Source organism: Holospora obtusa F1, assembly GCF_000469665.2.
Classification (GTDB): domain Bacteria; phylum Pseudomonadota; class Alphaproteobacteria; order Holosporales; family Holosporaceae; genus Holospora; species Holospora obtusa.
Genome location: NZ_AWTR02000048.1, coordinates 1 through 50,024, shown reverse-complemented (window position 1 = coordinate 50,024; position 50,024 = coordinate 1). Strand labels below are relative to the sequence as shown.

At 41.3% G+C, this 50,024-nt stretch carries 63 protein-coding genes and 6 pseudogenes; 54 read left to right on the top strand and 15 right to left on the bottom strand.

Annotated elements, in window-relative coordinates; translation table 11 throughout:
• Window positions 1-103 precede the first annotated feature (103 nt).
• From P618_RS08570 to P618_RS08390, 36 genes and pseudogenes are all read left to right on the top strand, one after another.
• A pseudogene (locus P618_RS08570) lies at window positions 104-535 on the top strand (DNA-methyltransferase); the annotation flags it as partial.
• A 5-nt stretch (window positions 536-540) separates the two neighbouring features.
• Window positions 541-1,011: a minichromosome maintenance protein MCM gene (locus P618_RS02395; protein ID WP_021827521.1), complete on the top strand. Its 471-nt coding sequence runs from the start codon at window positions 541-543 to the stop codon at window positions 1,009-1,011.
• Between the two features lie 10 nt (window positions 1,012-1,021).
• Window positions 1,022-2,875: a phage terminase large subunit family protein gene (locus tag P618_RS08565; RefSeq protein ID WP_052564146.1), complete on the top strand. Its 1,854-nt coding sequence runs from the start codon at window positions 1,022-1,024 to the stop codon at window positions 2,873-2,875.
• 6 nt (window positions 2,876-2,881) lie between these two features.
• Complete coding sequence (gene gpW / locus P618_RS02385; RefSeq protein ID WP_021827519.1) at window positions 2,882-3,106, top strand: gpW family head-tail joining protein; 225 nt, start codon at window positions 2,882-2,884, stop codon at window positions 3,104-3,106.
• Window positions 3,106-4,528 (top strand): annotated as a pseudogene (locus P618_RS09195) (phage portal protein). The gene gpW and the pseudogene P618_RS09195 overlap by 1 nt, the downstream one beginning before the upstream one ends.
• Window positions 4,528-5,646: a S49 family peptidase gene (locus P618_RS02375; protein WP_021827515.1), complete on the top strand. Its 1,119-nt coding sequence runs from the start codon at window positions 4,528-4,530 to the stop codon at window positions 5,644-5,646. Before P618_RS09195 ends, P618_RS02375 begins: the two are co-directional and overlap by 1 nt.
• Window positions 5,647-5,662: 16 nt before the next feature.
• Window positions 5,663-6,037 carry a head decoration protein gene (locus P618_RS02370; RefSeq protein ID WP_021827514.1) on the top strand — a complete coding sequence of 125 codons (375 nt, stop codon included), beginning with the start codon at window positions 5,663-5,665 and terminating at the stop codon, window positions 6,035-6,037.
• A gap of 3 nt (window positions 6,038-6,040) precedes the next feature.
• Window positions 6,041-7,042 carry a major capsid protein gene (locus P618_RS02365; protein WP_024161106.1) on the top strand — a complete coding sequence of 334 codons (1,002 nt, stop codon included), beginning with the start codon at window positions 6,041-6,043 and terminating at the stop codon, window positions 7,040-7,042.
• 18 nt (window positions 7,043-7,060) lie between these two features.
• A complete protein-coding gene (locus tag P618_RS02360) occupies window positions 7,061-7,354 on the top strand; it encodes a head-tail joining protein (protein WP_024161105.1) in 294 nt (97 codons plus the stop codon).
• A gap of 1 nt (window position 7,355) precedes the next feature.
• Entirely contained in the window at window positions 7,356-7,892 is a 537-nt protein-coding gene (locus P618_RS02355; protein ID WP_021827511.1) for a phage tail protein, read from the top strand.
• Window positions 7,889-8,410 (top strand): hypothetical protein, encoded by a 522-nt coding sequence (locus P618_RS02350; protein WP_021827510.1) that lies wholly within the window; start codon window positions 7,889-7,891, stop codon window positions 8,408-8,410. The genes P618_RS02355 and P618_RS02350 overlap by 4 nt, the downstream gene beginning before the upstream one ends.
• The gene (locus P618_RS02345; RefSeq protein ID WP_021827509.1) at window positions 8,397-8,864 is read left to right on the top strand and encodes a phage baseplate assembly protein V; all 468 of its coding nucleotides are present in this window, start codon (window positions 8,397-8,399) and stop codon (window positions 8,862-8,864) included. The genes P618_RS02350 and P618_RS02345 overlap by 14 nt, the downstream gene beginning before the upstream one ends.
• Window positions 8,857-9,153: a PAAR domain-containing protein gene (locus P618_RS02340; protein WP_021827508.1), complete on the top strand. Its 297-nt coding sequence runs from the start codon at window positions 8,857-8,859 to the stop codon at window positions 9,151-9,153. The genes P618_RS02345 and P618_RS02340 overlap by 8 nt, the downstream gene beginning before the upstream one ends.
• Before the next feature lie 3 nt (window positions 9,154-9,156).
• Window positions 9,157-9,492, top strand: coding sequence for a GPW/gp25 family protein (locus P618_RS02335; RefSeq protein ID WP_040458282.1), 336 nt, complete (start codon window positions 9,157-9,159; stop codon window positions 9,490-9,492).
• A 2-nt stretch (window positions 9,493-9,494) separates the two neighbouring features.
• Window positions 9,495-10,328, top strand: coding sequence for a baseplate assembly protein (locus P618_RS02330; protein ID WP_021827506.1), 834 nt, complete (start codon window positions 9,495-9,497; stop codon window positions 10,326-10,328).
• On the top strand, window positions 10,325-11,239 hold the full coding sequence (locus P618_RS02325) for a phage tail protein (protein ID WP_021827505.1): 915 nt from the start codon (window positions 10,325-10,327) through the stop codon (window positions 11,237-11,239). The genes P618_RS02330 and P618_RS02325 overlap by 4 nt, the downstream gene beginning before the upstream one ends.
• Before the next feature lie 319 nt (window positions 11,240-11,558).
• Entirely contained in the window at window positions 11,559-12,242 is a 684-nt protein-coding gene (locus P618_RS02320; RefSeq protein ID WP_021827504.1) for a hypothetical protein, read from the top strand.
• A 137-nt stretch (window positions 12,243-12,379) separates the two neighbouring features.
• Window positions 12,380-14,305 carry a DUF4815 domain-containing protein gene (locus P618_RS02315; protein WP_204365634.1) on the top strand — a complete coding sequence of 642 codons (1,926 nt, stop codon included), beginning with the start codon at window positions 12,380-12,382 and terminating at the stop codon, window positions 14,303-14,305.
• Between the two features lie 8 nt (window positions 14,306-14,313).
• Complete coding sequence (locus P618_RS02310; RefSeq protein ID WP_021827502.1) at window positions 14,314-15,540, top strand: hypothetical protein; 1,227 nt, start codon at window positions 14,314-14,316, stop codon at window positions 15,538-15,540.
• 197 nt (window positions 15,541-15,737) lie between these two features.
• On the top strand, window positions 15,738-16,178 hold the full coding sequence (locus P618_RS05975) for a hypothetical protein (RefSeq protein ID WP_021827500.1): 441 nt from the start codon (window positions 15,738-15,740) through the stop codon (window positions 16,176-16,178).
• Window positions 16,171-16,902, top strand: a complete 732-nt coding sequence (locus P618_RS07245; protein ID WP_021827499.1) for a hypothetical protein — start codon at window positions 16,171-16,173, stop codon at window positions 16,900-16,902. Before P618_RS05975 ends, P618_RS07245 begins: the two co-directional genes overlap by 8 nt.
• 11 nt (window positions 16,903-16,913) lie before the next feature.
• Window positions 16,914-17,297 carry a hypothetical protein gene (locus P618_RS02295; protein WP_021827498.1) on the top strand — a complete coding sequence of 128 codons (384 nt, stop codon included), beginning with the start codon at window positions 16,914-16,916 and terminating at the stop codon, window positions 17,295-17,297.
• Window positions 17,298-17,308: 11 nt separating this feature from the next.
• A complete protein-coding gene (locus tag P618_RS02290; protein WP_021827497.1) occupies window positions 17,309-18,478 on the top strand; it encodes a phage tail sheath C-terminal domain-containing protein in 1,170 nt (389 codons plus the stop codon).
• Window positions 18,478-18,978 (top strand): phage major tail tube protein, encoded by a 501-nt coding sequence (locus tag P618_RS02285; protein WP_021827496.1) that lies wholly within the window; start codon window positions 18,478-18,480, stop codon window positions 18,976-18,978. The genes P618_RS02290 and P618_RS02285 overlap by 1 nt, the downstream gene beginning before the upstream one ends.
• 1 nt (window position 18,979) lies before the next feature.
• Window positions 18,980-19,237: a phage tail assembly protein gene (locus P618_RS02280; RefSeq protein ID WP_021827495.1), complete on the top strand. Its 258-nt coding sequence runs from the start codon at window positions 18,980-18,982 to the stop codon at window positions 19,235-19,237.
• A 115-nt stretch (window positions 19,238-19,352) separates the two neighbouring features.
• Window positions 19,353-21,746, top strand: a complete 2,394-nt coding sequence (locus P618_RS02275; protein ID WP_021827494.1) for a phage tail tape measure protein — start codon at window positions 19,353-19,355, stop codon at window positions 21,744-21,746.
• A complete protein-coding gene (locus tag P618_RS02270) occupies window positions 21,652-22,032 on the top strand; it encodes a phage tail protein (protein WP_021827493.1) in 381 nt (126 codons plus the stop codon). Before P618_RS02275 ends, P618_RS02270 begins: the two co-directional genes overlap by 95 nt.
• Entirely contained in the window at window positions 22,029-22,238 is a 210-nt protein-coding gene (locus P618_RS02265) for a tail protein X (RefSeq protein ID WP_024161102.1), read from the top strand. Before P618_RS02270 ends, P618_RS02265 begins: the two co-directional genes overlap by 4 nt.
• A gap of 1 nt (window position 22,239) precedes the next feature.
• Entirely contained in the window at window positions 22,240-23,310 is a 1,071-nt protein-coding gene (locus tag P618_RS02260) for a contractile injection system protein, VgrG/Pvc8 family (protein ID WP_021827491.1), read from the top strand.
• Window positions 23,285-23,620 (top strand): glycosyl hydrolase 108 family protein, encoded by a 336-nt coding sequence (locus tag P618_RS02255; RefSeq protein ID WP_024161101.1) that lies wholly within the window; start codon window positions 23,285-23,287, stop codon window positions 23,618-23,620. The genes P618_RS02260 and P618_RS02255 overlap by 26 nt, the downstream gene beginning before the upstream one ends.
• A complete protein-coding gene (locus tag P618_RS09190) occupies window positions 23,514-23,750 on the top strand; it encodes a putative peptidoglycan-binding domain-containing protein (protein ID WP_084024563.1) in 237 nt (78 codons plus the stop codon). The genes P618_RS02255 and P618_RS09190 overlap by 107 nt, the downstream gene beginning before the upstream one ends.
• 20 nt (window positions 23,751-23,770) lie before the next feature.
• Entirely contained in the window at window positions 23,771-23,962 is a 192-nt protein-coding gene (locus tag P618_RS02250; protein WP_024161100.1) for a hypothetical protein, read from the top strand.
• Between the two features lie 3 nt (window positions 23,963-23,965).
• Window positions 23,966-24,196: a hypothetical protein gene (locus tag P618_RS02245; protein WP_021827488.1), complete on the top strand. Its 231-nt coding sequence runs from the start codon at window positions 23,966-23,968 to the stop codon at window positions 24,194-24,196.
• The gene (locus tag P618_RS07800) at window positions 24,180-24,344 is read left to right on the top strand and encodes a hypothetical protein (RefSeq protein ID WP_156918965.1); all 165 of its coding nucleotides are present in this window, start codon (window positions 24,180-24,182) and stop codon (window positions 24,342-24,344) included. The genes P618_RS02245 and P618_RS07800 overlap by 17 nt, the downstream gene beginning before the upstream one ends.
• Window positions 24,345-24,524: 180 nt before the next feature.
• On the top strand, window positions 24,525-25,139 hold the full coding sequence (locus tag P618_RS08395; protein ID WP_024161099.1) for an ATP-binding cassette domain-containing protein: 615 nt from the start codon (window positions 24,525-24,527) through the stop codon (window positions 25,137-25,139).
• Complete coding sequence (locus P618_RS08390) at window positions 25,099-25,953, top strand: ATP-binding cassette domain-containing protein (protein WP_024161098.1); 855 nt, start codon at window positions 25,099-25,101, stop codon at window positions 25,951-25,953. The genes P618_RS08395 and P618_RS08390 overlap by 41 nt, the downstream gene beginning before the upstream one ends.
• Here the strand turns inward: P618_RS08390 and P618_RS02235 are convergent.
• Window positions 25,950-26,417, bottom strand: coding sequence for an Lrp/AsnC family transcriptional regulator (locus tag P618_RS02235; RefSeq protein ID WP_024161097.1), 468 nt, complete (start codon window positions 26,415-26,417; stop codon window positions 25,950-25,952). The two genes, P618_RS08390 and P618_RS02235, sit on opposite strands and share 4 nt — an antisense overlap.
• A 57-nt stretch (window positions 26,418-26,474) precedes the next feature.
• On the opposite strand from P618_RS02235, the gene P618_RS02230 reads away from it, so the two are divergent.
• Window positions 26,475-27,092: a LysE family translocator gene (locus P618_RS02230; protein WP_021827484.1), complete on the top strand. Its 618-nt coding sequence runs from the start codon at window positions 26,475-26,477 to the stop codon at window positions 27,090-27,092.
• Here the strand turns inward: P618_RS02230 and P618_RS02225 are convergent.
• From P618_RS02225 to P618_RS02195, 7 genes are all read right to left on the bottom strand, one after another.
• Entirely contained in the window at window positions 27,089-27,655 is a 567-nt protein-coding gene (locus tag P618_RS02225; protein ID WP_021827483.1) for an AAA family ATPase, read from the bottom strand. The two genes, P618_RS02230 and P618_RS02225, sit on opposite strands and share 4 nt — an antisense overlap.
• Window positions 27,652-28,380, bottom strand: a complete 729-nt coding sequence (locus P618_RS02220; RefSeq protein ID WP_024161096.1) for a cyclase family protein — start codon at window positions 28,378-28,380, stop codon at window positions 27,652-27,654. Before P618_RS02220 ends, P618_RS02225 begins: the two co-directional genes overlap by 4 nt.
• A gap of 53 nt (window positions 28,381-28,433) precedes the next feature.
• Window positions 28,434-29,195, bottom strand: a complete 762-nt coding sequence (locus tag P618_RS02215; protein WP_021827481.1) for a MerR family transcriptional regulator — start codon at window positions 29,193-29,195, stop codon at window positions 28,434-28,436.
• Window positions 29,196-29,285: 90 nt separating this feature from the next.
• Window positions 29,286-30,284, bottom strand: coding sequence for a GNAT family N-acetyltransferase (locus P618_RS02210; RefSeq protein ID WP_021827480.1), 999 nt, complete (start codon window positions 30,282-30,284; stop codon window positions 29,286-29,288).
• Window positions 30,281-31,237: a GNAT family N-acetyltransferase gene (locus tag P618_RS02205; RefSeq protein WP_021827479.1), complete on the bottom strand. Its 957-nt coding sequence runs from the start codon at window positions 31,235-31,237 to the stop codon at window positions 30,281-30,283. Before P618_RS02205 ends, P618_RS02210 begins: the two co-directional genes overlap by 4 nt.
• Window positions 31,238-31,257: 20 nt before the next feature.
• Window positions 31,258-31,737, bottom strand: a complete 480-nt coding sequence (locus P618_RS02200) for a hypothetical protein (protein ID WP_021827478.1) — start codon at window positions 31,735-31,737, stop codon at window positions 31,258-31,260.
• Between the two features lie 21 nt (window positions 31,738-31,758).
• Entirely contained in the window at window positions 31,759-32,502 is a 744-nt protein-coding gene (locus P618_RS02195) for an SDR family NAD(P)-dependent oxidoreductase (RefSeq protein ID WP_024161094.1), read from the bottom strand.
• 300 nt (window positions 32,503-32,802) lie between these two features.
• Here P618_RS02195 and P618_RS02190 point away from each other — a divergent pair, with 300 nt between their 5' ends.
• The 16 genes and pseudogenes from P618_RS02190 to P618_RS02105 all read left to right on the top strand — a co-directional run bounded on the left by P618_RS02190 (window position 32,803) and on the right by P618_RS02105 (window position 44,259).
• Complete coding sequence (locus tag P618_RS02190) at window positions 32,803-33,270, top strand: MarR family winged helix-turn-helix transcriptional regulator (RefSeq protein ID WP_024161093.1); 468 nt, start codon at window positions 32,803-32,805, stop codon at window positions 33,268-33,270.
• Window positions 33,267-33,850, top strand: a pseudogene (locus tag P618_RS08560) (chloramphenicol phosphotransferase CPT family protein). The gene P618_RS02190 and the pseudogene P618_RS08560 overlap by 4 nt, the downstream one beginning before the upstream one ends.
• A gap of 9 nt (window positions 33,851-33,859) precedes the next feature.
• Entirely contained in the window at window positions 33,860-35,953 is a 2,094-nt protein-coding gene (locus P618_RS08385; protein WP_021827473.1) for a GNAT family N-acetyltransferase, read from the top strand.
• Window positions 35,946-36,431 (top strand): signal peptidase I, encoded by a 486-nt coding sequence (lepB, locus tag P618_RS02170; protein WP_021827472.1) that lies wholly within the window; start codon window positions 35,946-35,948, stop codon window positions 36,429-36,431. The genes P618_RS08385 and lepB overlap by 8 nt, the downstream gene beginning before the upstream one ends.
• Window positions 36,432-36,463: 32 nt before the next feature.
• Window positions 36,464-37,021, top strand: coding sequence for an NUDIX domain-containing protein (locus tag P618_RS02165; RefSeq protein WP_021827471.1), 558 nt, complete (start codon window positions 36,464-36,466; stop codon window positions 37,019-37,021).
• Entirely contained in the window at window positions 37,018-37,488 is a 471-nt protein-coding gene (locus tag P618_RS02160) for a GNAT family N-acetyltransferase (protein ID WP_021827470.1), read from the top strand. The genes P618_RS02165 and P618_RS02160 overlap by 4 nt, the downstream gene beginning before the upstream one ends.
• Window positions 37,485-39,038: a GNAT family N-acetyltransferase gene (locus tag P618_RS08380; protein WP_021827469.1), complete on the top strand. Its 1,554-nt coding sequence runs from the start codon at window positions 37,485-37,487 to the stop codon at window positions 39,036-39,038. Before P618_RS02160 ends, P618_RS08380 begins: the two co-directional genes overlap by 4 nt.
• Window positions 39,035-39,502 (top strand): GNAT family N-acetyltransferase, encoded by a 468-nt coding sequence (locus tag P618_RS02145; RefSeq protein WP_021827468.1) that lies wholly within the window; start codon window positions 39,035-39,037, stop codon window positions 39,500-39,502. Before P618_RS08380 ends, P618_RS02145 begins: the two co-directional genes overlap by 4 nt.
• Complete coding sequence (locus tag P618_RS02140) at window positions 39,499-39,966, top strand: GNAT family N-acetyltransferase (RefSeq protein WP_021827467.1); 468 nt, start codon at window positions 39,499-39,501, stop codon at window positions 39,964-39,966. Before P618_RS02145 ends, P618_RS02140 begins: the two co-directional genes overlap by 4 nt.
• A complete protein-coding gene (locus tag P618_RS02135) occupies window positions 39,963-40,847 on the top strand; it encodes an aminoglycoside phosphotransferase family protein (protein ID WP_024161092.1) in 885 nt (294 codons plus the stop codon). The genes P618_RS02140 and P618_RS02135 overlap by 4 nt, the downstream gene beginning before the upstream one ends.
• Window positions 40,844-41,470, top strand: coding sequence for an HAD family hydrolase (locus tag P618_RS02130; RefSeq protein WP_021827465.1), 627 nt, complete (start codon window positions 40,844-40,846; stop codon window positions 41,468-41,470). Before P618_RS02135 ends, P618_RS02130 begins: the two co-directional genes overlap by 4 nt.
• Window positions 41,463-42,230 (top strand): class I SAM-dependent DNA methyltransferase, encoded by a 768-nt coding sequence (locus P618_RS02125; RefSeq protein ID WP_021827464.1) that lies wholly within the window; start codon window positions 41,463-41,465, stop codon window positions 42,228-42,230. Before P618_RS02130 ends, P618_RS02125 begins: the two co-directional genes overlap by 8 nt.
• Complete coding sequence (locus tag P618_RS02120) at window positions 42,214-42,627, top strand: GNAT family N-acetyltransferase (RefSeq protein ID WP_021827463.1); 414 nt, start codon at window positions 42,214-42,216, stop codon at window positions 42,625-42,627. Before P618_RS02125 ends, P618_RS02120 begins: the two co-directional genes overlap by 17 nt.
• A gap of 34 nt (window positions 42,628-42,661) precedes the next feature.
• Window positions 42,662-42,928, top strand: a complete 267-nt coding sequence (locus P618_RS02115) for a hypothetical protein (RefSeq protein WP_021827462.1) — start codon at window positions 42,662-42,664, stop codon at window positions 42,926-42,928.
• Complete coding sequence (locus P618_RS02110; protein WP_021827461.1) at window positions 42,925-43,320, top strand: TspO/MBR family protein; 396 nt, start codon at window positions 42,925-42,927, stop codon at window positions 43,318-43,320. The genes P618_RS02115 and P618_RS02110 overlap by 4 nt, the downstream gene beginning before the upstream one ends.
• Before the next feature lie 90 nt (window positions 43,321-43,410).
• The gene (locus P618_RS02105) at window positions 43,411-44,259 is read left to right on the top strand and encodes an AraC family transcriptional regulator (protein ID WP_021827460.1); all 849 of its coding nucleotides are present in this window, start codon (window positions 43,411-43,413) and stop codon (window positions 44,257-44,259) included.
• Window positions 44,260-44,301: 42 nt separating this feature from the next.
• Here P618_RS02105 and P618_RS02100 read toward each other — a convergent pair whose 3' ends face one another.
• The 6 genes and pseudogenes from P618_RS02100 to P618_RS02075 form a co-directional block, all read right to left on the bottom strand.
• Complete coding sequence (locus P618_RS02100; RefSeq protein ID WP_162147058.1) at window positions 44,302-45,330, bottom strand: alpha/beta hydrolase; 1,029 nt, start codon at window positions 45,328-45,330, stop codon at window positions 44,302-44,304.
• Window positions 45,331-45,335: 5 nt separating this feature from the next.
• Window positions 45,336-45,548, bottom strand: a complete 213-nt coding sequence (locus P618_RS02095; protein WP_040458267.1) for a helix-turn-helix domain-containing protein — start codon at window positions 45,546-45,548, stop codon at window positions 45,336-45,338.
• An 11-nt stretch (window positions 45,549-45,559) separates the two neighbouring features.
• Window positions 45,560-46,135 carry a DUF2975 domain-containing protein gene (locus P618_RS02090; protein ID WP_024161089.1) on the bottom strand — a complete coding sequence of 192 codons (576 nt, stop codon included), beginning with the start codon at window positions 46,133-46,135 and terminating at the stop codon, window positions 45,560-45,562.
• Window positions 46,136-46,205: 70 nt separating this feature from the next.
• Window positions 46,206-47,090, bottom strand: a complete 885-nt coding sequence (locus P618_RS02085; RefSeq protein WP_021827456.1) for an aminoglycoside phosphotransferase family protein — start codon at window positions 47,088-47,090, stop codon at window positions 46,206-46,208.
• Window positions 47,087-47,637, bottom strand: a pseudogene (locus tag P618_RS09185) (GNAT family N-acetyltransferase). The gene P618_RS02085 and the pseudogene P618_RS09185 overlap by 4 nt, the downstream one beginning before the upstream one ends.
• Before the next feature lie 30 nt (window positions 47,638-47,667).
• Window positions 47,668-48,828, bottom strand: coding sequence for a Fic family protein (locus tag P618_RS02075; RefSeq protein WP_021827453.1), 1,161 nt, complete (start codon window positions 48,826-48,828; stop codon window positions 47,668-47,670).
• A gap of 843 nt (window positions 48,829-49,671) precedes the next feature.
• On the opposite strand from P618_RS02075, the pseudogene P618_RS08790 reads away from it, so the two are divergent.
• Window positions 49,672-49,794 (top strand): annotated as a pseudogene (locus tag P618_RS08790) (IS701 family transposase); the annotation flags it as partial.
• 52 nt (window positions 49,795-49,846) lie between these two features.
• Here the strand turns inward: P618_RS08790 and P618_RS09180 are convergent.
• Window positions 49,847-50,024 (bottom strand): annotated as a pseudogene (locus tag P618_RS09180) (IS701 family transposase); the annotation flags it as partial.

Below are 50,024 nucleotides of genomic sequence, written 5' to 3'. Positions count from 1 at the left end.
CATATCAAGAAGATCCAGTTTCATTTTTTGTCCTTAAAAACTTACGGATGAAAAATATGATTATTTCAAGCAAAAATCAACTATTGCTGCGTAACATCAGATCCTAATTTGGGCGAAGAATCATTTTTCTTTAGGCAGAGCCGATTATCAACGGCAATATGAGCCTATTCTTTATGGTTGGCGTGAAGGTGCTGAACGTCATTGGTGTGGTGCCAGGGACCAAGGCGATGTTTGGTTTATCGATAAGCCAAATGCGAATGATTTGCATCCCACCATGAAGCCAGTGGCGCTCATGGAGCGGGCTATTACTAACAGCAGCAAGCCTGGCGATATCGTTCTTGATCCCTTTGGTGGTTCCGGCACAACCTTGATGGCTGCAGAACATTCAAAACGTCGCTGCCGCATGATTGAGCTTGATCCTAAATACATTGATACCATCATAAAGCGCTGGCAATCCTACACTAAGCGTCAGGCTGTGCATGCTAAAACCAGCCAAACTTTTGATGAATTGTGTGCATGCCATATTGAAATGTAGGTTCTATGGAACTTATCAAGCAATCGCAGTGGGCAAAGCGACATGGATTTTCAAGACAATATGCGGGACAGCTGGTGCAAAGTGGCGTCATTCAACTGGTTGATGGCCTTGTGGATGTTGAACAAGCAGATGCCGCAATTGCTGCCTTACGTGATCCAAACCAACCACAACGTCGTAAAAATACCTCTGATGTAACTGAGCTTTCAACGCTTCTCCTTAAAACCCGCATCAAAAATGAAATGGAACGGGGCAAGCTGCTTGAAGCCCGCGCCAAAGCAGAAATTGGTGAACTGGTTTCAGTAGAAGACGTCAAAGTAGCTGCTTTTAACAAGGCCAGAATCGTTCGTGATAGTTTGATGAATATCCCTGACCGAGTAGCCTCATTGCTTGCTTCCATTGATGATGCCCACAAAATTCACGAGGTACTGCTGCAAGAAATCCGAACTGCTTTGGAGGAATTAAGCCGTGACGTGTAAGCCTTACCACATGAGTTTTAATACGGGGCTTCGGCCTGATCCACTACTCAAAGTTTCTGAGTGGGCGGATGGATTTCGTATGTTATCGCAAACCGCATCCTCTGAACCCGGCAGATGGCGCACTGAACGCACGCCTTATCTTAAAGAAATCATGGATGCACTATCGCCATCATCACCTGTTGAAAAAGTGATTTTTATGAAAGGCGCTCAAATTGGTGGGACGGAAGCTGGCAATAACTGGATTGGTTACATTATTGATCAAGCGCCTGGTCCTATGCTGGTCGTTCAGCCCACTGTTGAAATGGGTAAACGCTGGTCTAAAGGGCGTTTAGCGCCACTGATTGATGACACACCAGCTCTTCGCGATAAAGTTAAAGACCCACGATCTCGGGATTCAGGCAATACCGTCCAAAGCAAAGAATTTACCGGCGGTATTGTTGTGGTAACTGGCGCTAATAGCGCTGTGGGTTTGCGCTCTATGCCTGTGCGCTATTTGTTTTTAGATGAAATTGATGCCTATCCTGGCGATGCTGACGGCGAAGGTGATCCTGTCTCCCTCGCTATTCAACGTACCGCCACCTTTGCCCGTCGTAAAATTTTGTTAGTCTCAACGCCTACCATTCAAGGCTTAAGCCGTATTGAACGCGAATTTGAAGCCTCCGATCAACGCTACTACTGGGTACCATGTCCACATTGTCATACCTTTCAAATTCTAAAATGGCCTCAAGTCAAATGGGAGGATGATCCGCTCAATGCCTATTATGTCTGCATCTCTTGCGAAGAAAAAATCTATAATCATCAAAAAACCTGGATGTTAGCCAACGGCGAGTGGCGATCTGCTAACGAGTGCAATAGTAAGATTGCGGGATTTCATCTCTCAAGCCTTTATAGCCCGGTTGGATGGCTAAGCTGGGGACAAGCGGCCCAGAATTTCTTACATGCCAAGGATAATGAGCAGCTGCTGAAAGTTTGGGTTAACACGACTTTGGGTGAAACTTGGGTCGACAAAGGTGAAGCTCCCGATTGGCAGCGCTTGTTTGAACGTACAGAGAACTATCCGATTGGCGTTGTACCTTTCGGTGGGCTAGTTCTGACTGCTGGTGTTGACGTACAAAAAGACCGTATTGAAGTTGAAATTGTTGCATGGGGTCAAAAACGCGAAAGCTGGTCTGTTGATTATCAGGTCTTTGAGGGTGACCCCGGTAAAGCTTCTACATGGCAACATTTATCTGCTTTGATGAGCACTTTATTCCCCAGCGAAGATGGATTAGAGCGCCCCATCAGTATGATCGCTGTGGATGCTGGGTATGCCACTCAAGAAGTTTATGGATGGATCCGTAGCCAAACACCGGGTTGTGTGATGGCTGTTAAAGGTATCGACAAAGCCTTAGTGCCAGTGGGTGCACCAAGCCGTGTGGACGTCACCATTTTAGGGCAAAAACTCAGACGTGGCGCCAAACTCTGGCCGATTGGTGTCTCTGTTTTAAAGTCAGAGCTGTATCACGTGCTCAAACTTTCACAAACTGATGAAGGATTCCCTGGGGGGTATTGCCATTTCCCAGCTTACGGGCCTGAATATTTTAAGCAGCTTACCGCCGAGCAATTGGTGACCAAAATTAGCAAAGGCTATCCAAAACGCGAGTGGCAAAAAATCCGTGAACGTAATGAAGCTCTGGATTGTCGAGTCTATGCCAGAGCTGCTGCCATTGCTATTGGTGCAGATCGCTGGAATGAAAATAAATGGAAAAGTCTGATGGGATACAAAAAATCTCCTAATCCTGAATATAACCTTCCAAGTGAACCTATGCGTCAAACAAAGTCGCAAGGAAGGCCACGTGTGGTCAGAAGCCGTTTTATGGGATAGAACACCATGTATACAGAAGATGATTTAGCGCAAATAGAACTAGCGATTACCAAGCTGCAAAAAGGCGAGCGCGTGGTTTCTGTTGCCTATGGCGATCATATCGTTAAATACGCGGAAGTTGACTTGAGCGATTTGCTTAATTTGAGGCAGCGAATGAAGTCAGAGCTTAAAGTTGCAGGTGTTTCCCCAAAAAGACGCATTACTTTTGCCACACATAAGGAGATTTTCTGATGCTACTTAAAACATTCGCACAACTCTTCAAACGCCCCAAAAGTAAAGCCTCCGCTTGGGATGCAGCCGGTTCTGGTAAACGCTTAACCTATTGGCAACCGGAACATAGCGCCATCAACAGCCTTCTTGGGAATCATTTAGAAACGCTACGTAGCCGTGCACGCGATATGGTGCGTAAAAATCCTTATGCTTCCAATATTATAGAAACACTGGTGAGTAACGCTGTTGGCACCGGTATCAAACCGCAATCTAAAGCTCAAAATGCTGAGTTTCGTAAATCGGTACAAGCGTTATGGCTGCGTTGAAGCGGAATAGCCATGGCGTTCATGATTTTTACGGTCTACAAGCCTCTATTTGTCGCAGCATGATTAGAAAGGGGGCGAATGTTTTGTTCGCTTTCGTGTAAGACGCCCTGAAGATGGCTTATCCGTAACTGCAATCCTTAGAATCCGAACATCTTGATACCCCCGTGAATCGCATTTTAGCCATAGGCAATATGGTTCGAAACGGAATTGAGTTTAATAAACTCGGACAAAGAGAAGCCTATTATTTGTTCCGCGAGCATCTCGGTGAAAAACTGCTTGTCTCAAACGGTGAATCTGTCCGCATTCCTGCCTTCTGAAGTTCTGCATATGTATAAACCCTTGCGTCCTGGTCAAATTTGCGGCGAGCCTTGGCTGAGCCGCGTATTACTGAAACTTTATGAGCTGGATCAATATGATGATGCAGAGCTGGTGCGCAAGAAAACGGCTGCTATGTTTGCAGGGGTTATCACTCGTCTTGATCCTGAAGCCAACATGATGGGTGAAGGGGTTGCCAATGAACAAGGTATGGCCCTTGCCGGACTTGAGCCTGGTACCCATGCAGTTACTGGAACCCGGTGAAGATGTTAAATTTTCTAATCCTTCAGATGTTAGCGCAAATTACGAAGCCTTTATCCGTCAGAAGCTCAGAGCCATTTCCATTGGCATGGGCATTACCTATGAACAGCTAACGGGTGATTTGACTAACGTTAACTATTCCTTCATCCGCGCTGGACTCATTGAATTTCGTAGACGGTGCGCCACCTTGCAACATCATGTGATGGTGTTTCAATTTTGTCGGCCTGTTTGGAATCGGTGGATTAAACTGGCTTTACTCTCTGGCGCCTTACCTTCTCAAGATAAAGACACTTCGATCAAGGATGCAAAATGGATACCCCAAGATTTTGATTGGGTTGATCTACTCAAAGATCAACAAGCACAACAAATGGCAGTACGTAATGGTTTTAAAAGCCGCAGCGAAGTGATCTCAGAACTTGGCTATGACGCAGAAGAAATCGATCAAGAAATTGCTGCAGATAAGAATAGAGCTGATGAAGCCGGGTTTGTTTTAGATTCCGACCCAAGGCATACAACACCGCCTAAAAAACGAGGTTTTTGATGAATGACATTTACTTAAAATTTGCTATGAAATCGATGATGATTGAGCCTCGCAGCTCCCCGTGGTTGGCAGCCCACATGGCATCCAACAAGGCTTTAAAACTTACAAAGCCATCATTAGTAAAGGGTGCTAGCAATGGCATGGCCATTATTCCGATTCATGGCATTTTAACCAAACGTTCTGGGATATTTGACGGCATGTTGGGTATGACTTCTTATGATGAGATTCAAAAACAGATCAGTGCTGCTTTGTCGGATGATGCTGTACAAACGATTTTGCTCGACATTAATAGTCCCGGCGGGGAAACCAGTGGCTTGTTTGATTTAGCCGATTTTATTTATCAAGCACGAAGTCAAAAAACCATTTGGGCCGTATGTAATGATGAGGCCTATTCTGCCGCTTACGGCATTGCATCCAGCGCTGAAAAGGTTTTTATCAATCGCACGTCTGGTGTAGGCAGCATTGGCGTGATTGCGAGCCATATTGATCAAAGTGCCTTTGATGAAAAACAAGGCGTCAAATACACCACTGTTTTTGCCGGTAACCGTAAAAATGATTTAAATCCCCATGAGCCGTTAACTTCTGAATCCATGCAAACCCTGCAAAGTGAAGTCAGCAGATTATATGAGATGTTTGTAGAGCTGGTAGCCCGTAATCGAGGCCTTACAACAGAAGCCGTAAAGGCTACAGAGGCTGGCCTTTATTTTGGCCTTGATGCCATCCAAACAGGGCTTGCGGACGAAATTCTCACCTTTCCTGAATGTATTCAAAAAGCAGCCTCTCAATCTTTTATAAGGACCATAGCTATGACTGAAACATTACCGACCATTAATCCAGAAGAATTACTTACCCAAGGCAAAATCCAAGGGCGCAGTGAATATCACACGGAAGCTTTAGAGCTTTTTCGTTTATGCAAACTCTCGAAAATGCCCGAAAAACTGGGTGATTTTCTTGAGCAAAATATACCGGTTAACGAAGCACGCGAGCAACTCATGCAGCTACTCGCTGATCGTACCGGCCTTGAGATCTTGAGCACTGTGAGTCTTGAACCGACACCCCAAGAAAACCCGGTAATTCAAGCTGCTAAAGCTCGTAGTCACATGAAATTAACCGCATAAATGGAGGAAACCCTTAATGACCGTTGCCATAGAACAAAACAATTTAGGAGATCTTCTCAAGTTTGAAGCTCCTAATCTTTATTCCCGTGAAGAGATAACTATAGCTCAGGGCCAAAAACTAGCCCTTGGTGCCATTATCGGCCAAGACAGTGAAACAGATTTGATTAAAGCATTAAATCCTGCTGCCACAGACGGCACACAAAATGCCCTTGGCGCTTTGATTGCTGAGGTAGATGCAACAAGTGGTAACACCAAAGCCGTGATTGTGACACGCGATGCAATTCTTGCCGATCACGCCGTTGTCTGGCCAGTCACCATCACGCTTGAACAAAAAATCGCTGCAATCAAACAGCTTGAGGCACGCGGCGTCATTATTCGTAAAGGGGTATAATTTATGCAAAATCCATTCTCACATCCAGCATTTAACATGGCAGCATTGACGGCTTCCATTAATTTATTACCAAACACTTATGGCCGCACTGAATCACTAGGTTTATTTCCTTCCAAATCAGTACGCTTCAGGCACATCGCTATTGAAGAACGAAACGGTGTCTTAAGCTTACTTCCAACAGCAAGCCCAGGCGCACCCGGTACCGTTGGTAAACGCGATAAACGAAAAGTCAGAACCTTCACCATTCCGCATATCCCCCATGATGATGTGGTCTTGCCGGAAGAAGTACAAGGCATTCGGGCTTTTGGTACGGAAAATGAGCTGCAAGCCATTGCAAATGTTATTACCGATCATTTGCAATCCATGCGTAACAAACATGCGATAACTTTAGAGCACCTCAGAATGGGCGCTTTAAAGGGCATTATTTTAGATGCTGATGGTACGGAGCTTGTGAATCTCTATAATGAATTTGAAATCACGCCAAAAATCGTAAGCTTTGCTTTAGGCACAGCTGGCACTTATGTTAAAAGAAAATGTATCGAAGTTTTGCGCCATATTGAAGATAACCTACGTGGCGAATTCATGACGGGCGTTCATGCGCTAGTCAGCCCTGAATTTTTTGATGCCTTAACATCACATGCTAAAGTCAAAGAAGCCTATGACAGGTGGCAGGAAGGTGCAGCGCTACGCAATGATATGCGCTCAGGATTTACCTTTGGCGGCATAACTTTTGAAGAATATCGCGGTCAAGCAACCGATCCTGATGGTAACGTCAGACGCTTTATAGCCCAAGATACAGCGCATTGTTTCCCGCTAGGTACTGCTGAGACTTTCTCCACCTATTTTGCACCGGCTGATTTTAACGAAACCGTCAACACCTTGGGGCAACCGCTTTACGCCAAACAAGAGCCAAGACGTTTTGATCGCGGTACGGATTTGCATACTCAATCTAATCCGCTGCCAATGTGTCATCGTCCGGGAGTACTTGTAAAACTTACGGTATAAGCCATGAGTTTAACCAAAATGTTTGAGGATTGTTTTGCACATTTAGGGAAAGAGGCGCAGTACCAGAGCTCTGGCGCCGCCCCTTTTCCTATTCGTGTTTTAATCAAACAACCCGATACGGCTTATGAAATGGGTGATGGGCAAGTCATTGGCCATATGGCGATATTTGAAATACGCATTGATGAATTGGCTTTCCCAAAAGTGGGTGATCAGCTGATTATTGCTGGCAATCGCTATAAAATCTTTAGTGAACCTCTGCGGGATGCTTCCAATACGGTTTGGGAAATAACAGCAATGGTAATGGAGGCATGATATGTCCGTTTTTGCCTTGGATGTTACAACATACGGTGATATCGACCAGATCATTGCTGCAATGCGTGGAACTGAAAGTCAAGTACAACTGGCGGCCATGCGCGCCCTCAATAAAACCGCTCTTTGGCTTAAATCCCAAAGCGTGAAAGAAATCAGCGCACAGAAAAAACTTCAACAAAAAATCATACGTGAACGACTAAAGCTTGTTAAAGCGAGCAAAAGCTCTTTAAAAGCATTGGTGGTCGCCAGTCTTTACGGTATTAAAGCCTCGCTTTTAGGTTCCATGCGCCAAACGGCTATAGGTGCCAAAGCAGGAAAATCTCAATTTACTGGTGCCTTTGTCGCTACGATGCCCACAGGTCACCGAGGCATTTTTAAGCGAAAGACTAAAAGCAGATTACCCATTCGTGAAGTCGTGCTACCACTTGAGCCTGTCGCTTCTAATATCATTAAAGGCTTCGTGGATTCAGGTGCCGCAGAAAAATTCATTCAATATTTTCGTCATGAACTGGGCTTTATTTTAAAGGTGAGCCTATGAATTTTTGGGAAGAATTACATGGTGCCATTACCACCGTTTTAAAACGCGAGATACCAGAAATTCAAACTTCAGAATCTTATCCGGTGATCAAAACAGCGTTATTGGCACCTGCTGTTTTAGTGGAACTAGCAAGCTTTGAACCCGGCAATGATCCAGGCACTGGTGAAATTGCGCTACGTGCTCGATTTGAAGCAAGAGTTATTGTGGATAGTACCATCCCCAATGCCGCTTTTGCCGTGCGAGCATTAGTCAGCGAAGTTGCAAGGGTCATTCATCAAAATTCATGGGGGATGAATGTATCACCTGCTGAATTTTTAGGTGCGAGTCCCGATGGTTTTAAACCAGAGCTTGATGCATACATAGTTTGGATAGTGGAATGGGCGCATGAACTTCACCGCGGAGATTCAGTTTGGACACCAAGCGGTATTCAGCCACACACGGTTTATGTAGGCATCGCCCCAGAAATCGGCGCTGCCCATGAACCAAAGTATGTAGAGGTTCAACATGGAGAGTTTTAGTTTTTCTGAAATAGACAGAAAACTTGCTAACCTCATTCGTGTAGGGACTGTCAAGGAGGCCGATTACAAAAAAGCCCGTGTGCGTATTCAGATTGGAAAAATTCTTACTGATTGGCTGCCTTGGGTGACTTCTCGCGCTGGACAAGACAGAAATTGGTCTGCACCCAGTATTGGTGAACAGGTTGTTTTATTATCTCCATCAGGCGAAATGGCTCAAGGTGTTGTGATCCCAGCTATTTATCAAAACAAACATCCCGCGCCAAGCGATAAAGAAACCGATGCCACTTTGGTTTTTCAAGATGGTAGCAAAGTTTTGTATGACAAAGAAAAACATCATTTGACTGTCTCAGTTGTGACAGATGGAACCTTAACGCTGAAGATAGGTGAATCAAGCTTTGAGATGAGTAAAGACAGCATCAAACTCAAAGCAAAACGAATTGATTTGAATGAATGATATGCCAGGAATCGTAAGACTTAATGATAAATGCACCGGCCACAGCTGCTATCCACCCAGACCTTGCATTACCGCAAGCGATGATGTGTTTGTTGAGGGTAAGGCCGTCCACCGCGAGCAAGATAAATGGGCCATGCATGCGTGTCCCAATACGCCGCCTCATGATGGCGTTCTCACGAAAGGTTCAAGCACGGTCTATGTCAACGGAAAAGCCATTGCTCGTATTGGTGATCCCATTTCTTGCGGTTCAAAAACGCAAGAAGGCAGTCAAACTGTTTTTGCGGGGTAAATGATGCGCGGAATAAATGCAAGAAGCGGCAAAGAATTAAAGGGCCTTGAACATCTTAAACAGTCCATCGTGGATATTTTGACCACACCGATAGGGAGCCGTGTGATGCGCAGAGATTATGGCTCAAGACTCTTTGAACTTATTGACCGCCCAACATCGCCAGGTTTTGCCGTTGAACTTTATGCGGCTACTGCTGAGGCACTACAAAAATGGGAAAATCGATTTAAATTGGAACGTGTGCAGGTTGTAGAGATCAAAGAAGGTCATATTACTTTAATTTTAGAGGGGCTCTATTTACCGGACGGCAGGCCCATAACCTTAGATGGGATTGTAGTGTGATTATGCAAGATTTAACGCGTTTACAAAATCCCAATGTTATTGAATCGCTTGATTATGAGACGATTTTCACGCACATGAAAGCGGAATTACTGCGCCTCGATCCCAGTTTTTCAGCGCTGCTTGAAAGCGATCCGGCCATGAAGATTTTAGAAATTGCTGCCTGGCGCGAATTGCTTTTACGTCAAAGAGTCAATGATGCGGCACGCGCTAATTTACTGGCCTTTGCTAATACAGCAGATTTAGAACATTTAGCAGCCTTTTATGATGTGCAGCGTAAATCAGAAGAAGATGATGAGGCTTTCCGTAAACGAATTCAGGCTAAAATTGTAGGATGGTCTACTGCAGGTAGCAGAGAGCATTATCGTTATCATGCCCTATCGGCTGATACGCGTATTAAAGATGCGCGCGCCGAATCACCTACACCAGGCTTTGTTCTGGTTTCTATCCTTTCTACAGAAGGTAATGGCATGCCTAGCCCAGAACTTTTGGAAAAAGCGAGGTCTGTTATTTTGCGTGATGATGTGCGGGTGCTCACAGATACTGTTGAAGTGGTTAGCTCGGGTATTATTGCCGTCAGCATTCAAGCAAAAATTTATCTCTACCCAGAAACCCCAGAAGATATTGTTGAAATGGCCAAGGCTGCTTTTATCAAAGCACTGAATGAAACAAAAGGTTTGGGTTGGAACCTAACACGCAGCTGGATTATTGCCCATTTATTTGCTCAAGGTGTTCAACGTATTGAGCTTTTAAATCCCTTGCAAGATGTGATTGTTCAAGATCATGAGTGTATTGCTCTAGACAATATTCAGCTTGATATTGGAGGGCGTGACTGGTGATAACCTTACTTCCTCCAAGCAGTTCACCGCAAGAACAAGCCTTAGCAGATGCTATTGATTATGGCATTAATCCGCGTGTGATTAGAGGTTTTAAATTTACACCAACTGATAGCGTGTTACCTTGGCTCATTTGGGAATATGGGCTTGGTGAAATTTTGGCTTGGGTTCCTGATCCAAGGCGTGCTATTCAAGATGGTGTTCGGTTTCAACGGATTCGCGGTACGCCTGCCTCATTGCGGATGGCGCTGAAATGGATGAACATCGAAAATATTTATATCGAAGAAGAACCACCGGGCAAGCACTTTGCAGAGTTTCAAGTGGGCATTCACGATGTACCCAATGATTTCTTTGTTGATAATGTGGTGGCGCTTGCCAAACTATCCGCACCAACCAGGTCACGCTTGATGCGGATGTATAATGATCGCTATGATATTAGGCGATTTATGCTCGATCAGAGCGATTGGGGTAGTCTGTTATCCGATTATTCTGGCGTGCGATTAACACCTGATGGACCAGTATTATCTTTTGGTCGGTTTAATCCATTTGAAGCAACATCCTCTTTGCCTATTTTAAAATTTGCAGCCAATAGACAGCACCATAACAATGCGCTGAGTGATGATTTATATCGCCTGGATTTCGCTATTTTAAATGAAACAGATCCTCATACTAGAAATCATAATGCCATTTACGTACGCGATCACATTTGGCAAAATCCCGATCCGCTATCACTTTTCACTCCTGATTTTGAACCCCCACTACATCTTGCAAAAGCATTGATTGTTTTATCTGATAGTTGGCGTCTTGGTGAAATTAATGCGTGTTTTCCAGTTACCACCCAAACAGAGGTGGGCGCAACCTTTATCTTAAGCCAAGATCAGCTTTCTGATCATGTTTGGCATTTCCTGTATTAAGAAATTCTAGAACGGTTTTACCGGGCACAAGAAAATGAAGCAACAGCAATTATAAATGAAGAGATTCATGCTTTTGTTGAGAAAGAGCTTCATAAAAATTTTCAAGAAGGCCACATCTGGCCTATTTTATCAGAAGAAACACTTGACCCTATACAATTAAGTTCTTTTGCTTACAGCGAGACTTTTATCGCAACAATGTATCCTGGCATGCTGACGTGGCATAAACATCGCCATCTCAATCGCTCATGGACGAATTCAGATCCAATCGTGAATATAACCCTCAACTGAATTTTGACGTCAACCAGTTTGAGGGGTGATTATGGCTATTTTAACACAGTCTGGTCGTGCAGCCATTGCTGCCAGCATCAAACAGCAAGCAATCCATTTGGCTTGGGGAACCGGTGATCCTACTTGGGAAAGCACCCATGAGGTGGAAAAAACTTTTACTGATGACCAAATCACGCTTGATCATCATCCTGTCAAAAATGTCACCCTAAAACAAGGTGAGACTATTTTTATTTCAGGGACTGACTATAGCGTTGACAGTGTAATGGGCATCATTAGTCGTCTTCCTAATGGGAACATTCCTGCTGATAGCACTCTGACTGTTGATTATACCTATGCCACGCCGCCAGAGCTCATTACCGCAGATGCTCTTTTAAATGAAGTTGGCCGCAGAACCGCTGATGAAGTCATTTTTTGTGCTGGCGATGAAAATGGCGATTTGATTACCCCAACGGGTCGTTTTAAGACCTCAAGCACCCCAACTAATAATCTATTTTTGCGTTTCACTTTTGATTTTGACAATGCCTCAACCCAAGTGATACGTGAGCTTGGCGTTATGGTAGGCACTGAAACCAATCCTGAATTACCGCCTGGGCAACGCTATTTTGAGCCGCAAGACATTATTAATGCAGGTATTTTATTGGTCTTAGAACGCACAGTGCCACTAATCCGAACAGCGGCAACGCGCGAAACTTTTTCATTTGTGGTGACGTTTTAGGGAGCAATCATGAACAACATCTATAAGATTCATGGGAAGATACAATGACACTCAACAGCTATTATAATCGTTATGATCCAGCCAAAAAATATGACCGAAGCCTGTTCTTAGCAGGCCGTGGTTTGCAATAGGCTGAACTGAATGAAATTCAAGATTATGCGCTCCATAACCTCAAAGGTATTGGTGATGCAATTTTTAGGGATGGTGATGTAATCCGGGGCGCAGCCTGCGTGGTCAATCCTCATACAGGAGAGACCAGCGTAGAGGCAGGCTATATTTATTTGCGTGGTGCAGTTCGTGAAATCGGCTCTGTCAATTTTACTATTCCCGTTAATGCGTCTGTGCGCATTGGTGTATGGTATGTTGAAAGCACGGTAACTGAGCTTGAAGATCCAGGTCTTCGTGATCCAGCGGTCGGCACTCGAAATTATCAAGAACCGGGAGCTGCACGCCTTAAAGCAAACATTACCTGGGACTTTCAAGCAGATGGTATTCCCCCAACATCCCAAGAAGGTGAATTTTATCCTATTTACGGTGTTGAAAATGGGGTCTTAGTTCAGCATGCACCACCACCGCAACTGGATGCAGTCAATGCAGCTCTTGCGCGCTACGATCGTGAATCCAATGGCTCTTATGTGGTAAGCGGTCTGGATGTTATGTACCTCCAGACAGATAACAATGAACAGGTTTTTGTTATTAATGAGGGCAAAGCCCACGTTGATGGATTTGAGATTGAGCTACCCCATAGTTTGCGGGTGCGTTTTGCATTTGATCCGGATATTCAAGCGATAGAATCAGAGCCTCATACATTTCAGCCGAATACTCAAGGCATAATGGACCTCACTCTCAACGAGACGCCTATTAAAGAAATTTTCGATGTGGATGTCACAGTTCAAAAAACCATTGCAATGACGCACGGTTCTTACACTGGTGTCATGGATCCCATCCCTGACACTTCAGTTCTAGAAATTATTCAGGTGAAACAAGGTACTACAGTTTACGTTAATGGCACAGATTATAGATTGCGTTCTGGTGATGTAGATTGGTCTTTGTCAGGCGCTGAACCTGCTCCAGGCAGCACTTATGAAATCACATATCGTTATCGTAGCCGTATTACCCCTCAGAACATCACTGAAAATGGCTTTAAAATCTCAGGGGCTGTTAATGGCACTTTGGTTTTGGTGGATTACAGCTGGATGATGACTCGGTACGATTTAATAACCATGGATGCTCAAGGCATTGTTCGTCGGATTAAAGGATTTGCCCATCCATGGAGGCCATCCTTACCTAAAGCCCCTACAGGACAATTGGCTTTAGCTTATGTTTACCAAAACTGGCGCGCTCAAGAGAAACCGCGCGTTGTAAATAATGCGATTCATGCCATACCCATGAGTGATATTGAAGCCATGCGTTCAAGTATTAATGATCTTTACGATTTGATTGCTCAAGAACGTTTGCGTAATGATGCCAATAGCCGTGAACCTGCTGCTAAAAAGGGAATTTTTGTTGATCCCTTTTTTGATGATGACATGCGCGATCAAGGGATCACTCAGACTGCAGCGATTGTCGATCACGAACTTACTTTGCCTATTAACGGCTCAGTTCAAGATGTAGGTAAAGGGTCAAATCCTTGGTTATTGCCCTATGTTTTAGAGCCAGTGCTTGAGCAGCTCTTGCAAACAATGGATATGAAAATCAATCCTTATCAAGCGTTTGCACCAATACCTGCAAAAGCCATTATCAATTTAAATGTAGATCGCTGGACAGAATTAGAAACTAACTGGTCTAGCCTGATTACACAGCGATTTAGCGTGCTTTCTAGTCCCATCACACGTCAGATTGTGAATGGAGGTGGCGTGCTTACGCGAGTGACCTCAAGCACCACTCAAAACGTATTAATCGGAACGCAAATAAGCCAAACCTCAGAACTTTTATCCAGTTCAATACGTGAAGCTACCTTTATGCGACAAGCTACTCAGAATTTTGATCTAGAAGGATTTATGCCAAATGAGCAACTTCGGATAGTTTTTGATGGCATCACTATTGAACCCATTAGTGTATAGGAGAAATTATGCCACTTATTGCAGATTCAACAGGAAAAATAAAAGGTAAATTTACCGTTCCAGCCAATGTGCCTGCGGGCACTAAACTGGTCCAATTCATTGGTAATCAAGGAAGTTATGGTGAAGCCACTTATACCGGACGCGGCATTATTACAACTGAAGAGCGCAGGCGTGTTACGGTAATTACCGATATCAGACGTAATGAAACCACGGTTGTCCTTACGCGTTTTGATCCACTTGCTCAAACCTTTACCTTAAGTGAAAGTCGCCATATTGCTGGTGTTGATTTGTGGTTTAGCAATCGCGGTACTAAACGTGTGGTCGCGCAAATTCGCGATACCAGCCTTGGTATGCCAACACAAACGGTTTTAGCTGAAGGCGATATCATGCCATCTTCAATCAACATCAATGGCACTGCTACTCGAATGACTTGGCAACCTGTGTGGCTTGAGGCTGGACATGAATATGCCATTGTTTTGTTAACTGATGATGCTGATGCGGCAGTGCGTGTAGCAGAACTTGGCAAATACGATGCAAGTCATGGAAGATGGGTGACAAGCCAGCCTTATCAAGTAGGTGTCTTACTTTCATCAAGTAATGCCAGTACATGGACTGATCATCAAAATCGTGATTTAACTTTTAGACTTTTAGCTGCCAGATTTACCGAAAATACACGCATTGTTGAATTAGGAACAATCACTGGCAATAGCACATCAGATTTGATTGCACTTGCAAATGTTGAGCATGTGGCATCCGATACCGATCTGGATTTCACCCTTACCGAACAAGACAGAACAGAACACAAACTTTCTGATGATTTGCCCATTGCTCTTCGAGCTCGAGTAACAGGCAATTTAAATGTGAAAGCGCAGATGCGAGGCTCCAGCTTACATAGCCCTGTACTTTATCCTGGTGTTCAAATGGTGTTAGGAAATGTTGCTGAAACTGCTGATTATGTCACGCGAGCTATACCTGCAGGAAGCAACACGAAAGTCACCATAACTTATGAAGCACTCATGACTGGGACGGCAGATGTTAAAATTTATGTTCAAAAAGCGGATAGCACTTGGCAGTTAGTGGAGCTAACTACAGGAAAGCCCGTCGGTGATAACTGGGTTGAACGCACTCATATTTTAACAAGCTTTAATGCAGCCGAAACAAGGGTGAAATTAGTGCTTACCGGCACAATTATCTATCGCCCAAAAGTCCGATCCCTTCGAGTAGTGATTACTTAATATGCCAAACGATCTTAGCCAAAGGGGCTATAAGCTGCCCCATCCAGATAACATAGCAGCTCAAGATGTAGTCCGTATTCGGGAAACAATCATCCATGTGGATGCGGACATTTCTATCAGAGAGTCTGAACATAACATTCTGAAGCAAGCCTTTGATCGGTTTACTTTTGAAACTTTTTTGAATTTGTGGAGCAACCATGACAATCGCTAAAGAAGCCGTTTATGCGTTACATCAGCGCCTTAAAGATTTATCGATCAATGCGCCGGCTGATCAACTGGCTTATCTTGCAAAAGCCTTGGAATCCATTGCCGGCCATAGCACGGTTTATGACATCGTCAATATGTCTGATGAAAAGCTGCAGGAATTGCTGGATGCTGCTACAGCACACTTAGCCAGTCTCAATACCGCAAAAACAACATCTTTATCAGCCATTGATAGCGCTAAAACGACATCTATTGATGCGATCAATACGACAAAAACCACTTCGTTGACTGCGTTACAAACGGCAACAACGACCAATTTATCGCTTTTGGATACAAGAAAAGATACGAATATTTCTGCCATTGATAGCACCGCCCAGACCCAGCTGCAAGCTTTGACTGGGCTCGTCAGTAATTTTGCTTCTATATATGGTTGAACCTGGGGCATTACCCTTTTTGTTTGGCGTATTAAGCCGTCAAAACGATTACTGGGGATATGGTGATTTAACAACGCAGCTTGGTGTTTGGTACAACAACACAACAAATGCTGACTATATGCTGCAATTGCTTGCGGGTGCCCACCCACAAAGCACCAATTATTCCGGTTTTTATAGGCCACCACAGATCTATTTTTTGCAAGGCAATAACGGCATGTTTATTCATAAAGAGATGTACGTAAAGTACACCGTATCAACGAACGAATACAATTATCCTTATGCAGCCTTAGGAGTCATTTTTGTAAAGAACACGACAAATGCGGATATCACACGTACTTTTTACTGCGGGGGCTCCTCCTATTGGTCGTCAGGTTACGAAGGTTTGGGAGTTTTTGTATGTACACCCAATAATACTAATGCTAATAAATCAAGCATCACTGGTGTCACCTGGACTAACATTTATAACTATGCCGCCAGTACCAGTAATATTGCATCATCTGCTAACGTGCTTATTCCGGCCGGAAAAACTGTAGCAATTTTGCTCTACAGCTCAGCTTACTACTACACAACATACTACAACTACTACACCCAGTTTCTAAAAAACCAGAGGGTGCGGGATGGCAAAAAGCTCCAACTGATTTTGATTGGCAAAAACGCTACAAAGTTGCTGATGATGGCATTATTTCTGAACTTGCCGCCTCTGAGATTGATACCGATCTTTTAAAGAATGCAAAAGTGGCAGCCCTTGAAACAATCAAATTTGTTTTAAACAATCATCGTCGAGTCTATGTTGGTTATTCTTCTGAAAAATCTCGTTCTTATGATGTTCAGGAAAAAACAGCTAAAAGCATAGTCGCTTCCTCAAAAAACAATCAAACACCTGATGAAAAAGATGTTGAGCTTATTGCTCCTTTAGCAGAAATCAGATCGATTACGGTTATTGAGATGGCACAAACGATTCTCACTAAAGCGCGTAAAGCCGATCGTGCGATTGCAAAATGTGAAAATATTGAAGATCTTGCTCAAAGAAAAATTGCAGCATGCACCACTCTTGAAGAACTCAAAATCTTTATGGATGCCTTTGAACAGGATGTCCAAACCAGTTTAGGCAAATTATAAGGAGGAATTTTATGGCCGAACAATTTTTACATGGTGTTGAAGTTTCTGAAATTACCAGTGGACCGCGCACCATTCGAACCACAAAATCCTCAATTATTGGGTTAATTGGCACAGCCCCTGATGCTGATAATACTGTTTTCCCATTGAATAAGCCTGTATTGATTGTGGGTTCACGCAGAGAAGCCGCCAAACTCGGTACTACAGGCACATTGCCAATGGCGATTAATGGCATTTTCGATCAAATTGGCGCAATGGTTATTGTCGTCCGCGTAGAAGCGGGCGAAGATGAAGCAGAAACGATTGCCAATATCATTGGAGGCGTTGATTCACAAACAGGCGATTACAAAGGCGTTCAAGCATTTTTAAGTGCGGAAAGCATTGTCCATGCCGCTCCTCGTGTTCTGATTGCGGCTGGCTTTACCCATCAAAGACCCAATAATCAAGCTAATCCAGTTATTAGTAGCATGCTGGTTATCGCAGACAGATTACGTGCCGTCATTATAGCCGACGGCCCTAATACTAATGATCAAGAAGCCATTACGTGGCGAAATGACTTTGGCAATGCGCGTGTTTATGTGGTCGATCCTTGGGTCAAGATTTTTATAGACAGCGAACAGGTTGTACCGCCCAGCCCTTATATTGCAGGACTTATTGCGCGTAGTGACAATGAGAATGGTTTTTGGTGGTCACCTTCCAATCAAGAAATATACGGAATTGTAGGCACAGCCAGACCTGTTGATTTTACTTTAGGTGATGCCAATTGCCGGGCTAATTTTTTAAACGAAAACGAAGTTACTACCATTATTCGCCAAGAAGGTTACCGTCTTTGGGGAAACAGAAGTTGCTCCAGTGATCCAAAGTGGGCGTTTTTATCGGTACGCAGAACCGCTGATTTAATTAATGATAGTTTGCTGCGCGCTCATATGTGGGCTGTGGATCGCAACATCACTCGTACCTATTTGGATGATGTGGTTGAAAGCGTCAATGCTTATTTGGCGCATCTCAAGGCTCTTGGCGCTATTTTAGGTGGGCAATGCTATCCCGATCCAGAACTCAATACTCCGGCTAATATTGCGCAAGGTAAAGTCTATTTCGACTTTGATTTTACACCGCCTTATCCAGCAGAGCGGATCGTGTTCCGTTCCCATTTGATTAACGATTATATCAAGGAGCTGATCTGATGTTGCCAAAAATACTTAAAAACTTTAACGCCTTTGTTGATGGTCGTGGTTATGCCGGACGTATTGATGAAATCAGTCTGCCCAAGCTTTCCATTAAAACCGAAGAGCACCGTGCGGGTGGCATGGATATTCCCGTTGCCATTGATATGGGCATGGAGAAATTAGAAGCAGAGCTCACATTTTCTGAATATGACCCCGAATTATTTAGGCTATTTGGGTTGGTAGATGGCAATGCTGTTTCGCTCACACTACGTGGCGGCTTACAGGGCAGCGGTGACGCTGAAGCTGTTGTGGTGAATTTACGTGGCCAATTTAAGGAACTGGACCCAGGCAATTGGAAACCAGCAGATAAAGCGACTCTCAAATGTACCGTATCCATTCGCTATTACAAACTGACCATTGATCGCCGTGAATTCATTGAAATTGATGCTGAAAATATGGTGCGCAAAATCAATGGTGTCGATCAAATGTCATCACTTCGAACTGCTTTAGGGATTTAATATGCACAAAATTAAACTTATTGAACCAATTAAAATTGACGGGGTAAGCATTTCTGAGCTGACTTTAAGACGTCCAAAGGTCCGAGATCGCTTAGCAGTTGAACGCAGTGGTAATAGTGATGCTGAAAAGGAAGTAGCACTCATTGCCAATCTTGCAGATATTCCAAAAGATGCTGTGGAAGAATTAGATCTCGCTGATTACGCCAAGATCCAAGAGGCATTGCAAGGTTTTTTGCTACCATCCGACCTGAAGACTTAAGAGCTAGTGTTTTATCTCTGGCTGCTTTTGCAAAGGGCGGAATTAGTGAATGGTTAGAGATGGATATAGAGGAGTTTGTTTTATGGATCAATAGTGCGAGGGAGTTACAGAAAATATGACAGCCGTTCATACTTTATCCGTTGTCATTGGCGCTGCACTTAAAGGCAATTTTAGCGCAACCATGTCCTCTGGCATCAGCCAATTAGGACGTCTTGGTCAAGCAATTAAACAACTCGACGCCTCAGGCAAAACAGTCGGAAAATTTCAACAGCTTCATCGAGATACTTTGCTTGCTAAGCGTGGCTGGCTGGACGCCGAAAAACAAGTTAAATCTCTTGCCATGCAGATGGCAGCCACCGCCAATCCAAGCAAAGCCTTGGTCACAGAATTCGAACGCTCTAAAACAGCAGCGCTTAAGGCTAAAACCGCATATCTTCAAAAACGTGAAGCTCTTCATAATCTTGATAATGAAATTCGAAAATCCGGCCAAGATATTCAGAATCTCATTTCTCAGCAAACAAAATTAGGCGCATCACTGCAAAAACTTAAAGGTCATTATGTTGCCCTTGATCGGATTATGCAGAAACGTCAAGGCGTATTAGCTCAGCGTGCTAATTTGCGTGGTCAGTTGTTCGATGCAGTTGCACTTGGAGCTGCTCTTGGGGCACCAATTAAAGCTGCAATCGATTTTGAAAGCGCCATGGCCGATGTGCGTAAAGTTGTAAATTTCGATACTCCAGATGGCCTTCAAAAATTAGGTGAAACCCTAAAAATCATGTCACGGGAGATCCCGTTATCGGCTTCTGGACTTACACAGATTGCTGCAAGCGGTGGGCAACTGGGTATCGCTGCTAAAGATTTAGCGGCCTTCACTAATGTTGTCGCGAAGATGGCTACTGCTTTTGATATGTCAGCAGAAGAAGCCGGTGATGCCATGGCAAAGCTTGCTAACGTTTATCAAATCCCTATCACTGAGATGAGCAAACTTGGCGACGCTATTAACCATTTATCCGATAATACAGCCGCGAAAGCAAAAGATATGGTGCCAGCACTTAACCGTATTGGTGGTATAGCGCGGCAATTTGGATTAACCCCTGTACAAGCCAGTGCACTGGCAGGCTCTTTCATCAGTCTTGGTAAAGCCCCTGAAAAAGCAGGAACCGCCATTAATGCAATGCTCAGTAAACTTCAAACAGCTGGCAAGCAAGGGAAAAAATTCCAAGAAGCTTTGCGCCAAATGGGGATAAGCGCCAAACAACTTGAAAAGGATATCGGCCAAGATGCACAAGGCGCCCTGATTAAATTTCTTGAAGCTATGGAAAAAATGGACAAGCAAACACGCTCAGGCATTTTGTTTGATCTTTTTGGAATGGAATATCAAGATGATGTGGCATTGCTAGTAGGCAGTTTAAATGAATACAAAAAAGCCGTAAGCATGATTAACGATGAGACCAAGTTCGCAGGCTCTATGCAGCGAGAATTTGCCAATCGTGCCAATACCACAGCTAATAATTTACAGCTTCTTAAAAATGGGCTTGCAGAAGTCGGAATGGATTTGGGCTCAGCACTTTTACCGCCTCTTAATGCCCTGGTCAAGGTGCTACGCACTGCAACCACTCAAATGGCAGGCTTTGCCGAAGCGCATCCCATTTTAACCAAATTAATTATGGGGGTAACAGCTGCTCTGATTGGCGGGAAAATAGCGGCTATTGCAATTGGTTATGCTTGGACCTTTATTCAAGGGGGTGCGCTTGCACTTGCGACAGCTTGGCGTGCTCTTTTAATTACCATTACGCTTGTTAAAGCTGGCTTTATTGGTGTGAATAGCGCTTTGCTGATTACCGCAGTACGCATGGGGGCACTTGCTTTTGGTGGCGCCCTTCAAGCCCTTGGTGCCTCGTTCATGGCCTTAGCTTCTAGGGTCTTTCCAGCAGTGATTGCAGGCTTTCGTGCTTTAACGGTTGCCATGATGAGTAACCCTGTTGGTGCTATTGTCGGCGGAATAGCCATTGCTGCAACATTGGTGGTTACCAACTGGGAGAGTGTCAAAAGCTTCTTCATAACCATTTGGGAACCTATTAAGCCTGTATGGGAAGCATTTGGCAATTGGCTCAATAGATTTTGGGAGAAAATCAAAAAGCCGTTTAAAGCGGGGGGTGGTTTTTGGGAGAAAATGTGGGGTAAAAAGAAGTACCAGAGATCCCCGTTCCTGCTATGCAACCAGTCAGTGATGCGCTTAAACAACCCTTACCACTTGCACAAAAAACCGCTCAAAATAACACCCAAAACAATAGTTTTAATATCAATGTTCAAGCTTCACCCAATCAAAACTCAAAAGAAGTCGCAGATGAAGTCATGCGTCGTCTTAAGGCGAAATCACGCGGGGCCCTATATGATCCTGTGGGGGCATTACCATGATGCTTGCCCTTGGACCTTACCGATTCTCATTAAACACCAGTGCCTATCAAAGTTTAAAGCGCAGCAGCGAATATCGTTGGCCTTCTATTGAGCGGATTGGCAAAGAACCTTTGCTTCAAGCGATTGGACCAGGCTGTGACCATATTGATTTAGACGGTGTGATTTACCCGCATTTTCGGGGAGGCTTAGGACAAATCAATGCCATGCGTGATTCTGCTCAAAGACAAGAACCCCTCATGTTAATTAATGGCCAAGGAAATGTTCTGGGTCGTTTTGTCATTACTCAAATTGAAGAATCACAAAATACGTTTTTAGCGGACGGCGCTCCTCGAAAAATTGAATTTAGATTGAGTCTTGAACGATATGGTGAAGAATGATGACACGCTACCGCACCAAAGAAAACGATATGCTCGATTGGATCTGCTGGAAGCATTATGGTTTTCAATCAGGTGCTGTTGAAATTGTTTTAACGGCCAATCCAGAACTTGCTGAATGGGGCAGCTTTCTACCAGCGGGTCTTTTGATTAATCTGCCTGAAATCCAAAAATCTGCGAAAAAACCAACGATTAAATTATGGGATTAAGATGACGCCAGATTTTAATCTTTTGGTAGAAGGACAAATGATTACGGGGTTAATTAGGAATCGCCTTGTTTCTATTCGAATCACCGATGAGGCTGGTATTACCAGTGACACTGTCGAAGTTTGCCTAGATGATCGTGATTCTTTGCTTGAATTACCAAGAACGGGCGCAAAACTTCAAGTGTCCATTGGCTATCAAGAAGCCGGTCTGGTTTCCATGGGTCTTTATATCGTTGATGAAATCACGCTTGAGGGCTCTCCTCAAACGATGAAAATCAAAGGGCATGCTGCCGATCTGAAAGCATCACTTAAGTCCCAAAAAATTGATGAATGGCATCAAAAAACAATCGGTGACTTGGTTAATGCCATTGCTTCTAAACATGGTTATCAACCGCGTGTTGCATCACAATTTTCTAGCATAAAACTGCCACATATTGATCAAACGGCAGAAAGCGATATGCATTTACTTACTCGCTTAGCTCAACTGCATGGCGCTATTGCCAAACCCGCCAATGGATTTTTGTTATTCGTACCAAAAGGTAAAGCTAAGTCCTTCACAGGACAATTAATTGGTGGTGGCACCTTAAGCCTTGATGAAATTTCAAGTTGGCGTGTGACTTTTGCTGAGCGCGATCAACATAACTCAGTCGCTTCCTATTGGCATAATCCCAATAAAGCTGAGCCCATAGAAGAAAAAGCCGGTGATGGCGATCCCGTTCATACCATGCGCGGCGTCTATCCCAATTCAGGATTAGCCAAGGCAGCAGCAGAAGCAAAACTCGAAAGGCTGACACGTGGGACACAAACTCTGAATATACCCCTTGCTGGTCTTCCGGAGTTAGTAGCCGAATCCAAAATATATTTATCAGGATTTCGGCCAGGGATTCCAAGCGACTGGATAATAACACGTGCAGAGCACACGTTAGATAGTAGCGGTTATCGCACCGCTATCGATGCTTCACGTGCATTCATGAAGAAATCAACGAATTGGAGACAATACTCAACCATGTCAAATAAACCTAAAACTTTGAGCGATGAGCGCTTTGAACATGCCGTTAGCTTTATTAGCTCATGAAGGCGGATACAGCGATGATCCCGATGATGATGGTGGCGAAACCAAATTTGGGATTTCAAAACGCAGTTATCCTCATGTTGATGTAGATGCTTTGACAGTCGAGCAAGCAAAAAACATTTACAAACGCGATTTCTGGGATACTCAGCTTTACAAAGATATCAAGGACGTGAACCTTGCGACTAAGTTTTTCGATCTGGCGAAATATGGGATCAAACTGGGCGCATCGATTGATACAACGTGCGTTAAAATCCACCGGACAAAATATCGCCGAAGATGGTGTGTTAGGCCTAATCACTTTAACTGCCATTAACAAAGCTGATCTGACGGATTTGCTTGCAGCCTTAAAATCAGAAGCCGCCGGATATTACCGAACACTCGCAGCCACTCAACCTAGAAAAGCTAAATTTCTTAAGGGCTGGTTGAAACGAGCTTATGCATAAACTTAAACAGGAGACATAATATGAAAGCAGGCATTAAAACCACCGAATTTTGGGCAACACTTCTTGGTACTATCATTGTTGCAGGAACAGCAGAGCTGGGATTGAACCTCAACGAAGCATCCGTAGCCAGTATTGCAGCCATGGTCATTACCTATGTGGTTGGGCGCGTGATGAATAAAAACACGCAGGCCAAAATTGATCAGGAGTCTTGAGCGATGATACCGCTTTGGCTATCCGCACTGATTGCAGCTATTCGCGAATTCAGCCAAACTTTTTTAGCTTATATGCTTGGCCAGGAACGGTTGAAACGTGAACAAGCAGAGGAAAACGTAGAGCTTCAAGAATCTTATGAAAAACTGGATGAACAAAATAAATCTTATCGTGATCGGGGTAAGTCTGGTCTTCTTGAGCGGCTGCGCAAGCGTAGGGATGCAGAACCAAAGTAGCTGCCCAACTTATCCCCGTTACACCCAAGAAGAATGGCATCAGATCGAGCAGTCAGTCGCTGAATTACCAAAACAAAGCCCGCTGATCCCAGCGTTGCAAGACTATATGGATTTGCTGGATAAGTTGGAAGCTTGCCAAAAATATTGAGATTGAATTATTTTCTAAAATAGAGTACTATGTAAACATAGTATGTCAGAAAAATCAATTTGAGGTTTTGTCCGTATCATGAAAATTATCTCTTAAAGTAGCCCTACAAAAGGCATAAGACAAAAGCTCTTCAGCTTACGTCTTAATTCGTTATAGCCCAAATACTTTAAAGAGATGCTTATGATACATAAACCGATTCAGATCAAAAATCTTCAGCTGTCCTTCCCACATAAAACCTATTTTGACGATTTTAGTGTGCAAGTCCCTTATGGTAGCCGTATTGCCATTATTGGTCGTAACGGGTGTGGAAAAACGACGTTACTCAAAATATTGAATGGCATGGTGCAACCTACAAGTGGTGATGTCTTAAGTGCAGCCGATGTGATTATTGGCTTTGTTCCTCAAATTGTTGAAGAATTTGATTCGCTAAGTGGTGGGCAGCGCTTAAATGCGGCAGTGACACAGGCACTGAGCCTTGAGCCTAATGTTTTGCTGCTCGATGAGCCAACCAATCATTTAGATAGACATAACCGTAAAAGCCTGATGCGAATGTTGCAATCTTATCCTGGCACACTCATTGTCGTGTCTCATGATACCGAGTTACTGCGTCATTGCATTGATACACTATGGCACATCGATGATGGCCAAATCCGTGTATTTTCCGGTAACTACGATGATTATATCCGCGAAATACGCAAAGCTAGATCCGCCTTAGAGCAAGAAATAACACGCCTCGATCGGCAAAAAAAAAGATATGCATCATGCTTTAATGAAAGAGCAAAAACGAGCTGCTAAAAGCAAAGCCAAGGGTGAAAAAAGCATCCATCAAAGAAAATGGCCAACGATTGTAAGTACAGCCAAAGCCGGTAGAGCTGAGGAAACCTCTGGCCGCAAAAAATCTGCCATCGATCATAAAAAACAGGATTTAACCGATCAGCTTTCCAAGCTGCGCCTGCCTGAAATTATTGTGCCAAAATTTTCGCTAAATAGTGCAGACATTGGTGATCGAACGATTGTATCGATTAGTGACGGCAGTGTTGCCTATGCGGAGCAAGAGCCTCTACTTCAAAAAATCAGTCTATCAATAAGCTCAAGAGATCGTATCGCTATACAAGGTGATAATGCCAGCGGCAAGTCAACGCTGATTAAGGCGATCTTGGATGATGTCTGCGTTATAAAATCTGGCAACTGGCATGCGCCCAAGATCAGCGATATTGGGTATTTGGATCAGCATTACGGTACCTTGTCTGCTGAAAAGACGGTATTAGAGACCATTGCTGAATTGGTGCCAACCTGGTCCCATATTGAAGTACGTCGTCATTTGAATGACTTTTTATTTCGTAAAAATGAGGAAGTGAATGCCCTTGTGAGCACACTCTCAGGCGGTGAAAAGGTACGTTTGTCTCTTGCACAAATCGCAGCCGAAACACCCAAACTTCTGATCCTCGATGAAATCACCAACAACCTCGATTTAGAGACAAAAGAGCATGTGGCGCAAGTCCTAAGGGAATTTCCCGGTGCGATGATAGTCATCTCCCATGAGGCGGATTTTCTCGAGGAAATTGGGATTAATGAGGTAGTAGATGTTCAGAAGTTTAATGTGGGTTAGTCCACAATCAGGCTTTCGTCCTTGTGAGATGAAAGAACAATCTGCGTCATTGTTTTTGAAACATTACACTGGCCTTTTAAAAAATCAGTAATGAGGCGCTCTAAGGACTTGGTATTACAGCAGCGTACCTTCAATAAATAAGAATGCTCCCCTGTAACATGATGGCATTCTAAAATAGACTTATTACGACCAATTGCATCCAAGAAATGTTTATGATGTTCTGCTTTATCCAAAGTTACAAAAATAAAAGCACACAGCCCCATATCCATAAATTCAGCAGAGACGAGTGCTGTAATTTTTTTGACATGGCCATTTTGTTTTAATCGCCTAAGCCGCTCATTGGCAGCAGAAGATGAGAGCCCAACTTTCTCCCCTAACTGAGTACTGGTAAGAGCCGCATCTTGCATAATGCATTCCGCTATCATATGGTCTAACTTATCATATTCATTATTTTGTATTGACACAAAACTATTTCGCCTGATAAAATCCTGTATAGCAAATGATATACAGGATAAATTATTATGTCAATACTACTTTACCTCTTTAAAGCCTGGATGATAGGAATTGCTATTGCTGCACCTGTCGGGCCTATAGGCATGTTATGTATAAAGAAAACACTGGAGCTGGGCATAAAAGGCGCTTTGCTTGTAGGTCTAGGCGCAGCGCTTGCGGATAGTGTTTATGGGCTTATTGCAGCACTTGGGCTTACAGCTGTCTCACATATTATGATCGCTGGCAGCGGGTCCCTTAAATTAATAGGAGGTATATTTTTATTGTATCTCGCCTATAAAGAAGCAAAAAGTAGTGTAGCAAGTAACGAGGCGCACGTTAGCGAAAAAAGTCAGCTCAAGCTTGTGAGCGAGGTGTTTTTTCTTACAATAACAAACCCCATGACTATTTTAAGCTTTGTAGGAATTTTTGCCTCTATTGGCACTGCCACCTCATCGACACTAGAGTCAATTACGATGGTTGTTGGTATTTTTCTTGGTTCAATGACATGGTGGTGCGTGCTTGGCAGTGCTGTAACTAAAATTAAGCACAAATTACCAAAAACCTGGCTTGAACGGATAAAATGGGTTTCGTGCTGCATCCTTGCAAGTTTTGGATTGCTTGCTATTGTAGGTAGTTTGATGCATTAAAGTTTTACAGTTTTAAGTACGCATTCACATCTTTCCTCAATTGTCTTCTTGGGCACAAGCACAATTTCAAAGCCAAATTCTTTATACACATCCAGATGAATCTGCTCAAAAATCAAAGCATCTTCATAAGAAATTTTTCTGGCGTCGGAATGTTCGATAAACCCTAGATTTTCAAAAAAGAATATCTGGTTCTGGTAAACGCCGCTTTTGATGCAACGATCAATTTCATCAAGCAATATAGGCGAAGGTGTAAACTCAATATTTTTGTGGTCGGCCAAATATTTACCAAGGGCGTAGGTACAAAAAGGTGAGCGGTCGTAAAATTGCAGATCTCCAGTAGCGTTCATCTGCCGCTCTTTTTGCATACGCACAATTTGATCTACAAACTCAGGCTCTTCCCATGGCTTTTCTATGCCCTTAACTTGCTCTTGACTAATCACATTGGTTGCAGCTTCATGAATTACAGTATGCCCTAATTTTTCTAGCTCTTTGATGACAGAAGTTTTTCCACTGCCTGGGGTGCCGGTGAAGATGAAGTGTTTTGCTTGCTTGAAACTATTCATAAGCCAACCTCTCTTTCAATCAATCCAACGAGCCTTACCGGAGCTTCTGTGCCGTCTTTAATTTTGATGGGCAGGACCAAACAAAAGCCTCCGGTCGGTGGCATACTACCCAGATTTGCTACATTTTCTATGATGATCTTATCTGCACCTAAAAAGATTTTATGAACATTAAATCCATCTTCTGGGCGATCCGGTGAAAGTGTATCAATACCAATGGCTCTCACTCCTCGTTCCAGCAAGAGCTCTGCAGCATCAGGGGATACAGATGGGAACACATGGTTGTTATGGTATTGCAAAGGTGTATGCCAAAATTTGCTCCAGCCGGTTTTCACAAACACACATGAGCCGCCTGCGATCTTGCCATACTTGCTTTCAAAATCCGCTACATCTTGAGCGCTTAAGGAATAGCGTTCGTGGCACTTATCCGATATATCAAGAACTACGCACGGCATGATCAAATCATTAACATCAAAATCATGGATGAATCTACTGCCAGGAATACAATGGCTTGGCGCATCCATATGCGTGCCGATCCCCGCATGCATTTTGACTTTCATAACGCGAAATTTATCTTCGCTCGTGCAATCAGAGTAATCTATATGCACGTCATGATTAAACCCGCAGCCACCATTCCAGGTAGGTATAGTGCTATCAAGTGCGTGGGTTAGATCGATGAGTTTGTAGGGGAAAGTCATAAAATCTCTCAATTTAATATCTTTTTGCATAAAGAACCCAAGCTCGCGTGAGGCCAGTCAAACCGGCCCCATATTTATTTGTTTTACAAAATTTTAGTTGCATAATGCCTCATTGCTTCGCATATAAATTTTTGCATTTTGGGATGATAAGCTTCAAAAAATATTTTGATCGTGGCGTCATCATCTTCATACATTTGAATCAAGGCCAAATAAGCATCATGAGTCAAATTAAAAAAATTAGATTGCAGTTCGTAATGTTTTTGGATCAGCGCTTGTACATCTTCGCTTTCTGGTTTATGATTTTTTGCTATTAATTTAGCAATCGCTTTATCCAGCATATCTACTTCATTTTTAAAATCAGACCATTCTTGCTCTGACCAAACGACATCATCTTTTTTAAAATGCTCCAACATTTTTTCTGCTGGTGTGCCCCGAGCTATACATGTATATTGATTACTCTTAGGCAGTTTTTTATCAAAACCGTAATATAATTCTTCGTCTTTCATAGCCTGTTTTCCTCTTAAATGTTGAATTGTTTTATCAATCGTAGTGATCAGATCATTTTTACGAACGATTTCATCTTCCAAAATTTTTCTATGCGCATTTAATGCTTTAATGTTGTCAAAGTCATTTTGCGAGAGAAGTTTTTGGATATCATTTAAGGCAAAGCCTAGCTCTTTAAAAAACAGAATTTGTTGCAAACGCAATAGTTGCTGTTCTTCATAATAACGGTAGTTATTAGCTCCTTTTGAGAAAGGTTTAAGCAAACCAATCTCATCGTACCAATGCAGTGTACGTACACTTACACCAGATATCTTTGCTAATTCTTTTACCGTATAAGCCATAATCTTGCCCTCAAATAATACAATTCAAAGATAAGATATGACGTAACGTGAGGGTCAAGAGGTAATTTAAAATATTTATCATAAAACCTCTCACCTCAATTTCTTCGTAAACCACAGCACCAGGTCATCATCAAGCGTATAGCTATTACCTGGGATTGTTGACTGGTAATTGTAAGTAACACCTTGGCCATCTGGGATATAGCCGCGCTTTATATAAAGCCTTTGAGCCGCCCCATAGCCGCCATCTGCACCTGCATATAGGCCAACCCCGATACCAATGATTTGGCTTTTTGTTGCAGCTTCTTTTTCAGCACAATCAAGCAGCAAGGAACCAATGCCCATTTTTCTGAATGAAGGCAATACATTTAAATCCATAATCTCTGGGATGCTTTGCGCTTTAAATGACGGATATTGTGATTGCCATTGTAAGGTTACATAACCTGCAAATTCATCGTGGACGTGAGCTACCCAAATTAATCGCTCACCCCCTTCTTGTTCCTTCAAATATTCTTCGAAAAGCGATGGCGGTTTATTCCAACCGATTTGGTTAAAAGCCTCAGATATAGCTACAATGTCTTCTTTGATAAGTGAGCGAATGAATACTTCACTTGTTCTGGTTGAGTCAAGATTATCCAGGCTTTTGAGCATATAAACCATATTCCACTCATAGCCTTGATGCTTTAAGTTGAATAATGGAGCAAAGCCTAAGGATTTGTAGAAATGATATGTTTTTAAGTAATTTTTATCCGCTTCCTCAGGCGATAAAGTTTCGACAGAAATTGTTTTAGCGCCTCTATTTTTGGCCTGCTTAAAAGCTTCGTAAGATAATATTTTTCCTATCCCTGCTCGGTGGTAATCTTGTAAAATACCCATCCAATAGATGTTGGCATTTTCAGGATAAGGGAAATCTATTGAAATAAGACCAACATATTCTTCACCTACACGCGCAGCCAGATTGAGCCGAGAACGAACTCCAATAGCATAATGCTCGTTCACTTCAGGCAACCCAAAATATTCCGGCAAATCAACTGTAATTTTGCGGCAGAGTCCTTCAGCCAAATCTGGTGTAATTGTTTCAATCTTTATCATAACAACTTACCCACGGGAACATCGTTTGGATCGGATTCATGGTTTTCGGGATCATTAAACGGCACTTCTGTATAGCCGTTTTTGAGATAGAATCTTAAACTGCTTTGTCTGGATTCAGCATGAATGCTTTTAACCCCTAAACTTTTTAACCACTTCTCTATAAGTGTCAAAAACCTGCTTCCGAAGCTTTGATTTCGCTTATTCTCATCAGTGGCAATAATACGAATGGCCGCTCTTTGATCTGGCCAGAACTGAATATGGGCGTAAGCAACGATCTCTGTGCCTTGATATAAAACAAGATGAGCATGCTCCGAATGGTTAAACGTCCATGTGTAAGGATCATCAATACCGTGCGGGCCAAAGAAATAAGTGTCCCGGAAATGTTTGGCTGCAGCCCATTCTAAAGCGTGGGTGCATAGCACAAATCGGTGTTTATTAAAGCCAGACTGATTTAATATGCTTTGAATAAAATCGTGTTTACCAAGAGTATATCCTCTATAAATAGAGTCGTTTTTCTCATGATTCGAGTCTTCTGCAATCAATTTATATTTTAGCAGCTCATATTCATCCCTAGCGCTAGGGTTTTTCCGCAAATGATCCCTAAATAAAATATTTAATTCAATTTCAGGATCGTTTTCTTCAAAAACGTGAAGATTGATATTTCTATCAGCTGTTCTTATTGTGAAGCTTCTTCGGAGAGGGATATTAAAACCACCCCTATATTTATACCCTATAGCCTCTAATTGTGATTTATCAAAAAACAAATTTCGGACAACTGCGATAATGTCTATCTTAGGCTTAGCAGCTAAACCTGGTACTGATGTTGAGCCAATATGGTGAATTGCCAAACAATTACCACCCAAGGCTTGCCTAATAAGCTCCGCCTCTTTTTCAAAAATATGAGGCCAATTTGGGTCATAAGGTTTAATTTCAACACGATCTATTTTTTGCATGTTGATTAATATTCTCTTTTTCATTTTGCAACCTTCAAATATTTATACGTATAACGCAGTGCCCGTCCTATAAAATAGCCAGAAAATAATCCACTTATTACACTTTCAATAATAGAGTATTTAAGAAACAAGTCTGGATCTGTCGACTTTAAATAGCCAAAATAATATTTAACAATAAAAAAGGAAAGCAATACTATAAGCGTTCCATACCCCCCAGGAACTTCAATTGACCATTCTTTTTTTATAACCTTTATTGTATTTCCTGTGTTTATAAAGAAGCTTGCTATGCTGCCTCCCATAATTACGAGACAAAATACCAAAGCATCATCTGAAAGAAGCGTTTTATACTTAATGGTCAGCAATATTAATGGAATGATAAAGAGCTTAGGTAGATAAATAACCCTCGTTTTTATACTCTTAATGCCTACAAACAATAAATAGCATAATATGGTCCAGACGTATAATGGCGTTCCTTTAATCATGTGTATAAATTTATTCATAACTCTTTCCTCAAAAAATTCTTACATCTTTTTTAAAATACGCATCACTACACCATCAGGCAAGACGCGTAATAGATGGCTAATGATAAAATAGAAAAGAGATGGGTAACTTCGTGATTTTTTGAGCTCAGAGAACTTACACATATACTTTGCCATTTTTTCAGCACTCCGTGTAAAGGGAAAGTTTCCTTTAAGACCATCTGTTGCCACGGGACCCGTATAAATGGACGAGAAGATCAAGTTTCTTCCATAATAAGTAAGCGATAAACTCTCAAAAGCTTTTGAAATAGCTGCTTTTGATGCACAATAAGCACTCCCGGTAGGTGGTGCAAAAATTGCATTGATCGAACTTGTCACAATAAAGTGAGCACCGCCGTTGTGCAGGCATGGTTTTTCAAAAAATTCAACAAAGGCTAAAACGCCAAAGTAATTGACTGCCATAATGCGTTCATGTATTTCAACTGTAAACGCTTCAGGGTTTTCAATAACTTTTTCACCTGCGATACCTGCATTCAAGAAGAAAAGATTGGGACAAAGACCTTGATCAAGAATATTTTGGCAAGCTCTACGAATATCAGACTTGTCTGAAATATCACATGGTATAGGGATGAATGAAGGCCCCATTTCATTTTTTATTGCATTCAGTTTCTCTACCCTGCGAGCTATTCCAACGACAATCCAATCTTTGGATATCAACTCCCGAGTCAATGCTTCGCCGATTCCAGAAGATGCACCTGTAACGAGAGCAATATTCTGTTTATTCATATTATTTTCCTTCTCTATCACGATTTACCTCTCAAAGAACACTCGAAGCCCCGGTGATGATGACTGTTTTACCCTGTAAATCAAAAAGTGTCGTCATTTTATTCAATTCCAAAATTATTTTATTGCCCCTTGTGTGCAGCTTTATCTTGACATACTTTGCTGTTTTATGCAAATATATTCTGTGCGTAGACAGTATGTTTTATACAAAATAGTTGTTAAGAGGAGATCATTTACATGTATCAGCACAGAGTCACTATCAACCTACAATATGCACCAAGCAATTAATCGGAGAGCAAAACAATGAAAAAGTCACCAAAAACGAACTGGATCAACATGAACGAAGTGTCAGGGTTCTTGCTCTATTCTGCTTATTTTGCGTGGAAGCGCAAGATTGAAAGTACTCTTTTGCCTCATGATCTTACGCATGTTCAGTTTATGCTTTTGATGACATTAGGATTTTTGAAGAAAGATAAGTCTGATGTATCGCAAAATGACCTCGCCAAGTTTTTGAGCTTTGATGTGACCATGACGTCTCAGGTGTTGCGCGCCCTAGAGAAAAGAGGATTACTCAAGCGCTCTCAAAAGGAAGGTGACGAGCGATCAAAGTTTTCAGAATTAACAGATACAGGTAGCGCTAAAATCCAAGGTGCAGCAAAAGATTTACTCAAGGCCGAAGAATCCTTTTTCGTGAGTTTAGGGGAAAATAAGCAAGGGTTTGATGAGCATTTACGCAGCATTTTACAACAACAAATAGCGGATGCAGCATGAGTAAAATTATTTTCTTAAACGGGTGTGGCTCTAGCGGAAAGACTTCCATTGCAAAGGCCATTCAGCACGAAAGTCCAGATCTATGGCTGACTTTTGGTGTTGATACATTTATTGATATGATTCCCTTCGGAAGACAAGAGCCATACTTGAAATTTATTCCAGGGAAAAATGAGCATGACCCAATAATGCATGTCGAATCAGGTCCGGAAAGCGTGAAGCTATTTAGCATTATGCCGCAGTTTGCTGAAATGCTCGCAGACCGCAGAAACAACCTCATTATCGACGAAGTGATATTTGATGAAGAAGCATTAAAAGCGTATGCACATCATTTAGTCATACAGTTTATTACATAGGCGTTTTCTGCGATCTAGCAGTTATGCAAGAACGCGAAGTTTTAAGACGTGATCGGTGCATTGGTCTATCAAATGATCAGATTGATAGAGCGCATCAAGGCGTTTTAAATTCATATGATTTTAAGGTGGATACAACTGCTATCTCTTCTTTTGAAGCGGCCCGCCTGATACTGAAGTATATTGACGATAACCCTGTGCCAAAAGCATTTAAAGTCTTAGGAAAGTAGGAGTAAATTATGACCATTACCTTCAAACCACTCAATGAATCCCATTTTCCACTCCTGTTAAAGTGGTTGGAGTCGCCTCATGTCAAAAAATGGTGGGATCAGGATGTGACTTATACAATCGAGTTGGTGCGTGAAAAATATAGTTCATATGTTAAAGGCTATAAGCTTGAAGGTGGTGTACAGAAACCTATTCAGGCTTTCATTATCTATAGCGACCAAAATTTTTTTGGGTACATCCAGATTTATAATGCATACGATTTTCTTAGGAGCAAACCACTGTTAGGCTTGCCTTCAAATCTTGGTAAATTTGACATTTTTATTGGCGAAGAAGAGGTGCTGAAGCAAGGCTTGGGCTCAAAAGCAATTTTAGAATTCCTTAAATTATATGGCGGCCAGTATAGTCATATGTTTGCCGATCCAGATTCAAGCAATATTGCCGTCATTAAAGCTTACGAAAAAGCAGGCTTCAAGAAGGTATCAGAACAGGAAGATACTGGTGAGACGTGGATGATAAAGGATTTATCCTTAAGAAACGACCCGTTGCCAACCATCCAAAAGCTTATTAAAGAACGCTATCCTGATGCTAAAGCCATATTCTGGGCAGGATCAGTTTCAGTTAATCAGGGAACAAGTGCATCCGATCTAGATCTTGTGATTGTTTTTGAAGAAGTAGCCCACGCTTATCGAGAAGCCTTTATTTACGACGGTTGGCCAATTGATGCATTTATTCATGATCTTGATACCTTGCGGTATTTTTTTGAAGAATCAAGAACCGGGAATGGCATTTCTGGCCTCTGCTATATGATTTTGAATGGACGTGAGGTAACCAACCCCAGCGCTTTTTCAAAAAATATTAAAATACTTGCGCAAGAAGTTTTGAATGCAGGGCCAGCTATTTGGGACCAAGAACAAATCAACAAAGAACGATTTTTAATTACCGATGTTCTGGATGATATTAAATATCCAACCGGGCGCGATGAGCAGATTGCATCCGCCGCATGGTTACTTGAAGCTCTGGGGCAATTTTATTTTAGAAGCCAAAATAAGTGGTGCGCCAGCGGTAAATCAATTATCCGTTATCTTAAAAGCGATAATCCCGATCTTGCTTTAGAATTCACGCAAGCCTTTGAGAGTCTCTTCCAAACTGGTCATTCTGCTGCATTAGAATTATTAGTAATGAAAATTCTAGAACCTTATGGTGGATTATTTTGGAATGGATTCAGGTCAGATGCATCCAAAAAGGCAAAAATCCTGAAACCAGTTCTCTTAAAAGAATTAAAAAATAATTATCGAATATATTTAGGTGAATCAGATAATGAATATGCGAGCAAAATTATTCTTAAAGGTTTAAAGGCGCACAATGAATCAAAAATTGGATCTTATTCCAGAGAGAATTTTGTATTATTCGTTAAAAATGAATCTGAAGATATTATTGCTGGCTTGTGTGGAGATATCCTTGGTGAATTGTGTGCCCTGCACCTTCTATGGGTTGACCAAGAGCATAGATTAAAAGGGGTAGGCAAAAATATTATCAATGTACTTGAAGAATATGCATTATCTAAAAAGTGCAAAATAATTCAATTAGACACCACCGAATTTCAGGCAAAGGATTTCTATAAAAAGTATGGATATCTGGAGATCGCCACTCTTGATAAAGGGTTTATGGGTTACAAACAGTTCATCATGAGGAAAAATTTATTTGATAGCAAGTCAGAAGAAAATACAAACAAAATCCTCGATGAACTTAAATCAAGAGAGCCAATCTTTCATCATCCTGAAAAATTTGGAAAAACAAAACAAGATATTGAAAACCAAATGTGTGATGAATTTTGGGAAGTCGGTGCATCAGGTAATGTCTATACCAAACGAGACGTTATAGAAACTCTATTCGAGCGCTATAACAACCCAGATTATCAAGATATTTGGGAAGCAAAAGACTTTGAACTAACCACAATTGCATCGGATAATTATTTACTGACATACATTCTTATCCAAGACAAAACAAGAGTCACAAGAAGATCAACACTTTGGCGACACATACATGGTGCGTGGAAGATCCTCTATCACCAAGGGACAATTTTTAAGGAGTTAAATCATGTTTAAAAAAATAATATTGGCAGTTTTGTTTGTTGCTGTATCCGTATTCATCTACTTTTTTATAGCAAGCCCATACCGTATTAGCGGGATTAATGGAGAAAAAGGCAATTGCATGGAGCCAGCCATAAAAGATGGTCAATTATATTTCGTTAATCACCTTCATTATAAGCTTAGCACCTATAAAATGGGAGATATTATTATATTTCGCCATGAAGATAAAATATGGGTTTCAAAAATTGTAGGGCTAGAAAATCAAGAAATTAAAATTACTGATAATACCATCTCGTTAGATAATAAGATTTATTCTGACTCTATCCAGAGAAATTGGCAGGATTGGCGATATGGTCATTATGGGATTGAAAGCCCCGCAAAAATCCCATCCAGACATGTGTATGTTCTATCAGATAATTTATCGGCTCATCATGATGATAGCCGCGTTTTTGGCCCAATTTCGTATGACAATATTCTTGGAAAAGTTTGGTAGGTGAGGATGACAGATAAAAGACTAATCTTGCTTTGTACAGTAACTCCATCAGGGAACATATTCATACCCTTATCAGCGCCATTATCCCCTATGACGATGTTGAACAAGAACATATTAATGATACGTGTCTTTGGATTGAAAGTGGCGAGCCTATTTTTCGGGTTCAAAAGCCTGATGTCCCAAATAAACATTTAGTATCTTATTTTGTACTCTTCGATGACGTTCATCAAAAAATACTCCTTGTCGATCATAAGAAAGCTCTTCTTTGGCTGCCAAGTGGAGGGCATGTAGAAATTGATGAAGATCCAAAAACTACAGTGGAACGGGAATGTTTAGAAGAGCTTAACGTTACAGCTGATTTTTGGTCACCACATCCACTCTTTTTAACATCAACATTAACTGTAGGGCTAACAGCGGGGCATACAGACGTCAGTTTATGGTATGTGCTCAAAGGAGATAGTAATAAAGTTTATGAATTTGACAAAGAGGAATTCAATGACATCGGTTGGTTTCATCTTAATGAGGTGCCTTACGAAAAATCAGATCCTCACATGAGGCGTTTTATACAAAAATTAAAAGGTAGTTTATGAACAATCTCACCCACAGAAAAGCAAGAATTGCTGATTTACCACGTCTTATAGAGCTGCTCTTAGAAGATGAACTAGGGAGCACAAGAGAATCAAAATCAGCTGCAGTGCATGAAAACTACATCAAAGCATTTTACAAAATCGATAGCGATCCAAATCAATATTTAATGGTCATAGAAAATGACGATGAAATTATTGGCACTTGCCACCTCACCATTATGCCATCACTCACTTTTATCGGCAGCACCCGTATGCAAATAGAAGCGGTCAGGGTAGCCGGGAAATATAGAGGCCAGAAAATAGGCTCTTGGATGTTTAATCAAGCGATTTCTTATGCCAAGGAAAACGATGTTTCTATTGTCCAGCTCACAACAAACAAAAAGCGGCCAAAAGCAAAACATTTCTATGAAAAGCTTGGTTTCGAGGCCAGCCACGAAGGTATGAAATTATATTTGGAGCAAGTGGCATGAGCATTAATTTTGAAAAAGCCAATGTAAATCACGTTAATATTATTTTTGTTTGGCTTGCAGAGCCTTTTGTTCAGGAGTTTTGGGATAATACGCAAGGCCATAAAGACGATATTTTAAATTTTGTTAATGGCAGAAAAGAACCTTCGAATTATTGTGAAGGCAAGTATTTTTATTGGATAGCAAGCTGGAATCGCCACCCATTCGCAATGTTAATGACGATCCAAGAAACAGCTGAAGACCACATCGATGATATTAAATTAAGTCACCTTTCAAAAACCGGTAATACGTATGGCATCGATTACATGATTGGGGATAAAGATTATTTTGGCAAAGGCTATGGGGCCAAGACCTTATCGGAATTTCTTGATTTCTTCAGAAAAGAATTCGATGAATCAGCCGATACATTTATAATAGACCCTGCTAGTGATAATCCTAGAGCAAAGCATGTTTATATAAAGGCAGGCTTTGAACATATTGCTGACTTTGTGATGAGTGCAGATTGTAGCGGTGCCGGTAAACCACACCATTTATTGATTAAACGTTTTCTGTCTGCAAATAAGGATCACATCAAAGCAATTTGCTATCATTTTAATCTTGGGACACCGATCCAAGCGCCCACAAGAGTACACGGTGGCTTACTGCATCTCATGTGGCGTCTTGATACAGATAAAGGCTCCTATGCGATTAAGCAGCTATCAAAAGATATTGATTTGAAAAATGAGCAAGTCATTAAAAATTATGAATTGAGCGAGCAAATAGCTTCAAGTTTTATGGCTCAAAATATCCCTGGGGTATGCGCTCTTTCGCAATCTGATAAACATCTTTTAATTACAGATGGATATGGCTACCTTGTGTACCCTTGGGTTAACGCGAAAGCTTTAGATAAAGATGAAATTAACGAAGGTCAAGCATTAATCATTGCCAGAATACTTGCAAAAATGCATTTAATAAATCTCTGTATTGAAGGTATCGATGAACCTGAATTTGATATCCATGATAATAAACACATTGCGAACTTAATCAAGCAGTCAACTCAAATGCGGCTTCCATTTGGTGACATTTTAAATTCCCATTTATCTACCCTCCTAGAAATTAATGAAAGTTACTTGGATTCAATTGAAATTCTTAAAAAATATACAGTAATTGGGCATGGTGACTTAGATCAAAAAAATGTTTTGTGGACGGATAAAAAGGACCCTCTATTAATTGATTGGGAATCGGCCCGTAAACTAAACCCCACATATGAAATTGTAAATGCTGCGTTAGATTGGTCGGGCGTGACAACCAACCTCAAGATCAATTTGTTCCATAAAATGCTTAAATCTTATTCGGAGTCCGGAGGTTTAATTGAAAAACGAACGGTTGAAGCAGCATTTTATGGGGTTATGGGAAATTGGATTAATTGGATGGTTTACAATATTAATCGGTCTATCAATCAAAGAGAATTTGAGCAAAAAAATATTGGGATAGAACAAGTCATGCAAGTATTACCAACAATTTTAAGGGTAAAAACTTTGATGCCAGAATTAATAAGTGAGATAGCATCATGATCAAAATCGAACTGCTTAAAAACCATCCCAACACTATACCCGAACTTGCACACATTTGGCATGAAGTATTAGGTAAAATCTGGGTTCCTGATGTGCCAGTTGAACGTGTTATCACAAGATTGAAAGAATCACGGAATGATCAAGATTTACCAATCACTTTTGTTGCATTAGACGGCGATTTACCGGTTGGCATGTGTAGTTTACGTGAAAATGATGGTATTCGTCCAGATCTTACTCCTTGGCTCGGTTCACTTGTGGTTGATCCAAAATATCAGAGACAAGGAATTGGTAATATGCTGATTGATGTGACTGTACTGAAAGCAAAAGAGCTTGTTTTTGAAAAACTGTACTTGTTTGCTTTTGATCCTACCATACCAGAATACTATGAACGTCTTGGATGGAGGAAAATTGGTATGGATGAATTCCAATCTCATCCTGTAACCGTTATGGAGGTGGAGTTATGATCAAAATTGACCTGCTGAAAAATCATCCAGACGCTATACCAGCACTCGCTCACATTTGGCACGACGTTTTAGGTAGAATTTGGTTTCCAGAGCTGACAATTCAAGAGATAGAGTCATTGACATATGATGAGCTCAATCATCCAGATGAAACAACTTCATTCGTTGCGTTGTGTGATGAAATTCCAGTAGGATTTTGCACATTTAAACTTAAGGAGGAGTTTCGCCCCGATTTAGGACCATGGCTTGCAGATGTGGTAGTAGCCCCTAAACATCAAAAACAGGGGATCGGAAAAATACTGGTTGACATCACAGCCCTAAAAGCAAAAGAACTTGGTTTTAAAAAGCTGTACTTGTTTACTTTTGATCCAACGACACCTGAATACTACAAGCGCCTTGGATGGAAGAAAATCGGTATGGATGAATTTAAGTCTCATCCTGTAACCTTTATGGAGGTGGAGCTATGAACAACAAATTGATTATGCCAACCCTTGATCTTGCGTGCAAACTCATAGAGGAGCAATTTCCTGAATATTCTCACTTGCAAATCACAGATGTTGAAAAACAAGGGCATGATAACCGCACCTATAGGCTTGGCGAGCATATGCTCATTCGTATGCCAACAGCAGCAGATTACGCTTTAAAAGTTCCAAAAGAGCAAGAGCTGCTGCCACAATTAGCAAAACCTTTAAGCGTTAACATTCCAGCTCCGATTAAAATGGGAAATCCATCGACAGATTATCCTTATCCATTTTCTATATACAAATGGTTGCCCGGCAAAAGCATCAATCTCCTAACCTTAACCGATCAAGACAAAGAACAACTTGCCTTTGATCTCGCCAAGTTTTTAAAAGAGCTACAAGCAATTAATGATGTGGAAGGCCCTGAACCGGGTCAACACAACTGGTGGCGTGGTGATCATGTCACTGTTTATGACAAAGGAGCTCGAGAACAAATCGCAGAGCTGGCTGAGATTGTAGATGAGGAAAACGCATTAGCTTTTTGGGATCGGGCTTGTGCTACCAAATGGGATAAAAAGCCTGTATGGATTCATGGGGATTTTGCGATTGGCAATATACTGATGGATGGTGGAAAACTATCAGCAGTTATTGACTTTGGCGGCGCTGCTGTTGGTGATCCTGCCTGTGACTTAGTAATTGCCTGGACGTATTTATCCGGCAAAGCTCGTGAGGTTTTTATATCAAAAATGGATATGGATACTGATACATGGCTCCGAGCCCGCGCCTGGGCACTTTGGAAGGCAACTTTTGAACTGTGCCAAATTGCAGATAAAAACAGCTCTGAGGCTGGTTTGCAAAAACGAATTATTGATGAGGTTGTGGAGTGAGTAATAACAAGATTAAGGCTATTATTTTTGATGTCGATGGCGTGGTATTTAAAACTCACGATGAAAGCGAAAATTATTTATGGAGCCAGAGCGTCAAAGAAGATCTTGGTCTGACATCAAAGCATTTCTCCCTTATTTTTTCAGAAAAATGGGAGAGCATCATTCGAGGTAAAATCAAACTGGATGATCATCTTCATATTATTTTCCAAGAAAAATTATTTAAAGACCTGGGCATAACACCCGAGCAGTATATCCAGTATTGGTTAAGTAACGATCATCATGTGAATTATGACATATTAGATTTGGTAAAAAGTTTAAAAACCCCATGTTATCTCGGTACGAACCAAGAAGCTTTGCGCACCGCTTATATTCTGGATACGGTTGGCTCTTATTTCAAAGAATGTTTTGCATCTTATAAAATTGGAGTTATTAAACCGGAACAAGGATTTTTTCAGCATATTGGAAAGGCACTATCGTTACTTCCGCATGAGCTTTTGTTGATTGATGACACAAAAAATAACACCCTCGGCGCACAAGATTGCGGTTGGCATGTTTATCATTACCAAAATGATATTGAAGGGCTTATGGATTTTTTTAAAAAATATGAGGTAATGAATGGATAAACACATTAAGAAGAAAACTTTAGAAACTTATCTCAGCCTTTGTACAGAGGTTTACGATTTAAGCAAGCCAAACCCACCGGAAGATGCCTATGCTTTTTATCGTGATTATGCCATGAACTCGAACGCTCCTATTTTAGAGCCGATGTGTGGCACAGGACGATTTTTGCTACCATTACTTGAAGAGGGATTTGATGTGCATGGCTTTGACGCCAGTGACAATATGCTCAAAGCCTTGCATGTTAAGGCTGAGGCTAAAAATTTAAAACCACTCGTTTGGAAAGGTTTTGTTGAAGATTTAAAACGTCCAGAAAAATACAATTTGATTTTTATTCCCAGTGGCTCCCTTTGTTTAATCATTGACCTTGTTCAAGTAGAGAAGTCACTTAAAGTCATTTATGACCATTTAAACGACGGTGGTATTTTCTTATTTGAGGCTGAAACTATGCAAGCCGTTCCTCAAGAAGGCATATGGCGTGGTTCGTTATGGCCCAAAACAAATGGCCAAAAAATTATCCTAAGCCAGCTTGCAACAATGCAAAACGATATCTGTACTAGCCTTTGCAAATATGAACTGATGGAAGCGGGAAATATTATCCATACAGAAATTGAAGAACTGAGAGTGAAGATTTATGAGCAGGATCAGCTGATGGAAATGCTAAAAGCTGTGGGATTTAAACACATAAGAATACTCAAAGCTTTTGATAAATCTTCTGCGCCAACCGAACAAGATGAGTCTATTGTGTATGAATGCAGAAAATAAAATCATCATAAAATCTGTAAGCCTTGATGACGCAAGGTTGCCTTCAGTTATTTATGGTGCAATTGGAAATCCTTCGCCAGAAAAAATTCTAGAGGTAATTGGAAGCTACAAAAATCCTGATCATGCGATCATAGGTGCTTTTATAGGTGATATTCTTGTTGGAGTTTTAGGCCTCTGTAAAACAACTAAAATTATTACCATTCGCCACATCAGCGTACCTTTGAAATACCAAAGACAAGGGATTGGAACATTGCTTTTAGAAGAGGTAAAGAAACAGTATGAAGGGTATAAAATTATGGCTGAAACAGACACGGAATCAGTAGATTTTTATGCTAAATCAGGCTTTACCTGTCATGGATTTTACGGGGCCATATGGCAATTTAAGGTACAAATGTGAGTTTAATTAATAATTTTTTATAGGAGATATCGTAATGACTACTAACGCAATAAAACCAGATGATATTTTAGCAGATAGCGAAAATTTTGTAGAACTAAATGGGCTGACTGTACGCAAGGGGTCAATAGCTGCTTTTCTAAAAAATATTGATCTTTTTGAGGATTCAAATTCAAATGAAACTCAGAAAGCTGCCGCTCTTGAGATGATAAAAGAATTAGCCCCAGCAATCATAGCAGCTGGCCTTCATAAGCATGCAACATTTAAGAACAAAATTATCGAAGATATTTTATGCGACCTATGAATCAAGGCACTAAAAATCACCTCTCTTTAATCATCTGGATTGCAGCGCTGATTGCGATTGGAGGAGTCATTGGCTCTTTAACCAAACCCGAGATTAGCACTTGGTACAGCACTTTGAATCGTTCCGCTCTGACACCGCCAAATTATGTATTTCCGGTTGCCTGGACTATTTTATACGGCATTATTGGCGCTTGTGGCTGGACTCCTTTGTTTTTTCATTACCACTTAACTAGACTTTCCCTCCTAGTTTTGGTCGCTATGGATATTCTGGTAGTCACTATCATTTGGCTAGCTTATAAAAAAATGAGAGCGGCATCGCTGCTTATGATTCCTTATCTGTCATGGATTCTGTTCGCAAGCTACTTAAACTTTTACATATGGCAGTATAACTAAATGAAGATTAGCAATGGTGGTCAAGCATAAAAAACAGAAACGTCGTATTTTTATCCATGTAGACGGTTACAACTGAAGCATTAGGATATTATGAGTTATAAAGAACGAGTCGACAGAGTGATTGATTTCATAGGCAAGCATCTTGATGAAGAGCTTGAGCTGGATGAGCTTTGCCGTATCGCTTGTTTTTCAAAATATCATTTTCATCGGTTGTTTACAGCTTACACTGGGTTACCTTTAATGGGCTATATCAAGTGGCTGCGGCTAAAACGGGCTGCTCATCAATTGATTGTCCATAAAGAGGAAACAATTATTAACATTGCATTGGATGCTGGATTCGAATCCCATGAATCGTTTAGTCGGGCTTTTAAACAAATTTGCGGACAAAGTCCCAGCGAATTTAGGCGTGAACGCAATTGGGAAAGCTTCGAAAATCCACCGGAACCTATGCATATTAAAGGTGAAAAAATTATGACGATAACGATTAAAGAACTGTCAGCTAAAAGAGTTGCTTTGATGGAGCATCATGGAGATCCCATGAGATTATCTGACACACTTGATAAACTTATTACGTGGGCAAAGGCACAACCCATTAACTTAAAACCGAAACCGGGAGAAGCCTTTGGCTTTGGCTACCACGATCCAAGAGAGGTGAAACCAGAAGAGTTTTGCTTTGATTTAGCCCTTAGCGTTCCACAAGATTTTAAATTGAATGATCAAGTGACAGAACGCACTCTACCTGCCGGCAGATATGCTGTTACAATGCATAAAGGCTCACGCGATAATATCGGTGATACGATTTACAGTATTTATCGTGATTGGTTACCGCAGTCCGGGGAAGAACTGGGGGATTTGCCTTGCATCTTTTGCTATTACAATTTTGATTATGAGGTAGCCGAAACGGAATCTTTAACCGAAATTTGGGTGCTTCTTAAGTAGGGCTTAAAGTGGTGAGTGTTGGGGGACAATCTTGTCCCTCAATCAATTCTCAAGCTGCTTTTTAAGCCACGCAAATGAATCGTTAATGACGTCATCTTTTTTTCTGACGTAATGATCCATATCTGATATGCGCATATAAGTTACAGGTGCGCCTACTTCTTTTGCCTTCCGGACAAAAGCATCAGATGAATCGATAATCGAATCTTTCACGCCAGCTACGATCAAATATGGGGTTTTGATTTTATCATATTCTGGGTTTGGGTAAACGATTAAAGCATCATGATGATATTTATAAGTCATGCCGGCAAGCTTAAGATGGGCACTTGGATTTTTAATTGTTTCATCCATAGCTTGATCATGATCCGGTCTAGATTTTGGAAAATACAAATCAAGTGAATACGGCATCCATGAAGGAAGCTGGGCTCTTAACTTGATATACCAAGGAGTGTTTTTAATCATATCTTGCATAAAAATCCAAAGCTCATCACGCCAAGACCAATCTCCAGCACCAGACCAATTTATTGTTGCAAGCGCATCTGATGAATAATCAGTGGTCAACGTTGTCACAATGGGGCCGCCTTCAGAAACACCAAGGAAAATGAGCTTTCCATTCCATCCCTTGGGTGGATGGTTTTTGAGATGTTCAATAACTGTGCGGTGATCAATCAAGCGATTAGACCTTGTGTAATGTTCCATGAATTCAGTTTTGTTAACTTGATTACCATCAACGCCTTGTTGCTCAATCGTGATAACGCCAACACCCAAATCTAAAAATTCTTTTAAAAAGTAACGATGAAAATGAATGATACTTGTAATGTCGTCTTCTAAAGATGAACCACCAACTAAAATGGCAATTGGGAACTTATCTCTTGAAGGTTTGCTGAAATAATAAACAATATCAGGGGAATCTGCGCCTATTCTTTTTGTGGTAAAGCGGGATGATGACGGTATTTCATATTTTGGACCGCCATTTTGTCTTTCTGCATCCGTATATTTATGCGGGGTAATCTCGGCAGCTGCAACCGCAAAAGATGAAAAACAGATGCAAAGCATCAGTAATAATCGACTCATAGTTTTCATAACACGTCCTTTTTAAATTCTAAAATATCCCCTGGCTGACAATCTAAAGCTTCACAAATGCTTTCCAGTGTTGAAAATCTTATGGCTTTTGCTTTGCCTGTTTTTAGGATCGATAAGTTTTGAACCGTAATATCAATACGATCGGCTAAATCTTGCAGTTTCATTTTTCGCTTAGCCAACATAACATCGAGATTCACAATAATGCCTATAGTCCACTCCTCTATATTGTGAACTTATGTTCATCATGAAGCTTGCTTGCTTCTAACATAACCCACGATATGACGATTACGAGCACTCCATAAAATAACGAAGATAAATTGGGCGTACCAAAGGAGATGGATAAATATCTGGACCCTGGAGGGTTTGTCATCGTGACCGCTAAAATCATCAACGTTTGGCTCAATGATTTGATGAGTAATGCATCGAGTAAAAATAAAGCCCCCAATCTTCGGTAATGAATCGCATTCCTAACACTGAAGACTTCCCCTATTTGATAATTTTTAAAAATCTCTTTCAGGATAAATAAGCTAATTAAGAGAGGTAAAAGTCCTATTATGTCTGCACTAAAGCCCAACAGTTGCAGCAGAGGCGTCCAAGAAATATTGCTCAGGTTGACGTATCCTTCGGGTGTTTGGATTGTCTTTTCTAGCATTCCAAAAAAATTAATGACATTCGATACATCAGTTGTTTTAAGCGAAATAAAAATCCACTGCACAATCAGATACAGGGGAATCATCGCGATTGAAATATTAAAAACCACCAATAAATAAGAACTTATTTTTTGAATTCTGTTCATTCGCGCCTCAGTTATGACCCATTCAATATGGCTAACACTATCAACTGAAATATCGAATGTCAGTAATTATTTATTGTTTATCGTGATTCTGAATCTTATCAAAAATCTTTGTTAGCTGTGCAAAATAGCTCATATCACAACCATCCTCTAACGCCCAAATCCATGCAAGCACCGCTTGCACGAAGCACCAATCAATGATTCGCCCAGAGTGTAATGTAAGGGCCTCAGCAAAGTAAGTGATGCGATTATGAATAATAGTGGTAGCATCAACGTGATTCAGTAATTCCGGGATTGGATTGCGGATAAAAGCGGCTACTTCATAGGCTAGCTCACCAATAACGCCTTTTGGATCGATCGCCACCCAATCATTGACATTTTGCAAAATATTATCATGATGCAGATCGCCATGGAGCAAAACATCTGCCTCAGCCGTTTTTAAAAGCTTGTCACGAATTTCTCTGGCTTTTTGTAGCGTGTGTACTGGAATTTCTAGGTCGCCATCTAATGCTTCAAGCCAATCTTTGATATGTGGAAATGCATGGGTGCTTGGTATCGGTGCTTTGTGCAATCGGTTGATAACATTTGCTGTGATATTAATTGCCTGATCATCGTTATCAGGAAAATAGGACTTTAAAGAGATGCCTGGTACTGCGCATTCAACCAAAAGCAAGCCGTTATTTTCTGAAAGTATTTCGACAACACCAAAGCCTGAAAATGCCATCAGGGCAGCGGCTTCACGTTTGAATCCATCAATATCCAATCCTAATTTTAAAATAATTGGCTGAGGTCCTTGCAAACCCGATAACACATAATTGTAGCTTAAATTATTGACTGCTTTTAAATTTGACAGTCCATAAGTATTTGCTAGTTGTGCGACGCGATTCGGCAAATGACCTAACCACTGCCTGCCTTTTTCGCCGTAAATGCTGATGATATTGGAATGGAAGGTGTTCATTTGATATACTCATCAGCGCTTAATCTATACAGAACATGATGAGAAAGTTTATGATCAGCCGCGAGTTTTGGATGAGCAAAATCACCGTTTAAATCTCGTTTTAAGCCTATCTTTTCCATGACTCTTAAAGACTTAACATTTGCAGGCACTGTAAAAGAAACGATTTCTTTAAGGCCGCACTGTTTAAAGCCATATTCCAGAGAAGCTTTGGCACCTTCCGTTGCATATCCTTTGCCCCAATACTGAGAACCAAGTCTCCAACCCACCTCGACTGCCGGGGTAAAAGTGGATTCCCAATCAGAGTAATTGAGACCGATAAAGCCCATCAATTCCTCGGTTTCCTTTAGACAGGCAGCCCATAACGTGAACCATGTTTATCCCCATGATTATTAACAGCAGGGATGAAATCATTCACTTGCTCCATGGTTAATGGTCCACGTAAAAATTCTATCACTTTTGGATCTTGGTTGATTTGAAAATAGGGATCTGCGTCTTCTTTTTTCCAGGTTCTTAAAATAAGCCTTTCTGTTTCAATTATTGTGGTCATATAGCCTCTTTACATTCATGTTATTCGCGCCTACCCATCAGCTTCAGCACTAATCCTTGTAGGCTCCTCTAAGATTTGCAGTATTGCATTTGCACAATAAACTTTGTCACGCTTGTTATCTGCAGTCTTTTGAATAATGTTGGCTATTTCAAGTTTTTGGATGCCTCTTTGTGCTGTGCTGTAGGCAACCCCTAAATCTTGAGCAATTTTATTAATCGTTACATAAGGATTAACCGCAAGCCGCTCTACAATGTCTACCGCAACTGATGAACCGGTGCTTGCTACCATTATTTTCCACGCCTGTAATAATTCATTGATACGCTCCGCCCTGGACAAAACATCTTCAGATTGAACTGCAACGCCATTAAGAAAATAGATGAGCCAATCACGCCACGTGCCATCTCGGCTCACATTATATAGCTGCCGGTAGTACTCATCGCGGGTTGCTTCAAAAAATGCCGATAAATATAACAAAGGAGAAGGAAGCATTTTTTGCTCGATAAGTAATAAGGTAATAAGGAGCCGCCCAACACGTCCGTTACCATCTAAGAATGGGTGTATGGCTTCAAATTGATAATGGCACAGAGCAATGTGAATAAGAGGCGGCAATTGCCTGTTATGTAAAAAATTCTCTAATTCGCTTAAAGCATCCATCAAATGATCAGGAGGTACAGGTACAAACTTGGCTGTGTTAAGAGTACACCCAGGTGAACCTATCCAATTCTGCGTGCATCTAAATTCTCCAGGTGTCGCATGAGAGCCTCTTACGCCCTGCATCAAAGACCCATGAATTTCTTTGATTAGCCGTAAAGATAATGGTAATTCTTTCAACCTTTTGATGCCGTAATCTAATGCCTTGATGTAATTTTGAACTTCTTGCAAATCATCTGGGTTTTGTTTGACATTTACGCCGCTATCTGCCGCGAGAATTTCACCTAAAGTCGCCTGAGTGCCTTCTATTCTGCTGGATAAAACAGCTTCTCTGGTTATAAATGGACGCAATAGAAGATGAGGATTGGGCAATCTACTGCCTTCACGGGCCAATTTCCCGAGCAAGAAATCAGCGCGCGATAGACTATAGACAAGCGCATCATTCCACTCAAGTTTTGGTGGTAAAGCCGCTGGGATGAAGGCTTTATAGCCTGTAGAGGCCTTAATGATCTGACCGCTTGGTGATTGCTCTATATCCATTTAACACCTTTTGTTCTTGATAATAGATATAGTATACCAATTATTATCGAATAAGTCAATATACGATAATAGCAAAGTTTGACATCATCACCTGAAAGAACACAAGAGTGCACTATTATCGACTTAAATGATTATCGCTAATAATGGCAACCCTTATCACCACCTCCCGAAATAAGCGGCTCTGTCCCAATAGTGACCAAATTTATCACAAATAGGTCACGGCATGTCCTTAAAGTTAGATATAGTGTAATTTCAGGAGCATGTTGCGTGTGCTTAAGATCATGAAAATAGAGATTTTATGGATACGCTAAACTTTTTCAGAGAATCAAAAATCGTTCATTTGACACTCTCCAGGTACGCATCTATAATCACCTCAGAGAGTGAAAACATGACTATACCACCCCAGTTTGGAGTTGGTTAGGTTAGGAGAAACCGATCACCGCCAGTTTTTTGAGGAATAACTTTTCTCGCGTGTTTCTGCTTTAGCGTTAGTGCCCCTATAAACCTCAGTATTTGTGGGCTTTTCAGCGCTTCTGTATATAATTACACCCGTACTTCACTTTCTCCAATTTTGCCATTTTACCCCTAAAATCTCCATTTTTAGCCTCTCCATCTCCGATACATGCGAACACTAGGCGCGAAGGTACGCATGTACTCAAACCCTGGATTTGCCTCGGTTTTAGAGAATTGCTGTTTTTTGACCCCTCACTTTTTAGAGAACGAAAACCGGAGAGCAAGCGGGATTCGAAACGGAGAAAATGAGGTAACTGATGTTACGCAGCAATAGTTGATTTCTGCTTGAAATCATCATATTTTTCGTCTGTAAGTTTTTAAGGACAAAAAATGAAACTGGATCTTCTTGATATTTATAGCGACTATTTGATAAGTCAAAATCACTATGCAACATCGACTGGTTTAGCCAATATGTTTCAAGGCGAAATTAGCCATGATCAAATGACTCGTCATTGACGTTCAAAAGATTACAGCTCTTCAAATTTATGGAGTTATGTCACTCATCTTACGTAGCACCTTTCAAAATTTGAAGTTCATTGAACATTAAAACATTGGCTTTTAACAATAGTTTTTGTTTTATTGCAAAATGATTCAATGAGGTTTTCACTTTCAATAATTCTAATTTGCAGTATGCAATGAGTGATGCAAATAGATGATTAGATTGTGTTCTTATAGTTCTGGTA

Bases quoted from the DNA above. Each gene is read 5' to 3' on its own strand.
- P618_RS02395 (WP_021827521.1), top strand. From the start codon at position 541: ATGGAACTTATCAAGCAATCGCAGTGGGCAAAGCGACATGGATTTTCA.
- P618_RS08565 (WP_052564146.1), top strand. From the start codon at position 1,022: ATGAGTTTTAATACGGGGCTTCGGCCTGATCCACTACTCAAAGTTTCT.
- gpW (WP_021827519.1), top strand. From the start codon at position 2,882: ATGTATACAGAAGATGATTTAGCGCAAATAGAACTAGCGATTACCAAG.
- P618_RS02375 (WP_021827515.1), top strand. From the start codon at position 4,528: ATGAATGACATTTACTTAAAATTTGCTATGAAATCGATGATGATTGAG.
- P618_RS02370 (WP_021827514.1), top strand. From the start codon at position 5,663: ATGACCGTTGCCATAGAACAAAACAATTTAGGAGATCTTCTCAAGTTT.
- P618_RS02365 (WP_024161106.1), top strand. From the start codon at position 6,041: ATGCAAAATCCATTCTCACATCCAGCATTTAACATGGCAGCATTGACG.
- P618_RS02360 (WP_024161105.1), top strand. From the start codon at position 7,061: ATGTTTGAGGATTGTTTTGCACATTTAGGGAAAGAGGCGCAGTACCAG.
- P618_RS02355 (WP_021827511.1), top strand. From the start codon at position 7,356: ATGTCCGTTTTTGCCTTGGATGTTACAACATACGGTGATATCGACCAG.
- P618_RS02350 (WP_021827510.1), top strand. From the start codon at position 7,889: ATGAATTTTTGGGAAGAATTACATGGTGCCATTACCACCGTTTTAAAA.
- P618_RS02345 (WP_021827509.1), top strand. From the start codon at position 8,397: ATGGAGAGTTTTAGTTTTTCTGAAATAGACAGAAAACTTGCTAACCTC.
- P618_RS02340 (WP_021827508.1), top strand. From the start codon at position 8,857: ATGAATGATATGCCAGGAATCGTAAGACTTAATGATAAATGCACCGGC.
- P618_RS02335 (WP_040458282.1), top strand. From the start codon at position 9,157: ATGCGCGGAATAAATGCAAGAAGCGGCAAAGAATTAAAGGGCCTTGAA.
- P618_RS02330 (WP_021827506.1), top strand. From the start codon at position 9,495: ATGCAAGATTTAACGCGTTTACAAAATCCCAATGTTATTGAATCGCTT.
- P618_RS02320 (WP_021827504.1), top strand. From the start codon at position 11,559: ATGGCTATTTTAACACAGTCTGGTCGTGCAGCCATTGCTGCCAGCATC.
- P618_RS02310 (WP_021827502.1), top strand. From the start codon at position 14,314: ATGCCACTTATTGCAGATTCAACAGGAAAAATAAAAGGTAAATTTACC.
- P618_RS05975 (WP_021827500.1), top strand. From the start codon at position 15,738: ATGACAATCGCTAAAGAAGCCGTTTATGCGTTACATCAGCGCCTTAAA.
- P618_RS07245 (WP_021827499.1), top strand. From the start codon at position 16,171: ATGGTTGAACCTGGGGCATTACCCTTTTTGTTTGGCGTATTAAGCCGT.
- P618_RS02290 (WP_021827497.1), top strand. From the start codon at position 17,309: ATGGCCGAACAATTTTTACATGGTGTTGAAGTTTCTGAAATTACCAGT.
- P618_RS02285 (WP_021827496.1), top strand. From the start codon at position 18,478: ATGTTGCCAAAAATACTTAAAAACTTTAACGCCTTTGTTGATGGTCGT.
- P618_RS02280 (WP_021827495.1), top strand. From the start codon at position 18,980: ATGCACAAAATTAAACTTATTGAACCAATTAAAATTGACGGGGTAAGC.
- P618_RS02275 (WP_021827494.1), top strand. From the start codon at position 19,353: ATGACAGCCGTTCATACTTTATCCGTTGTCATTGGCGCTGCACTTAAA.
- P618_RS02270 (WP_021827493.1), top strand. From the start codon at position 21,652: ATGATGCTTGCCCTTGGACCTTACCGATTCTCATTAAACACCAGTGCC.
- P618_RS02265 (WP_024161102.1), top strand. From the start codon at position 22,029: ATGATGACACGCTACCGCACCAAAGAAAACGATATGCTCGATTGGATC.
- P618_RS02260 (WP_021827491.1), top strand. From the start codon at position 22,240: ATGACGCCAGATTTTAATCTTTTGGTAGAAGGACAAATGATTACGGGG.
- P618_RS02255 (WP_024161101.1), top strand. From the start codon at position 23,285: ATGCCGTTAGCTTTATTAGCTCATGAAGGCGGATACAGCGATGATCCC.
- P618_RS09190 (WP_084024563.1), top strand. From the start codon at position 23,514: ATGGGATCAAACTGGGCGCATCGATTGATACAACGTGCGTTAAAATCC.
- P618_RS02250 (WP_024161100.1), top strand. From the start codon at position 23,771: ATGAAAGCAGGCATTAAAACCACCGAATTTTGGGCAACACTTCTTGGT.
- P618_RS02245 (WP_021827488.1), top strand. From the start codon at position 23,966: ATGATACCGCTTTGGCTATCCGCACTGATTGCAGCTATTCGCGAATTC.
- P618_RS07800 (WP_156918965.1), top strand. From the start codon at position 24,180: ATGCAGAACCAAAGTAGCTGCCCAACTTATCCCCGTTACACCCAAGAA.
- P618_RS08395 (WP_024161099.1), top strand. From the start codon at position 24,525: ATGATACATAAACCGATTCAGATCAAAAATCTTCAGCTGTCCTTCCCA.
- P618_RS08390 (WP_024161098.1), top strand. From the start codon at position 25,099: ATGCATCATGCTTTAATGAAAGAGCAAAAACGAGCTGCTAAAAGCAAA.
- P618_RS02230 (WP_021827484.1), top strand. From the start codon at position 26,475: ATGTCAATACTACTTTACCTCTTTAAAGCCTGGATGATAGGAATTGCT.
- P618_RS02225 (WP_021827483.1), bottom strand. From the start codon at position 27,655: ATGAATAGTTTCAAGCAAGCAAAACACTTCATCTTCACCGGCACCCCA.
- P618_RS02220 (WP_024161096.1), bottom strand. From the start codon at position 28,380: ATGCAAAAAGATATTAAATTGAGAGATTTTATGACTTTCCCCTACAAA.
- P618_RS02215 (WP_021827481.1), bottom strand. From the start codon at position 29,195: ATGGCTTATACGGTAAAAGAATTAGCAAAGATATCTGGTGTAAGTGTA.
- P618_RS02210 (WP_021827480.1), bottom strand. From the start codon at position 30,284: ATGATAAAGATTGAAACAATTACACCAGATTTGGCTGAAGGACTCTGC.
- P618_RS02205 (WP_021827479.1), bottom strand. From the start codon at position 31,237: ATGCAAAAAATAGATCGTGTTGAAATTAAACCTTATGACCCAAATTGG.
- P618_RS02200 (WP_021827478.1), bottom strand. From the start codon at position 31,737: ATGAATAAATTTATACACATGATTAAAGGAACGCCATTATACGTCTGG.
- P618_RS02195 (WP_024161094.1), bottom strand. From the start codon at position 32,502: ATGAATAAACAGAATATTGCTCTCGTTACAGGTGCATCTTCTGGAATC.
- P618_RS02190 (WP_024161093.1), top strand. From the start codon at position 32,803: ATGAAAAAGTCACCAAAAACGAACTGGATCAACATGAACGAAGTGTCA.
- P618_RS08385 (WP_021827473.1), top strand. From the start codon at position 33,860: ATGACCATTACCTTCAAACCACTCAATGAATCCCATTTTCCACTCCTG.
- lepB (WP_021827472.1), top strand. From the start codon at position 35,946: ATGTTTAAAAAAATAATATTGGCAGTTTTGTTTGTTGCTGTATCCGTA.
- P618_RS02160 (WP_021827470.1), top strand. From the start codon at position 37,018: ATGAACAATCTCACCCACAGAAAAGCAAGAATTGCTGATTTACCACGT.
- P618_RS08380 (WP_021827469.1), top strand. From the start codon at position 37,485: ATGAGCATTAATTTTGAAAAAGCCAATGTAAATCACGTTAATATTATT.
- P618_RS02145 (WP_021827468.1), top strand. From the start codon at position 39,035: ATGATCAAAATCGAACTGCTTAAAAACCATCCCAACACTATACCCGAA.
- P618_RS02140 (WP_021827467.1), top strand. From the start codon at position 39,499: ATGATCAAAATTGACCTGCTGAAAAATCATCCAGACGCTATACCAGCA.
- P618_RS02135 (WP_024161092.1), top strand. From the start codon at position 39,963: ATGAACAACAAATTGATTATGCCAACCCTTGATCTTGCGTGCAAACTC.
- P618_RS02125 (WP_021827464.1), top strand. From the start codon at position 41,463: ATGGATAAACACATTAAGAAGAAAACTTTAGAAACTTATCTCAGCCTT.
- P618_RS02120 (WP_021827463.1), top strand. From the start codon at position 42,214: ATGAATGCAGAAAATAAAATCATCATAAAATCTGTAAGCCTTGATGAC.
- P618_RS02115 (WP_021827462.1), top strand. From the start codon at position 42,662: ATGACTACTAACGCAATAAAACCAGATGATATTTTAGCAGATAGCGAA.
- P618_RS02110 (WP_021827461.1), top strand. From the start codon at position 42,925: ATGAATCAAGGCACTAAAAATCACCTCTCTTTAATCATCTGGATTGCA.
- P618_RS02105 (WP_021827460.1), top strand. From the start codon at position 43,411: ATGAGTTATAAAGAACGAGTCGACAGAGTGATTGATTTCATAGGCAAG.
- P618_RS02100 (WP_162147058.1), bottom strand. From the start codon at position 45,330: ATGAGTCGATTATTACTGATGCTTTGCATCTGTTTTTCATCTTTTGCG.
- P618_RS02090 (WP_024161089.1), bottom strand. From the start codon at position 46,135: ATGAACAGAATTCAAAAAATAAGTTCTTATTTATTGGTGGTTTTTAAT.
- P618_RS02085 (WP_021827456.1), bottom strand. From the start codon at position 47,090: ATGAACACCTTCCATTCCAATATCATCAGCATTTACGGCGAAAAAGGC.
- P618_RS02075 (WP_021827453.1), bottom strand. From the start codon at position 48,828: ATGGATATAGAGCAATCACCAAGCGGTCAGATCATTAAGGCCTCTACA.